Source organism: Haloferax mediterranei ATCC 33500 (assembly GCF_000306765.2).
Taxonomy (GTDB): Archaea; Halobacteriota; Halobacteria; order Halobacteriales; family Haloferacaceae; genus Haloferax; species Haloferax mediterranei.
Map to the genome: position 1 here is coordinate 1 of NC_017942.1, position 57,671 is coordinate 57,671.

The 57,671-nt window shown below is 59.2% G+C and carries 49 protein-coding genes and 5 pseudogenes (1 of these 54 running past the window's edge); 31 read left to right on the forward strand and 23 right to left on the reverse strand.

Annotation, left to right across the window (positions count from 1 at the left end):
• Positions 1–1,380 carry a Cdc6/Cdc18 family protein gene (locus HFX_RS14890; RefSeq protein ID WP_014732601.1) on the forward strand — a complete coding sequence of 460 codons (1,380 nt, stop codon included), beginning with the start codon at positions 1–3 and terminating at the stop codon, positions 1,378–1,380.
• Between the two features lie 427 nt (positions 1,381–1,807).
• Here HFX_RS14890 and HFX_RS14895 read toward each other — a convergent pair whose 3' ends face one another.
• Both HFX_RS14895 and HFX_RS14900 read right to left on the reverse strand, forming a co-directional pair.
• Positions 1,808–2,206 carry a hypothetical protein gene (locus HFX_RS14895; RefSeq protein WP_004060567.1) on the reverse strand — a complete coding sequence of 133 codons (399 nt, stop codon included), beginning with the start codon at positions 2,204–2,206 and terminating at the stop codon, positions 1,808–1,810.
• Positions 2,203–3,078, reverse strand: a complete 876-nt coding sequence (locus HFX_RS14900; protein WP_049917525.1) for a ParA family protein — start codon at positions 3,076–3,078, stop codon at positions 2,203–2,205. Before HFX_RS14900 ends, HFX_RS14895 begins: the two co-directional genes overlap by 4 nt.
• Positions 3,079–3,539: 461 nt before the next feature.
• Between HFX_RS14900 and HFX_RS20700 the strand changes: the two genes are divergently transcribed.
• Positions 3,540–3,692, forward strand: coding sequence for a DUF7837 family putative zinc-binding protein (locus HFX_RS20700; RefSeq protein WP_014732603.1), 153 nt, complete (start codon positions 3,540–3,542; stop codon positions 3,690–3,692).
• A 215-nt stretch (positions 3,693–3,907) separates the two neighbouring features.
• Here the strand turns inward: HFX_RS20700 and HFX_RS14905 are convergent, their stop codons facing one another.
• The gene (locus tag HFX_RS14905; RefSeq protein ID WP_004060565.1) at positions 3,908–4,642 is read right to left on the reverse strand and encodes a helix-turn-helix domain-containing protein; all 735 of its coding nucleotides are present in this window, start codon (positions 4,640–4,642) and stop codon (positions 3,908–3,910) included.
• An 88-nt stretch (positions 4,643–4,730) separates the two neighbouring features.
• On the opposite strand from HFX_RS14905, the gene HFX_RS14910 reads away from it, so the two are divergent.
• From HFX_RS14910 to HFX_RS14920, 3 genes are all read left to right on the forward strand, one after another.
• Positions 4,731–5,843, forward strand: coding sequence for an MBL fold metallo-hydrolase (locus HFX_RS14910; RefSeq protein WP_004060564.1), 1,113 nt, complete (start codon positions 4,731–4,733; stop codon positions 5,841–5,843).
• A gap of 3 nt (positions 5,844–5,846) precedes the next feature.
• Positions 5,847–7,139 carry an MFS transporter gene (locus HFX_RS14915; RefSeq protein ID WP_004060563.1) on the forward strand — a complete coding sequence of 431 codons (1,293 nt, stop codon included), beginning with the start codon at positions 5,847–5,849 and terminating at the stop codon, positions 7,137–7,139.
• A gap of 616 nt (positions 7,140–7,755) precedes the next feature.
• Positions 7,756–8,199 carry a hypothetical protein gene (locus HFX_RS14920; RefSeq protein ID WP_004060562.1) on the forward strand — a complete coding sequence of 148 codons (444 nt, stop codon included), beginning with the start codon at positions 7,756–7,758 and terminating at the stop codon, positions 8,197–8,199.
• Between the two features lie 110 nt (positions 8,200–8,309).
• Here HFX_RS14920 and HFX_RS14925 read toward each other — a convergent pair whose 3' ends face one another.
• Positions 8,310–9,089, reverse strand: coding sequence for an SDR family NAD(P)-dependent oxidoreductase (locus HFX_RS14925; RefSeq protein WP_004060561.1), 780 nt, complete (start codon positions 9,087–9,089; stop codon positions 8,310–8,312).
• A gap of 339 nt (positions 9,090–9,428) precedes the next feature.
• Between HFX_RS14925 and HFX_RS14935 the strand changes: the two genes are divergently transcribed.
• On the forward strand, positions 9,429–10,151 hold the full coding sequence (locus tag HFX_RS14935) for an HAD family hydrolase (protein WP_004060559.1): 723 nt from the start codon (positions 9,429–9,431) through the stop codon (positions 10,149–10,151).
• 9 nt (positions 10,152–10,160) lie between these two features.
• On the opposite strand, the gene HFX_RS14940 is transcribed toward HFX_RS14935, so the two are convergent.
• A complete protein-coding gene (locus HFX_RS14940) occupies positions 10,161–11,378 on the reverse strand; it encodes an acyl-CoA dehydrogenase family protein (protein ID WP_004060558.1) in 1,218 nt (405 codons plus the stop codon).
• Between the two features lie 139 nt (positions 11,379–11,517).
• Here HFX_RS14940 and HFX_RS14945 point away from each other — a divergent pair, with 139 nt between their 5' ends.
• Together HFX_RS14945 and HFX_RS14950 are read left to right on the forward strand one after the other, a co-directional pair.
• The gene (locus tag HFX_RS14945) at positions 11,518–12,588 is read left to right on the forward strand and encodes a phosphotransferase family protein (protein WP_004060557.1); all 1,071 of its coding nucleotides are present in this window, start codon (positions 11,518–11,520) and stop codon (positions 12,586–12,588) included.
• Positions 12,589–12,832: 244 nt separating this feature from the next.
• Positions 12,833–14,797 carry a 3-hydroxyacyl-CoA dehydrogenase/enoyl-CoA hydratase family protein gene (locus HFX_RS14950; protein ID WP_004060554.1) on the forward strand — a complete coding sequence of 655 codons (1,965 nt, stop codon included), beginning with the start codon at positions 12,833–12,835 and terminating at the stop codon, positions 14,795–14,797.
• A gap of 562 nt (positions 14,798–15,359) precedes the next feature.
• On the opposite strand, the gene HFX_RS14955 is transcribed toward HFX_RS14950, so the two are convergent.
• From HFX_RS14955 to HFX_RS14985, 7 genes are all read right to left on the reverse strand, one after another.
• Positions 15,360–15,887 (reverse strand): Lrp/AsnC family transcriptional regulator, encoded by a 528-nt coding sequence (locus HFX_RS14955; RefSeq protein WP_004060552.1) that lies wholly within the window; start codon positions 15,885–15,887, stop codon positions 15,360–15,362.
• 242 nt (positions 15,888–16,129) lie between these two features.
• Positions 16,130–17,269 carry an acyl-CoA dehydrogenase family protein gene (locus tag HFX_RS14960; protein ID WP_004060550.1) on the reverse strand — a complete coding sequence of 380 codons (1,140 nt, stop codon included), beginning with the start codon at positions 17,267–17,269 and terminating at the stop codon, positions 16,130–16,132.
• Between the two features lie 137 nt (positions 17,270–17,406).
• Positions 17,407–17,634 carry a hypothetical protein gene (locus tag HFX_RS14965; RefSeq protein WP_004060548.1) on the reverse strand — a complete coding sequence of 76 codons (228 nt, stop codon included), beginning with the start codon at positions 17,632–17,634 and terminating at the stop codon, positions 17,407–17,409.
• A 182-nt stretch (positions 17,635–17,816) separates the two neighbouring features.
• Positions 17,817–19,385: a long-chain-fatty-acid--CoA ligase gene (locus HFX_RS14970; protein WP_004060546.1), complete on the reverse strand. Its 1,569-nt coding sequence runs from the start codon at positions 19,383–19,385 to the stop codon at positions 17,817–17,819.
• Positions 19,386–19,732: 347 nt separating this feature from the next.
• Entirely contained in the window at positions 19,733–20,164 is a 432-nt protein-coding gene (locus HFX_RS14975) for an SCP2 sterol-binding domain-containing protein (protein WP_004060541.1), read from the reverse strand.
• Between the two features lie 160 nt (positions 20,165–20,324).
• Positions 20,325–21,392, reverse strand: a complete 1,068-nt coding sequence (locus HFX_RS14980) for a zinc-dependent alcohol dehydrogenase family protein (protein WP_004060540.1) — start codon at positions 21,390–21,392, stop codon at positions 20,325–20,327.
• Between the two features lie 115 nt (positions 21,393–21,507).
• Positions 21,508–23,076, reverse strand: coding sequence for an aldehyde dehydrogenase family protein (locus HFX_RS14985; protein WP_004060539.1), 1,569 nt, complete (start codon positions 23,074–23,076; stop codon positions 21,508–21,510).
• Positions 23,077–23,478: 402 nt separating this feature from the next.
• On the opposite strand from HFX_RS14985, the gene HFX_RS14990 reads away from it, so the two are divergent.
• Entirely contained in the window at positions 23,479–24,753 is a 1,275-nt protein-coding gene (locus tag HFX_RS14990; RefSeq protein WP_231512941.1) for an MFS transporter, read from the forward strand.
• 213 nt (positions 24,754–24,966) lie between these two features.
• On the opposite strand, the gene HFX_RS14995 is transcribed toward HFX_RS14990, so the two are convergent.
• The 3 genes from HFX_RS14995 to HFX_RS15005 form a co-directional block, all read right to left on the reverse strand.
• Positions 24,967–26,229: an alkyl sulfatase dimerization domain-containing protein gene (locus HFX_RS14995; protein ID WP_004060537.1), complete on the reverse strand. Its 1,263-nt coding sequence runs from the start codon at positions 26,227–26,229 to the stop codon at positions 24,967–24,969.
• A gap of 270 nt (positions 26,230–26,499) precedes the next feature.
• Complete coding sequence (locus HFX_RS15000) at positions 26,500–26,754, reverse strand: alkyl sulfatase dimerization domain-containing protein (RefSeq protein WP_004060536.1); 255 nt, start codon at positions 26,752–26,754, stop codon at positions 26,500–26,502.
• Between the two features lie 135 nt (positions 26,755–26,889).
• Positions 26,890–27,591, reverse strand: coding sequence for a helix-turn-helix domain-containing protein (locus HFX_RS15005; RefSeq protein WP_081603736.1), 702 nt, complete (start codon positions 27,589–27,591; stop codon positions 26,890–26,892).
• A gap of 58 nt (positions 27,592–27,649) precedes the next feature.
• Here HFX_RS15005 and HFX_RS19750 point away from each other — a divergent pair, with 58 nt between their 5' ends.
• The gene (locus HFX_RS19750) at positions 27,650–27,982 is read left to right on the forward strand and encodes a hypothetical protein (protein WP_014732606.1); all 333 of its coding nucleotides are present in this window, start codon (positions 27,650–27,652) and stop codon (positions 27,980–27,982) included.
• 58 nt (positions 27,983–28,040) lie between these two features.
• Here the strand turns inward: HFX_RS19750 and HFX_RS19210 are convergent.
• Positions 28,041–28,611: pseudogene (locus tag HFX_RS19210) on the reverse strand (IS6 family transposase); the annotation flags it as partial.
• Positions 28,612–28,812: 201 nt separating this feature from the next.
• Here HFX_RS19210 and HFX_RS20520 point away from each other — a divergent pair.
• Entirely contained in the window at positions 28,813–28,938 is a 126-nt protein-coding gene (locus HFX_RS20520) for a hypothetical protein (protein WP_004060532.1), read from the forward strand.
• A gap of 589 nt (positions 28,939–29,527) precedes the next feature.
• Positions 29,528–30,115, forward strand: coding sequence for a hypothetical protein (locus HFX_RS15025; protein WP_004060530.1), 588 nt, complete (start codon positions 29,528–29,530; stop codon positions 30,113–30,115).
• Positions 30,116–30,208: 93 nt separating this feature from the next.
• Here HFX_RS15025 and HFX_RS20115 read toward each other — a convergent pair whose 3' ends face one another.
• A complete protein-coding gene (locus HFX_RS20115; protein WP_004060529.1) occupies positions 30,209–30,376 on the reverse strand; it encodes a hypothetical protein in 168 nt (55 codons plus the stop codon).
• A 759-nt stretch (positions 30,377–31,135) separates the two neighbouring features.
• Between HFX_RS20115 and HFX_RS15030 the strand changes: the two genes are divergently transcribed.
• Positions 31,136–31,960: a hypothetical protein gene (locus tag HFX_RS15030; RefSeq protein WP_004060528.1), complete on the forward strand. Its 825-nt coding sequence runs from the start codon at positions 31,136–31,138 to the stop codon at positions 31,958–31,960.
• 125 nt (positions 31,961–32,085) lie between these two features.
• Entirely contained in the window at positions 32,086–32,901 is an 816-nt protein-coding gene (locus tag HFX_RS15035; RefSeq protein WP_004060527.1) for a hypothetical protein, read from the forward strand.
• Between the two features lie 33 nt (positions 32,902–32,934).
• On the opposite strand, the pseudogene HFX_RS19215 reads toward HFX_RS15035, so the two are convergent.
• A pseudogene (locus HFX_RS19215) lies at positions 32,935–33,226 on the reverse strand (acyltransferase); the annotation flags it as partial.
• Between HFX_RS19215 and HFX_RS15040 the strand changes: the two are divergent.
• Positions 33,149–33,824 (forward strand): annotated as a pseudogene (locus tag HFX_RS15040) (thioredoxin domain-containing protein); the annotation flags it as partial. The pseudogenes HFX_RS19215 and HFX_RS15040 overlap by 78 nt on opposite strands.
• 247 nt (positions 33,825–34,071) lie before the next feature.
• Positions 34,072–34,473, forward strand: a complete 402-nt coding sequence (locus HFX_RS15045) for a hypothetical protein (RefSeq protein ID WP_004060523.1) — start codon at positions 34,072–34,074, stop codon at positions 34,471–34,473.
• 378 nt (positions 34,474–34,851) lie between these two features.
• On the opposite strand, the gene HFX_RS19220 is transcribed toward HFX_RS15045, so the two are convergent.
• The gene (locus HFX_RS19220) at positions 34,852–35,301 is read right to left on the reverse strand and encodes a hypothetical protein (RefSeq protein WP_231512940.1); all 450 of its coding nucleotides are present in this window, start codon (positions 35,299–35,301) and stop codon (positions 34,852–34,854) included.
• A 930-nt stretch (positions 35,302–36,231) separates the two neighbouring features.
• Between HFX_RS19220 and HFX_RS15050 the strand changes: the two genes are divergently transcribed.
• The 14 genes and pseudogenes from HFX_RS15050 to HFX_RS19760 all read left to right on the forward strand — a co-directional run bounded on the left by HFX_RS15050 (position 36,232) and on the right by HFX_RS19760 (position 51,254).
• The gene (locus HFX_RS15050; RefSeq protein WP_004060521.1) at positions 36,232–36,636 is read left to right on the forward strand and encodes an HVO_A0114 family putative DNA-binding protein; all 405 of its coding nucleotides are present in this window, start codon (positions 36,232–36,234) and stop codon (positions 36,634–36,636) included.
• Positions 36,637–37,872: 1,236 nt separating this feature from the next.
• Positions 37,873–37,944: pseudogene (locus tag HFX_RS19755) on the forward strand (IS6 family transposase); the annotation flags it as partial.
• Between the two features lie 136 nt (positions 37,945–38,080).
• Positions 38,081–38,717: pseudogene (locus HFX_RS15055) on the forward strand (IS6 family transposase).
• Between the two features lie 891 nt (positions 38,718–39,608).
• On the forward strand, positions 39,609–41,324 hold the full coding sequence (locus HFX_RS15065; RefSeq protein WP_004060516.1) for an ABC transporter substrate-binding protein: 1,716 nt from the start codon (positions 39,609–39,611) through the stop codon (positions 41,322–41,324).
• Positions 41,321–42,352, forward strand: a complete 1,032-nt coding sequence (locus HFX_RS15070; protein WP_004060515.1) for an ABC transporter permease — start codon at positions 41,321–41,323, stop codon at positions 42,350–42,352. The genes HFX_RS15065 and HFX_RS15070 overlap by 4 nt, the downstream gene beginning before the upstream one ends.
• On the forward strand, positions 42,349–43,248 hold the full coding sequence (locus HFX_RS15075) for an ABC transporter permease (protein ID WP_004060514.1): 900 nt from the start codon (positions 42,349–42,351) through the stop codon (positions 43,246–43,248). Before HFX_RS15070 ends, HFX_RS15075 begins: the two co-directional genes overlap by 4 nt.
• Positions 43,245–44,357 carry an ABC transporter ATP-binding protein gene (locus HFX_RS15080; RefSeq protein WP_004060513.1) on the forward strand — a complete coding sequence of 371 codons (1,113 nt, stop codon included), beginning with the start codon at positions 43,245–43,247 and terminating at the stop codon, positions 44,355–44,357. Before HFX_RS15075 ends, HFX_RS15080 begins: the two co-directional genes overlap by 4 nt.
• Positions 44,350–45,423, forward strand: coding sequence for an ABC transporter ATP-binding protein (locus HFX_RS15085; protein WP_004060512.1), 1,074 nt, complete (start codon positions 44,350–44,352; stop codon positions 45,421–45,423). The genes HFX_RS15080 and HFX_RS15085 overlap by 8 nt, the downstream gene beginning before the upstream one ends.
• Positions 45,420–46,511, forward strand: a complete 1,092-nt coding sequence (locus tag HFX_RS15090; RefSeq protein WP_004060511.1) for a DUF917 domain-containing protein — start codon at positions 45,420–45,422, stop codon at positions 46,509–46,511. The genes HFX_RS15085 and HFX_RS15090 overlap by 4 nt, the downstream gene beginning before the upstream one ends.
• Positions 46,504–48,048, forward strand: a complete 1,545-nt coding sequence (locus HFX_RS15095) for a hydantoinase/oxoprolinase N-terminal domain-containing protein (RefSeq protein WP_004060510.1) — start codon at positions 46,504–46,506, stop codon at positions 48,046–48,048. The genes HFX_RS15090 and HFX_RS15095 overlap by 8 nt, the downstream gene beginning before the upstream one ends.
• The gene (locus HFX_RS15100) at positions 48,048–49,136 is read left to right on the forward strand and encodes a DUF917 domain-containing protein (protein WP_004060509.1); all 1,089 of its coding nucleotides are present in this window, start codon (positions 48,048–48,050) and stop codon (positions 49,134–49,136) included. Before HFX_RS15095 ends, HFX_RS15100 begins: the two co-directional genes overlap by 1 nt.
• Entirely contained in the window at positions 49,133–50,248 is a 1,116-nt protein-coding gene (locus tag HFX_RS15105) for a DUF917 domain-containing protein (protein WP_004060508.1), read from the forward strand. Before HFX_RS15100 ends, HFX_RS15105 begins: the two co-directional genes overlap by 4 nt.
• Positions 50,249–50,480: 232 nt before the next feature.
• Positions 50,481–51,011 (forward strand): Lrp/AsnC family transcriptional regulator, encoded by a 531-nt coding sequence (locus HFX_RS15110; protein ID WP_004060507.1) that lies wholly within the window; start codon positions 50,481–50,483, stop codon positions 51,009–51,011.
• Between the two features lie 96 nt (positions 51,012–51,107).
• A complete protein-coding gene (locus HFX_RS19760) occupies positions 51,108–51,254 on the forward strand; it encodes a hypothetical protein (RefSeq protein ID WP_155844698.1) in 147 nt (48 codons plus the stop codon).
• A gap of 42 nt (positions 51,255–51,296) precedes the next feature.
• On the opposite strand, the gene HFX_RS15115 is transcribed toward HFX_RS19760, so the two are convergent.
• Entirely contained in the window at positions 51,297–51,959 is a 663-nt protein-coding gene (locus tag HFX_RS15115) for a helix-turn-helix domain-containing protein (protein ID WP_004060506.1), read from the reverse strand.
• A gap of 99 nt (positions 51,960–52,058) precedes the next feature.
• Between HFX_RS15115 and HFX_RS15120 the strand changes: the two genes are divergently transcribed.
• The gene (locus HFX_RS15120; RefSeq protein WP_004060505.1) at positions 52,059–52,973 is read left to right on the forward strand and encodes a glycosyltransferase; all 915 of its coding nucleotides are present in this window, start codon (positions 52,059–52,061) and stop codon (positions 52,971–52,973) included.
• Between the two features lie 171 nt (positions 52,974–53,144).
• Here the strand turns inward: HFX_RS15120 and HFX_RS15125 are convergent, their stop codons facing one another.
• From HFX_RS15125 to HFX_RS15135, 3 genes are all read right to left on the reverse strand, one after another.
• Positions 53,145–53,504 (reverse strand): conjugal transfer protein, encoded by a 360-nt coding sequence (locus HFX_RS15125; protein ID WP_238547493.1) that lies wholly within the window; start codon positions 53,502–53,504, stop codon positions 53,145–53,147.
• A gap of 94 nt (positions 53,505–53,598) precedes the next feature.
• The gene (locus tag HFX_RS15130; protein ID WP_014732613.1) at positions 53,599–54,609 is read right to left on the reverse strand and encodes an alpha/beta fold hydrolase; all 1,011 of its coding nucleotides are present in this window, start codon (positions 54,607–54,609) and stop codon (positions 53,599–53,601) included.
• Between the two features lie 359 nt (positions 54,610–54,968).
• Positions 54,969–57,671: the 3' portion of a glycoside hydrolase family 31 protein gene (locus HFX_RS15135; protein WP_004060502.1), read on the reverse strand. It continues 192 nt past the right edge of the window; the window shows 2,703 of its 2,895 coding nt (coding positions 193–2,895); the start codon falls outside the window, past its right edge; its stop codon occupies positions 54,969–54,971.

Genomic DNA, 57,671 nt, shown 5'->3' on the forward strand with positions numbered 1-57,671 from the left:
ATGACTTCAAGCACGGAGCAGATGAGAACACTGGGCGATTACGCCGCCGAGCATGGGGCTGTTGCTTACTCTCGCTCCGGGTCTCGTGATGATCCACTTTCTGTCCTTGACGAAGAGGACCCAATATTTGCGAATGAGGACCTCCTCCGTATCGACCACATTCCAGACCAGGACAAGATTGTCGGACGGAACAGTCAAATCGAGACTGTTGCTCGTCGACTGAAGCCAACGATTACTGGTGGGTCTGGCAAGGGAACGCTCCTTCTCGGGAAATCCGGGTCGGGGAAGACACTTGTGACCCGATACGTCAGTCGTGAGGTCGAGGAACGTGGAAAGAACAATGGCGTTCGCATCGGTCGCGCGATCATTGACTGTGCACAGCGTCGCTCGGAGGTACAGACTGTGATCCACCTTGCGAAAGCACTGAACCACCCCGAGAAAACAGGTGTTAAAATACCTCACTCTGGCATCGCGACCGGTGCTTACTATGACCGCCTGTGGACAATCATCGACGAACTCTATGACGCAGTCATCGTTGTTCTCGACGAAATTGACCGTCTTGCGCCACCTGACGACGCCCCAAGTGTTTCACCCGAAGAGGCAGAGGATAGCAAGCTTCTGATGCAACTTTCCCGCGCAGGTGAAGAGAACGATGTCGAAGCTAGTCTTACTGTTATCGGCATCAGTAACGATCTCAAGTATGGTGACCGGCTAGATACCCGTGTAGAGAGTTCGTTCGCGCCTGATGAAATCGTGTTTCCCGCGTACGATGCAAACCAACTTGGGGATATTCTCAAGCGACGTCGCGAGGCCTACCGACCAGGGGTTCTCTCAGAAGACATTATTCCCCTGTGTTCAGCGTTTTCCGCACAAGAACATGGTGACGCACGGCGTGCACTTGACCTCTTTCGACTCGCTGGCGAGGTTGCTCGCGATGATGATGCTGACCAAGTTCGAGGGGAGCACGTCCGAGCTGCCAACGATGATGCCGAAGTAACTCGGATTCAAGACCTCATTCGAGGCTGTCCGACACAGGCTAAGATTGCAATCGCCGCACTTGCGGCTCTGGACGAATTCACGAACCGTTCGCATTTTAAATCGACTGCGATGTATCAGGTGTACCGTGCATTTGCCGAAGCAATTGGGATGAACGTTCTTGGACAGAAACGCATCACTGATCAGCTCCGTGAGTACGAGACACTAAAAATAATTGATATGAAACGAACGAGTGACGGCTATCGAGAGGGGACGTATCTTCAACTGTCACTTCTTGACGACCCAAGCCTTTTGCTTCAATCAGTTGGTCTGGACGATCACTGTTCGGGGATTCCTATTGGTCCTCGAATGCGCAAGCAAATTGTTAACCTCGTTGGAAAGTAGACCTCCGACCTTCTCATTCACAGGGAGAAAGCGAACGGGTGCAGCTAGTGTCCCACTTTCATCTTACTGTAGCGAGGGAACTCGCCTTTACACTCTGATGCCCCCTCCCTCACTCTGTTCACTCCGATAGGGGGTGTATTTCCATTGTTCACGGATTTTAATTGCCCTCTCAGCAACAACTCCGGATGCTCCATTACGAACTGAAGGCTGTTTCGTGCCTCTCCTGCTTCTCATCGTTCTGTATACCCTACTCTCAGAGCTCCTCTCTTACAGCAGTTTTTCCTGAGCCATTTTTGGAGTACGGACAGGCATTTATGTACGACTTAAAAGGAGGAACGACCGCCACCATAGAGAACCATGCTAAGAACTTAGGAAAACCGCTGTATAAGGTCTGTTGGACGAGTCTGACTGTGGTTACCTTGAGTCGCTAGTCAAACGTCATCCCGTATCCCCACTCTTCGAGACAGTCCTCTGCTTCGTCGAGATGCTGTAACCCAACTTTCACAAGCGCTTCACGGAGGTCCGTCAGTGAAACGTTTTCTTCAAACCTGTCTTCGAACTCTCGGAGTGCATCTCGCTCTGCGACCTTTGTCTCTTTCTGCAAGAACAAGGGAACTCGGTCACGACCGTCTTGTACACCATCCCGGCGGAATTTATACGGGATCTGGAGTTGCTGCCGTGACGATTGCGTATCTGGTTCCTGTTGTGTATCAGTCTCCTCTGGTGTCTCGGTGGCTTCGGTCTGGTCTGTTGAAGGTTCGGTTGAATCTACTGGTTGGTCGTCAGCGAACGGATCTTCGCCTGCTCCTTTCTTCATCCCAGTCATACGGTGAGCACCTCGTGGTCAACGTCACCGGGTTCTGGCGGGTTTGGTGCCTCGATGCCAACCTCTGCTTCGAGGTGTCGTGCCAAGCGATCGAACTGAGCCAGTGTTTCGAGTTCGTAGTCACGACGGCGAGAGCGGTGGTCACGTACGTACTCAAACGCAGAGCACTGTTCCATCCAGCACCCCTCCATAAGAGATGCACGCTCACTGATTATCTCTGGAATTGGATAATCAATCTCGTCTAGAATCGTCCGCTGATCGCGTGTGTTTTTGAATCCTGTGGGAACTGCAGCGAGGACACCAACGTCAATATTGAGTTGTTCTTCGAAACCAGCGACAAGTGCTTCTAAGCCCTCAACTGCTGCGCGACCTTTGGCGCTTGGTTCGACGGGAATCACTAACGACCGCGTCGCGTGGATTGCATTGTAGAGATGCGGTCCCTCAGTTGCGGGTGGGTCGCAAATTAAAACATCGTATTTCTCGGGGACGCCTGCCTCACGGAGCACACGAAGCAACTGTGCGTGCATTCCGAACGCCTCCCCCATAGCCTCTGCTTGGTCTTTTTCACGCTGTAAGAATTCGGCGAGGTCTGAGAGCATATTATGCTCAGGTACAATGTCGACCCCCTCTACTGTTCGAATAAGGTCAGTGAACCCTCCGTTTGGTCGCCGAATCATATGGCGGACTAAGTTGTCAACTGAGTCTGTTCGTTGTTCATCAACGCCAAAGAGGCGTGAGAGGTCTCCATCTTGCGGGTCGAGCGGCACGACAAGTGGTTTTAATCCGGCACGAGCGTGTGCGACCGCGAGGTTCGCTGCAGTGGTCGTTTTCCCGACCCCTCCTGCCTCGCTGTATGTTGAATACGTAAGCATGCTTGTCTCATGAATGACCTTCATCTTGAATCTTCTCCACATCAAATCATGTTGTGTTGTATATTCTCCATGTACTGACTGGCATTCATGGTTGTACAAAGTGACTGAACACAATGAACACCAGTACTGAATATTAGGACTGAACAAATCTAATGAACAAATTTGCTGAACGTCTCTTCTGAACAGAGCTAGTGAACACACCGATACGGTTGTCAGCAGGTGATTGAGTTATCGGTTGTTAGTAGCCAAAGGATGCTCATCGTATCTCGAAGTAATCCATTGACTATCTCCACTGATTTTTGGTTTTTGATCTTATCTTGAATGAAGTTAATGAACACCACTACTGAATGTTCTTAATGAACACAACTAATGAACAAATGGATTGAACAAACACCTTTGCAGTGGTCGCTCGTGAGAAATATTGGAGGCAAGCTGTGTCACACGCGCCTCTCCATCCCCCTATGACGAGTGATTCGACGATACTCGGACGATGTCCGGACTGTGGTGCGGAGATTGAGCCGTATCAATCGCTGATCGAGTTCGAGGAAGCAGATGGGACTACTGGCGTATTTGCTGAGTGTTACTCGTGCGACGAGGTTGTTCGGCCAGAGTAACGAGACCGTGCTATTCGTCCACGAGATCGGGCACGCCATATTCACGTTGAAGAATCGATAGGCCCCGGTGAGGGTGAGTCAGGATTCGCTTCTAACCCCGACCCAGACGCAACGTTAGACGAGGAACCACTCTCGAAAGATACCACGCCAGAAATCCCATACGTGCTTCGCCGGTCGTCGGTCAGGCCAAGTCGCGACGACGTGAAGACGTTCGGTTAGTCGGCAGCTTGCTCAGCTTGGCGAGTCTTTTCGACCTCTAATGGATCTGCCGTCGACGTCGCCGTCACTAGTCGCAGGAACTGACCTGCGCTCGTGAGGATTTTGTTCTCCGCCTTCCGGAGATGTTCCTCGTACGTGGAACGAGCGACAGCGGTCTGGTCAGCGAGTTCCCTGAGTGACGTTTTCCGGGGCTGTTCGTAGTAGCCGCTCTCCAATGCCAACCGAAGCGCCGCCATCTGTCGTTCGGTCACGTCCTCGAACAATTGGTCGACCGGAGCCAACATGCTGTGTGGGACTCGCTGTGCTGTAATCGCCGTCTTCGAGAGTACCTCGATGTCTCGGTCAGCCTCCAACTCGTGGAGAAGTTCTCTAATATCGCTCTCGTCGAAGGCAATCACCGAATAGTGTTCCCAACCCTGCCGATGAATTGTAGGCGGCTGATACAGGCAATTGTGCGCTTCGAATCGCTCGATGATGGAGTCTTCCAGTGAACACAGGCATGATTGCGTGACGACGTGGAGGCCAGCATTGTCGACTGACTCGTGAAGAACCGTCCCCAAGCGATCGATCTCGTCGAGGAGGTCGTCAGTCGGAGACCCCGGTGCAGTAATTTCGATTACCTGGCAGTCATCCAGATACCACTCACGAATCGTGAGGTCCGGATAACGCTCCGAAATCTCTCGATACGGACACTCGTGTTTGACGCGAAACGATGCCTCGTAGAGACTCATACTGGCACATTCGTCTATACAGAATTAACAGTACCGGTCATGTCCGGCAGTACCTATATTCTATGACTTCCCATACGGAAGAACACTGATGTCGGATATTTCCCCCGAGGAACTTGGAGCACAACTGCAGACTGACGAAAACGGCCTGCTGGTAGTCGACATTCGCCACAAAGGAGAGTTCGACGACTGGCACGTACCGGGGAGCGTCAACATCGACGTCTACGACGAGTTGGCTGACGATCCCGACAAAGCCAAGGACGCACTTTCGGGCCTCCCCGAGGAGAAAGAAATCGTTACTGTCTGTGGTGCAGGAATCGCCGCGGAGACGGCAGCCGACGTGCTTCAAGATATGGGCTACACCGCGGCGACACTCGAAGATGGGATGAATGGGTGGAGTCGCGTTCACCGCCATGCGGCGGTCTCTGTCGACCTCGATGGAACGCTCGTTCAGGTCGCACGACCGGGGAAAGGCTGTCTCTCGCATGTACTCATCTCCGATGGTGAAGCCGCTGTCTTCGACCCATCACACTACCTCGAAGAGTACGAAGTGATTCTCGATGAGTACGACGCCGAACTCGTCGGTGTCTTCGACACGCACGCCCACGCCGACCACGTTTCGGGCGCTGCAGAACTGGCCGACCGTCACGGCATCCCCTCCTACCTCCACCCGAAGGATGCACTGGCACTCGACGCTACTCCCATCGAGGATGGACAGACTGTCTCGGTCGGCAGCCTCGATATCGAGGTCATCCACACGCCAGGACACAGCGAAGGTAGCGTCTCGTTCGATATCGAGGAGGTGGCGTTGATTACGGGTGATACGCTCTTCCACGAGAGCGTGGGCCGCGTCGAACTCGGCGTCGAAGCCGGTATCGAGGATTCAAACGTCGAGCAGAACGCCGCGACGCTCTACAAGAGCCTCCTGCGGTTGCTCAACCGTCCAGACGACGCGCTAGTCCTCCCAGCACACGACCCCGGTTCACCGGAACCGCCAGTAACCGCAACACTGGGCGAGGTCCGAGAGCGGAACGAAGACCTCAGCCGCGACCGCGGGGAATTCATCCGGGAACTCGTGGCGGATATCCCGGACCATCCCCCAAACTTCGAGCGCGTCAAGCGGACGAACGTGGGTCAGGAATCGGTTCCCATCGACGAACTTGCTGAGCTCGAACTGGGTCCCAACAACTGCGCAGCGGAGTGATCGATGAGTACAGAAACTGACCTCAAACAGGGGATCCGTGAACACCTCGGGCAGTTCTCACTGCACGTCTTGTTGGTGTTCGCGACGGGGTTGACTATCGGGTCCGAACGCGCCGTCGTACCCGTGTTGGGCCGTGACGTCCTCGGCGTCGAGTCGCTGTTCGTCATCGGGTCGTTCGTCGTCTCGTTCGGGTTCGTCAAGGGACTGCTCAACCTCTACGCCGGCAAGTGGGGTGGTGAATACGGCCGCAAGCCCGTCCTCATCCTTGGGTGGGTGACCGCACTCCCACTCCCGGTCATCCTCATCTTTGCCCCGAGTTGGGGCTGGATTACCGTCGGGAACATCCTGTTGGGCATCAACCAGGCGTTGACCTGGAGTATGGCCATCAACGCCAAGATCGACATCGCGGGGCCCGAGCAGCGAGGGCTGGCCGTCGGCATCGACGAGGCCTTCGGGTACAGCGGCGTCGCCGTCGGGGCGTGGGTGACGGGCATCATCGCCGCCCAGACGAGCCTTCGACCTGAGCCGTTCTACTTCCTCGCCGTCGTCGTCGTGCTGGCGTTCCTCATCTCGGTCTCCTTGATCAAGGAGACGGTCCAACTCGCGGAAGTAGAGATAGACGACAAGGACCACCACGACGCGAACCTCCCGTTCGGGGAGGTGCTGAAGCGGGCGACCTACGGTGACAAGACGCTGTTCGCTGCGGCACAGGCGGGCCACATCGAGAAGTTCGTCGATACGCTGTTTTGGCTTGCCGTCCCGCTGTATCTCACGAGTCAGGGAGTCGGCATCGCAGCAGTCGGGTTCGTCGTCGGCGTCCACAGCGCAATGTACTTCCTCCAGATTGCAACCGGCGGACTCGCAGACCGCATTGGTCGCCGGCCACCCGTGATTGCGGGGATGTTCCTCACCGGTGCGGGCGTCCTCGGAATGGTACTCGTCGAAGGATACCTTCTGTGGGCTGTGCTCTCCGGCGTGTCCGGCTTGGGGATGGCGTTGCTCTACCCCAATCTCATGACTGTCCCCGGCGACGCCGCCCACCCAACGTGGCGCGCAACCGGGATGGGCGTCTACCGGATGTGGCGTGACTCGGGATACGGCGTCGGTGCAATCCTCATCGGCCTCTCGATGGAATTTGTGAACGCCGAAGCCGCATTCTACATGACTGCCGCCCTGATGTTCGTCTCTGGGGCGATCGTGTACGTGTGGATGGAAGAGACTCACCCCGAGTTCGGAACACACGAACCACCTGCCCCTGCAACGAAGCAACCAGCCCGGTCGGTGGCACAAGACTAACTCGGCAGAACAGCTGTTCCGCCTTCAAAATATATCAGCCTATGACGGGATAGTTTCTCTAGGGTCCTACTTCTACAGACCAACTATCAGATTCACTATGTATATATGGGAGAGGAGAAAACGAGGTTGTTAGAAATCTCGTCATGCACTTTTCAGACCCCGTATCGCACGATTTACGCAGGAATAGCTGATTAACCGCGGGTATAGAAGATGCACTACTATTTGACGTCAACCGGTATTGCCTAAAATCGTTCTCAGATTTTCCCTCGATTCCTCGATTTCGCTAGTTTCACCTACTCGTCAAGCACAATCCTCACCGATTGTCTCCGCTGCATCTTGTCGAGGACATCAATAGCGCCTGAGAACAGCCCGACGAGCCTATCGCCAAATCTAAGCGGGTTTCGGTTCTCCCTGCACCTCTCAAATCATCCAAAGGAAGACTAGGGTACACCGGTGCAAACGCCGCTGGCTCTCTCCGGCTGAGGGGCCATCAAACGACGAGTGTCTCTCGCCAATATGTCAGAACTCACTCACTGTCTGACGATGTGATCCGCGGTGGAGTTTGTCGCCCCCGAGAGGGGCGAGGGGGGCCGCCGTAGGCACCCACTCAACAACCATGTCTTCCGAGTACGAGCAACAGCGATCACGACTCACTGGCGAGCAAACTGGGGAACCGAGCGACGAACCGTGGGCGGACCTCAAACTGACGCTCCCCCACAACAGAAGTCCGACTGCCATCGTCTCACTTGTCGAGTGCGCACTCGTCGAACTCACTCACGAAGACGTCGGAGCCGAGTTCGTTTCGACGAGCGTTGCGGGAGTGAAGCGGACACAGTACATCGCCGTCGATGACTTCGGCCAACGGTTCCAGAAGCGGTATTTCGACGAACGTCTCGGCTGGCACGAAACGACAGTCAGCCGCGAAACGGTTCGCGAGGAGTTGGTCAACCGACTCACACAGCGTCCGTCACTGGGCAGTGAGGTGGGTCAGAATGGCATCGTTGGCGATCAACACAAATTCCTGGTGATGCCAATTCGAGAGCTTAGAGTTCAGGGATGATGCCCCATGTCTGGCTGTTGAGACTACTGTCGGTGTGCGTTTCTTGGATCTGTTTGGCCTCGGCATAGCTCCGCTCTGAGGGCCTCACGGATTGGGGTCGGAGGAGAGGTCTACATGTCGGGAGACTCCATGATCTCCGGCACTCCCTGCGCGGTGACAGTCTCACCGATGACGTACGACGCGGCGGGACTGGCGAGGAACTGCGCGAGATCTGCTATCTCCTCGGTGGTTCCGATACGTCGCTGGACTTCCTCACGGTCGATGTCGTCGGCGCTGACGCCCATCTGGCGCTCGACGCCTGTTGTGGCAACGAATCCCGGTGCGATGCAGTTGACACGCACGTCGTCGCTGGCCCACTCGAACGCGAGCGTCGAGGTGAGATTGATGACGCCCGCCTTCGCCGCCCCGTAGTGGCTCATGTGGGGCGATCCCTTCTGTCCCGCGACGCTGGCCAGATTGATGACCGCACCTCCGCCACCCTCGCGCATATGCTCGCCTGCGACCTGTGTACAGTGGTACGTCCCGTGGAGATTGATGTCCACAATGGTCTCCCATCCGTTCTCGCTGATGCCCTCAAAAGGAGCCATGAAACTCGCCCCGGCGTTATTGACCAGCACGTCGATACCACCGAACTCCTCGACGGTAACGTCAACGAGTGCCTCGACGGCGTCACGGTCAGTTACGTCGCACTCGACGGCAAGGGCGGTCCCCTCGCGGTCGCTCTCTTCGATACTATCGGCGACTGGTTCGACGTTCTCCAGTTCGCGCGAACAGACCACCACGTCCGCGCCGTCATCCGCGAACCGCTCTGCGATTTTCTTTCCGATACCACTGGACGAGCCCGTGACTATCGCAGTCTGACCGGCGACACTGAACTGTTCGGTCGTCATGCAACCCCCTCCGAGATGCGAGTGGCCATTATCATTGTTAGCTTCAGTTCATAATTGCTGTCCTTTGTTAATAAATTTGGTGTGGTTTTTGCAATCGTTATCTTAATCTGAGGGAATAGACATCACGAACCATGGGCAAGTCAGCGTTCAGTGACAGAGCACGCTCCGGTAACGTCGCGGGACTCCACGATGAGACGGTGGAGCGCCACGTCGACGACCCGGCGCTCGAAATGCACGAAGGGAAACCACCCGTGATCAGCTCTGGGACCGCTCGGTGTGGTCCCCGGACGGACGCTACGAACTCGGAGCCAGAACGGACGACCGAAACGAGGTCTAACCGTGGGAGATGACTGTCAGCGCTGGCGAGCCGTGTTCTGGGACATCGGGGGCGTTATCCTCGACATAGAGTCCGTCCGCGACGCCCATGAGGTGTTCCTTCGGCGTCTGGTCGAGACGCACGCGCCGGACACGCCGGTCGAGGACGCGATCCAAACGTGGCGAACCGCGGTCGGACGATACTTCAGCGAGCGCGAGGGAACGGAGTTCCGGCCGGCGCGGACTGCCTACGACCGCACTGTGGCCGAAATCGCTGGGGAGTCGATACCGGCGCCCGAGTGGCGGCCTGCCTTCGAGGCTGCGACGAGCGAGACGCTTCGACCGAACCCCGATGCCGTCGAGACGATCGACAGACTGGCGGAGAGCGAACTGCACGTCGGCGTTCTCAGCGACGTGGACACCGAGGAGGGATTCCGGATTCTGGAGGCATTCGGCGTCAGGGAACGTTTCGATTCGATAATAACTTCCGAGATGGTCGGCCGAACGAAACCCGACCGGCGGATGTTCGAGACGGCCCTGCGGGAGGCCGACGTAACTGCCGGCGAGGCAATTATGATCGGAGACCGATACGAACACGACATGGCTGGCGCGTCGGCGGTGGGGATGACGACTATCGCGTACGGTGCAGACGACGGTCCCGATGTCGATTACGCTGTCGACGACCTCCGGGAAGTACTCTCGATAGCCGGCGTTTCGAGCGGGCGCGACGGTTCGGACGGACGCTGAACGCCGGCGCTACTCGCCGCGGAATCGCGCCACGTGTTCGACCTCGCTCGGGTCGGTGTCCTTGAACGCCCGTCTGGCAATAACTCGCTTGTGGACCTCGTCCGCGCCGTCGATGATGCGGAACTGGCGGACGTTTTCGTAGAAGTCCGCCAGCGGGAGGTCCTTGCCGATGCCGTTTCCACCACAGATTTGAACCGCGGTGTCGATGGCGTCCTGCGCGACGTCCGCGGTGAACACCTTGCTCATCGCCACCTCGACGCGGGCCTGCTCACCGGACGCGATTCGGTGAGCGGCGTGGCGGACCATCGATCGAGCGGCGTGGAGTCGCGTCTCGATATCGGCGACATCGAACCGTATCGCCTGCTTGTCCGAGAGCGTCCCCTCGAACGCTCGCCGCTCATCGGCGTACGCCTTCGCCACGTCGAGCGCGCGCTCGGCCATCCCGGAGAAGCGCATGCAGTGGGTGAGACGGGCAGGGCCGAGTCGCTGTTGGGTGATGGCGAACCCTGCGTTCTCCGCGCCGAGCAAGTTCTCCTCGGGGACTCGAACGCTTTCGTATCGAATCTCCGCGTGACCGATTCCGGTGAGCTCGCCGCCGACGTGGGGAATGTCCCGCTCGACGCGGACGCCCGGCGCGTCCGCGGGAACGAGGAAGAGAGAACACCCCTGGTACGGGTGGGCGTCCTCGTCGGTCCGGGCCATCACCAGCAGGACGTCGGCCTCGGTTCCCTGCGTCGTCCACCACTTGTGACCGTCGATGACCCATTCGTCTCCGTCCTTCTTCGCAGTCGTCCGAATCATCTTGGGGTCCGACCCGGCCCCGGGTTGGGGTTCGGTCATCGAGAAACCCGACTTGATGTCACCCTCGACCAGCGGTTCCAGCCACCGCTCCTTCTGTTCGTCCGTCCCGACCAGTTCGAGGGTGTGCATGTTGCCCTCGTCCGGCGCGTCGACGCGAATGGCCGTCGCACCGAGGAGGCTCCGCCCGGCTGCCTCGAAGACCGGGAGCACCTCGCGGAATCCCATTCCCATCCCGCCGTACTCCTCGGGGATTTGCGGGGCGTACACGTCGTAATCACTGGCTTTCTCGCGGAGTTTATCTACGGTCTCGTCAGAGACCGGTCCATCGCCGAGGAGTTCCCGCTCGACGGGGATGACCTCCTCCTTGACGAAGGTCCGGACTCGTTCGGTGACCTCTCTTCCCCGTTGGGGGTCGTCGTACTTCATATTCTAAAATCTCAAAAACGATGTAAAAGCATTTTCCCGAATTTATTACCTTCGTAAGTTCTATACTGGTATTGTACGAACAATAGACGCAAAATCTCGACGCAGCGGTCGCCGAATCCGCCGACAGACAGACCAACCCATGAAAGACACCGACAAAGACTACTTCGAACGACTCGTCGACCAGCAGGCGCTCAGGAACTATCTCTCCGAACGGTTGGGTCCCGTCGAGGAGTACTCCGTCCGATACCACGCGGAGGGCCACTCCAACGAGACGCTCTTCGTGACGTGGGGAGACCGGGAACTCGTGGTTCGGCGGCCCCCGCCGGGCGAGACCGCCGAAACCGCCCACGACGTGTTGCGGGAGTCCCGCGTGCTGGACACGTTGCAGGACACCGACGTACCGATTCCGAAGACCGTGCTGGCCTGCGAGGACCACTCGGTCGTCGGAAGCGATTTCTACGTGATGAAGCGAGTTGAGGGCGACGTACTCAGAGACGAGGAACCCGACCGTTTCGAGACGGCAGAGTCGCGGCGGCGTATCGGCGAGGAACTCGTCGACACGCTCGCCGCGATTCACACCGTCGACTACGGCGACGTCGGCCTCGGTGAGTTCGGCCATCCGGCGGGATACACCGAGCGACAAGTCGAACGCTGGACCCAGCAGTTGGAGTGGGCGTTCGAACGCACCGCCGACGAACGGACGGTGCCCGAACTCCGAGAGGTCGGTGACTGGCTCGCGGACAACTGCCCGAGTGACCACGAACACGCGCTGGTCCACGGTGACTACAAACTCGATAATGTGATGTACACACCGGGTACGCCGCCCGAACTGGCCGCGGTTCTCGACTGGGAGATGGCGACGCTCGGCGATCCGCTTGCCGACCTCGGTTGGATGCTAGCCTATTGGCGCGATCCGGGGGACCCCGACCCCGCGACGCCCGAACTGACCGCCACGTTCATGGAGTCCGAAGAATATCCGACCCGCCGCGACCTCGTCGAGCGGTACGAGCGTGAGACCGGCATCGAGTACGAACACGGCCGATTCTACCGGACGCTCGCAGTGTACAAACTCGCCGCGCTGGGCGAGATGTTCTACCGGCGGTACCTCGAAGGAAACAGCGACGACCCGATGTATCCCCTGATGGAACAGCGGGTTTCCGCTCTTGCTCGACGCGCCGAGCGGATAATCGAGGGGAACGAGCCGTTGTAGGGCCGAGACCACACCGCTCCCGCGAGAGGACGTTCACGCACGAGACACTGTTGCTCTGCTATGGTGGGCCGGTCGATAGGCATCTTGGAATGTAGGAGCTGCATCCCCACATCGGGGAGTTCACTAACAACACTTACTATAGTAACGTTATCAAATACTATTGTTTGATATTGACCGAATGAACTTTACATATGTAGATTTTGTCAGTGGATTTAAGTTGACACGTTCCGAAACAGATGGATGAATGACAAACACTAACATTGAGAAGGTGTCCGTACTCGGAGCAGGGAACATGGGCCACGGAATCGTGGAAGTCGTCGCTATCGCCGGATACGACGTCACGATGCGCGACGTTGAGGAGGACCTCGTCGCCGACGGATACGAGGATATCAAGTGGAGTTTAGAGAAACTGGCCGAAAAGGACCGCCTTGACGAGTCCGTCGATGACATCCTCGACCGCATCGACACTGCGGTCGAACTGGAACCTGCAGTTGCCGACGCCGACCTCGTTATCGAGGCCGCCCCAGAGCGGATGGACCTCAAGAAGGACATTTTCGGCGATCTCGACGCATTCGCGCCGGACAACGCGCTGCTCGCGTCGAACACGTCAAGCCTCAGTATCACGGAGATGGCTCCCGCGACCTCCCGACCCGAGGACGTGGTGGGGATGCACTTTTTCAATCCGCCGGTGAAGATGGACTTGGTCGAGGTTATTTACGGCGAAGAAACCAGTGACGAAACCGCCGAGGTCGCCTATGAGTTCGTCGAATCGCTCGACAAAACGCCGATTTACGTCCGGAAGGATGTCCACGGGTTCGTCGTCAACACGGTTCTCGGGCCGTTCATCGACGAACCCGCGTGGATGGTTTCGAACGAGGAGGCGACGATACGCGAGGCGGACGCCGCTATGGTGCACCGACGTGGCTACCCAATGGGACCGTTCGAACTCGTAGACCTCTCTGGAATCGACGTGGGGTATCACGTCCGAACGGAGGCCGAGCGGCCGATACCGCCGATCATGGAGGAGAAGGTCGAAGCCAACGAACTCGGCCGTAAGACGGGACGGGGGTACTACGACTACAAAAATGGTGACGGGGTCAATTACGAACCCAGTGACGGTGAGCGTTTCGACACGCTGCGCATTGAGGCCCGTATGGTCAACGAGGCCGCACGACTAGTCGGCGACGACGTGGCGACGCCCGATGAGATCGATACTGGGGTCCGTCTCGGCCTCGGCTTCCCGGAGGGTATCTGCAGGCGCGGTGACGAAATCGGACTCGATGCAGTTCTCGATAAACTCCGGAGCCTCCACGAGAAGACGGGAGCAGACCGGTTCGAACCTGACGACTACCTCGTCGAACTCGTTGAGCAGGGCCGGACGGGCGAGGACGCAGGGACGGGGTTCCACGACTACGGTTTGGACGGCGGTGACGGACCGGGTGAGTACCGGCTACTGAACTACGTGTTATCCGGAGACGGACTGCTCGAAGTGGAACTCGACCGCCCGGAGCGCATGAACGCCCTCTCGATGGATCTTCTCGGCGAAATTGACGAACTGCTATCGTCAGTGAACTCCGACGACGTTCGGTGCGTCACGTTCGAAGGTGCGGGCGACCGCGCCTTCAGCGCCGGGGCAGACATCGGCGGCTTTGCGGACCTCGACCCGACCGACGCCATGGACGTGACGCCGGCGTTCGAGACCGTCAACGACTTCGAGCGGCCCACCATCGCCAAGATAGACGGCTACTGCCTCGGTGCGGGCCTGGAACTGGCGCTCGCCTGCGATCTCCGAGTGGCGACCGCGGACGCGGAGTTCGGGTCACCCGAAATCGGACTCGGTCTGATTCCGGGCGGGGGCGGAACCCAGCGACTCCTCCGATTGCTTGGGGAGACGCGGGCCAAGGAACTTGTGTTCAGGGGGAACCGCATCGATGCCGAGCGCGCCGAGGAGTGGGGGCTGGTCAACCGTGCTGTCCCGACCGAGGAATTCGACGACACCGTCTCCCAGTTCGTGGACGACGTTCTCGAAGGGCCGCCCGTCGGTCTGAAAGTGGCGAAGAAGGTAATGAACGAGGGAGCCGACGCGAGCCTTGACGCCGCGCTGGCGATGGAGAGTCAGGGCTTCGGTCTGCTCATGAGCACCGAGGACGTACGCGAGGGGACAGCCGCGTTCCGCGATAACCGCGACCCCGAATTCCGCGGTGAATGACGCGAGCGGAGGACTGTTGAGCCAACAACCGAACGAGCTACGAGCCTTCGTGGACCGGCACGGATATACTGTCGGCTGTACTTCTTTGAATAGCTGGCCGCCGAAGAACGGAGTTCGAGTCACCGAAACGGAGCCTTTCAGACACGAATCTTCACGCACTTACAGCCGACAGTATACCTCTCGAGGCTGGGACTGACCGTCGAAGAAATCGAAGGGAGCGACTCGTCCTGTCGGTCCCGTACGACGACAAACTAGCTAACCCTGCACCGGGAATCGGGACGTCGTCCACGGTACGCTCGTGTTCGCCACGAGGATGCGACTCACGCGCCCGTCCTCGGACCGCCGCTCGATGTCATGACGTTCTACGAAGTCGACGACTCCGCTTTACTGCCCCGTCTGACTCTCGGGGATAGGATTCACATCGAACTGGAACTGATAGCAAAAGGGCCGTGAGACTATCTGACCGCGAGCAGCGTCGTTCGGTACGACGCGACGTGATGGATCAGCGAGACGAGGCTGTGCTGTCCTGCGAAGTGCTCTCGCTAGTGCGATAGCCCGGCGTCTACTCCGGATACTCGTCGTTCAGCCCCTCAAAAATCTCCGGGTCGGTTCGGAACTTGAGCACGTTGTGAACCACGGAGTTACGGATGTTATCGACGACGTCGCCGTGTTCCTTGTAGAACTCGTGTATCCACCGCGACTCGTCCTGCAGATTGGAGAACATCATCACGGTCTTCCACTGGTACTCGCCGTCCGAGAGGAAGTAGAACAGGGTGTGGGGATCGTTGCGGATGTACTCCATCGCGTCCCGCCACCCCTCCTCGAAGTTCTCCGGGTTGAACTTGAATTCGAAGAGGCTGAAGGTGTAGTACTCCTCGTTGGGGATTATCGCCTCCCGGAAGACGCCCTCGTTGCGCATCTCTCGGATAGACTCGCTTACGGTGACGTGAGACACCTCGATGTCGTACTTCTCCTCGAGGATGGAGGTAAGCTCTCGTGAGGACAGCTGCGGGTCCTGGGTCAGTTCCCGCAAGATGGCAATGTCCCGTTCCTTGAACGTCCAGTTCGGTGCGTCCGTCTGATCACTCATACATTTGGCTTCCTACGACCGGTTTATGAGGGTTCTCCTTCGGCGAGGAACAGATGGAGCCGGTCGCGGTACGCGTTTGGTCGGTCCTCCACGACCCAGTGATAGGCGTTCCCAGCACGGACAACTCCGCGCCCGGTCGCCAGCCTTACCCGCGTCGTAGTACGACACGTCTAGTTCGTGTCCGTTAACATCCACTGTCGTCGTGCGCTGCTCGTCGGTCCACGCCTCGTGTCCCGTTATCGTTAGAGCAGGGTGTCGGCGATGATGTTCTTCTGAATTTCGCTCGTTCCCTCGTAGATCTTCGTGATGCGAGCGTCACGGTAGTACCGTTCGACGGGATGGTCGGTGACGAATCCCGCGCCGCCGTGGACCTGAATCGCCTCGTCGGCGGCGTCGACCGCGTGTTCGCTGGCGAACAGCTTCGCCATGCTCGCGAACTGAGTGGCCAGCTGGTCGTCGCCGCTCTCGACGTAGGACGCCGCCCTGTACGCGAGCGAGCGGGCTGCCTCGATGTTAGTCGCCATCTCAGCGAGCTTGTGCTGTATGGCCTGAAAGTCGGCGATCTTCTGGTCGAACTGCTCGCGTTCGTCGGCGTAATCGAGCGCCGCGTCGAGCGCGGCCTGGGCTGTCCCGACTGCTTGGGCCGCGACGCTGACTCGGCCGCTGGCAAAGAAGTCCATGAGCTGGTAGAACCCCTCGTCGACTCCGCCGATGACGTTCTCCTCGGGCACGCGAACGTCGTCCAGAATGACCTCGGCGAGGTCCGACGCCCGGATACCGAGTTTATTATCTATCTTCTCGGTCCTGAAGCCGTCGGCGTCGGTGGGTACGAGGAACGCGGTGATACCACGATTGCCGTCGCCGGGCGACGTCTTGGTCATCACGACCGCGATGTCGGCGACGGTCCCGTTCGTTATCCACATCTTGTTACCGTTGATGACCCACTCGTTACCGTCCCGTTCTGCGTGGGTTTCGATGCCGGCGACGTTGGATCCGTGTGCAGGTTCGGAGATACAGCTACAGCACGCCGACTCGCCGGAGGCGATTCGCGGGAGCCACTCCTCTTTCATCCACTCGTCGCCGTACTTCTGAATCATATCGGTCCCGAACCCCCGACTTCCGATCGCGCTACCGATGCCGGGGTCGGCGCGCCAGAGTTCCTCGGTCACGACCGTCGCCGAGAGGGTGTCCATTCCGGCACCGCCGTACTCGACCGGAATGCTCGGGGCTACGAAGTCGAGTTCGGCGGCCTTCTGGACGAGGGTCGCCGGATACTGCCTCTGCTCGTCGTGCTCTCGAGCGACCGGTTCGATCTCCTCCTCGCCGAACTCCCGGACCGCCTCGCGTATCGCGTGCTGCTCGTCTGACAGTCGAAATGTCATACCCTCACATCACCTTCCAATAAAAAGTATTTTGGGATTATTTCAACCACTGTTAATAGTAATCCAGTTTTTAGCGTACAGTTGACTGGCAGTTCACGTGTCCGAGCGTCTGCCGACCCGGTATACGCGCCCCAGTGCTACGCGAGTACGGCGAACCGCTCGAAAGCAAGGACGTGGACCGCTTGGAGTCCGGTCCGGGCGGCGTGGTCGTCTAGACCGAGGCCTGCGGAATCTGCCGGAGCGACTGGCACACCTGGCAACTCGATTCGGATGCCGACGATGCGGTGGCCCTCCGGGAGACGCGGGACCACGGCGACGTAGACGGTCTGCTCCATGAAGCCGATCTCTTCCGGGATGGCAGCCACCTCGACGCCATCGTCGACCTTCTGGGGTTCGAGTTGGCCGGTCTCCCACGTCGACTCGTGCTCCAGTCCGTCGGCAATCGCCGAGAGCGTTGTGCCGCTGGGGCTGGTTCAGCGTTATCGTCGCTACGCCCCTCGTCCAGCGTCAGCGTCGTCGGTGGGTCAGCCATCTCTGTCGCTCCGGGTCACTTGGTTGCCTCGGTCTCCCGGAGTTCGAACTTCTGGACCTTCCCGGTGGTCGTCCGGGGCAACTCCTCGACGAACTCGACCTCGCGGGGGTGTTTGTACTCCGCGAGGTTGTCGAGACAGTACTGCTTGAGTTCCTCGGGCGTCTCCTCGATGTCCGGAACCGGCACCACGAACGCGTTCACCGTCTCGCCTCGGCGGTCGTCCGGAATCCCCACCACGGCCGCGTCGGCCACCCCCTCGTGCTCGAACAGCAACTCCTCGACCTCGCGCGGATAGACGTTGTACCCCGCCGTGTTTATCATGTCCTTCTTCCGGTCTACGACATAGAAGAAGTCGTTCTCGTCCCAGTAGCCGATGTCGCCGGTGTGGAACCATCGCTTTCCGTTCTGCTCGGTGAATGCCTCCTCGTTCGCATCGGGCAGTCTGGCGTACCCCTTCATCACGTTCGGTCCGGCGACGACGAGTTCGCCGGTTATCTCGTCCAGGTCGACCTCGTCTTCGTCGACCGGCCCCTCCTCTATTCGGGGACGCTCTGCGAAATCATCGTCGACGATTTTCGCGTCCACGCTGGGGAGCGGCCTTCCGATGCTCCCGACCCGACGACCCTGTTCGGGCGAGTTGAAGTGGGTGATGGGACTGGTCTCGGTCAGCCCGTACCCCTCGTAGATATTCACGTCGTAGAGGTCCTCGAATCGCCGAAGCACCTCGACGGGGATGCCGGACCCGCCGACGCCTGCGAGGCGGACCGACGAAAGGTCGAACTCCTCGGCGTTCGGTTGGTTGATGATGTCGTTGTACATCGCTGGGACGCCGTGCATCAGGGTCAACCGCTCGTCTTCGATGAGCGAGACGGCCTCTTGGGCGTCCCACTCCGGAAGCGGGTAGTAGGCGGCGCCGTTAAACAGCGCCGCGTTCATCACCACGGTCATGCCATAGATGTGGAACAGCGGAAGGACTCCGAGTTGCTTGTCGTCCGTCTGAATTCCATTAGGGATGAGGTCTGCGGCAGTATTTGCGTTTGAAGAGAGGTTCCGATGGGTCAACTGCACGCCCTTGGGCCGTCCCGTCGTGCCGCTGGTGTACGGCTGGGCCGCGACGTCGTCAGGGGCGCGGTCCACGATTTCGGGGTCGTCGTCACCCAGGAACGCTTCGAAGTCGATTCCTCCCTCGGTTTCCTGACCGACGGTAACGACGTGTTCCACGTCGGTGTCGTCGCGCACCTCGTCCACGAACGGGACGAGGTCCGACAGCGTCACGACCACCTGTGCGCCGCTGTCGGACAGCAAGTGGCCGATTTCTCGCGATTTGTACTGCGGGTTCATCGGGACGACGACGCCGCCCGTCCGAAGCGTCCCGTGGAACGCGGTAACGAACTGCGGCACGTTCGGCAGGTACACCGCGACGCGGTCCCCTTCGCCGATACCCCGGTCGTTCAGTCCCGCCGCGAACTGGCCGGTTTGCGCCCAAAGCTCTCCGTAGGTAACGTCGTTCCCCGTATATGATACGGCGACTTCCCCGGTGTCGTCCTCGGCGACCGACCGGATGTTCATGACAATATTTGACATTCCAGCGGGACATCGTAGTTATCCCTCTAAAGGCTTCCCCCTGTTATAACCAATTATTACCTAATCAGGATTCTAAACTAACATCAATAGGTAGAATAATGTGGTTCTTAACGATGGTAGAATGGTGGTGTCGCACGCGGAGGCATACTTCGTGGATATATTCGTCGCCGCCGTGCTGGGTATCTTCAAGGACGATTCGTGCGGTCGTCACCGGGAAGAAACGGGGGCCGTAAGAGTTCGTGCTGTCGGCTGTAAGTACGTGAAGACCACCTCCGAATCGGTTGTTTCACTGTCTTTACACGCCGTCTACTGCAACCTCCTATTTAAAGAATTAACAGCCGACAGTATCAGTAGTCGAACTCGACGTCGACGTCGCCCGCACATTCCGTCATCACGACTGCGGCCTGACTGTACTGCATCACCTTCTGCATGTCTCCGTCGAGATCGAACGTTCCATCCATCATTCCCTCGACCGGGTCGATTTCGCCCTGCATGAGGAGCTTCCAGTCCTCGTAGCCGCCACGGTACGCGAATCCCCAGTCCTCCTTGTCGGGGTCGCCCACGACGTATGACTCGGTACAGTCTCCGTCCTCAAGGCCTACGAAGAAGTGGATTGGATCGCCCTCGTAGGTCCCGTCCGGTTGAATCTCGTAGAGGAAGTCGCCGTTGAATCCGACTCCCCACCCCTCACCGGTATCCGAGTACTCCTCGGAGGCGTTGAGCTTCCGTTTGTACTCCTTGATGTATGCTTCCGGCTCGCTCGGTAGTCGTACTGTCATACCCTCTACTTCCTAAGGCAGACTGTATCGATTATTCCTGTTATACCTGGGTGTTTTTATACGCTCGCCAACGGCGCGGTGACTTGGCCGACCCCGACGGCTCGGACGGTACCGGGTCGCCGAACGGGGTGCGGTCGCGAAACCGCAGTGGTGACGGACGTTAGAACTCGGTGCAGACGGGGATTCCCATCGTGTCGTACTCGCCCAGCCGCTCCATCACGCTCGGAATATCTCCCAGAGAACAAGTCTCTGAGACGATCTTTCCCGGGTTGATCTTCCCGCTCGACATCATCTGGAAGATGTCGTCGTACTCGTGGGGCGGCATCCCGTAGGTGCCGTAGAACTCGCGCTCGTTTTGCACCATGAAGTCGATCGGTAGCGAGACCTCGCCGCCCTCCTCGGAGGTGGTCAACCCGACCTGGAGGTGCTGTCCGCCGGGGATGAGACAGTTTACGGAGTCTTTGATAGTCTGTGAGATGCCGAGCGCCTCGACGGAGACCTCGACGCCACGGCTTCCGTCGGTGAACGACTTCACCGCCTGCGGGACGTCGTCGACTTCCGTAGAGTCGATCGTCTCGACGGCGCCGAGGTCCCGTGCGAACTCCAGTTTCTCCTCGACGATGTCGATCGCGATGACGTTGCCTCCGAGCGCGGTCGCGGTGTGGACCGCGGAGAGGCCGACGCCGCCACAGCCGTGTACCGCAACCCAGTCGCCCGCACTGACATCAACGCGCTGACTGACGCCATGAAAGGCGGTCGCGAACCGACAGCCTAGCCCCGCGATCTCGTGGGCGGGGACGTTCTCGGGAACCTCGACGAGGTTCTGGTCGGCGTTTCGGACCGAGAACTCCTCCGCGAAGGCGCCCTTCTGGAACTGGACGAACCCCATCGGGACCGAGGATTCACAGATGTTCGCCCGACCGGCCCGACAGTGCGGGCAGGTGCCGTCGCTCAGATTGAACGGGGTCGTCACCCGGTCACCCTCGCTGAACCGAGTGACGTTCTCGCCTACCTCGACGACCCGGCCGACCGGCTCGTGTCCGAAGATCAGCCCCGACCGCGGAATGATGCCGAGCCAGTCCCAGTCGCCCTGCCAGGCGTGCCAGTCGCTTCGGCAGATCCCGCACGCCTCCGTCTCGATGACGGCCTCGTTCGCCCCGCAATCCGGTCGGTCGACTGACTTGAGTTCGAGCGGTTCACCCACGCCTTGGAACACTACAGCGTCCATGGGTGTGACAATGACCACCACATATAAAAAATTACTTAATATATCTTATATTTTTGGATATTCTATCATCTATTGCCGAGATTACTTCCGCAATCACGTACAAATACGTGGTTAGTCACCCGATTTTCAGTACCTCTCCGAAGTTCATTTTCACCGATTTGGTTCGGGAGTAGTCGTCCAGCGCCTCCTCAGAGAGTTCCCGACCCATCCCGCTTTCCTTGTAGCCGCCATGGGGTGCCGGGTCGAGCATGTCGTCGTACGTGTTCACCCAGACGGTGCCGGCCTTGAGTTCGTCAGCGACGTCGTGGGCGGTTTCGAGGTCCTGGGTCCAGACGCCCGCAGCGAGGCCGAAGCGCGTGTCGTTCGCGCGTTCGATGACCTCGTCGCGCTCGCTCCACTCGAAGACGGACAGAACCGGCCCGAACACCTCGTCGCATGCGACCTCCGCGGAGTCGTCGACGCCGGTGAGGACGGTAGGCTGCACGAAGGGCGCGCCCGCCGTGTCGCTCGCCTCGCCGCCTGCGTCGACCTCGTCGACGTCGTCGCCGACGAGGGGCCTCGCGCCGTCCTCGATGGCTCGGGAGATGTACCCCGTCACTTGTTCGGCGTGGTCGTGGTCGATCATCGGGCCGATGTCGGTCTGTGGCGACAGCGGATCCCCGACGGTCAACTCGTCGATCCGTTCGCGCAGCATGTCGAGGAACTCGTCTTTGATGTCCTCGTGGAGGAACAGCCGCGAGCCGGCGGTACACTGTTGGCCGGAGTTGAAGAAGATGCTCACGATGGTCCCCTCGAGCGCCTGTTCGAGGTCGGTGTCGGGGAAGACGATGTTCGGACTCTTGCCGCCGAGTTCGAGCGACACTGGGGTGATAGTGTCCGCAGCGCCCTCCAGCGTTGCGGTCCCCGCGGCCTTCGACCCGGTGAGCGTGACCTTGTCGATGCCGTCGTGCTGGGAGATGGCGTTTCCGACGACGCTGCCGGCGCCGGTCACGACGTTGACCGTCCCCGTCGGGAGGACGGTGTCACAGACGTCGGCGATCTCCAGTGTCGCGAGCACCGCCTTCGACGACGGCTTGAACACGACCGCGTTGCCCGCCGCCAGCGCCGGGCCCAGCTTCCAGGCGACGAACATCGCGGGGAAGTTCCACGCCGAGATGGCCCCCACGACGCCGTACGGTTCCCGCTTCGTCACGACGTGTTTCTCGTCGTCGGTGGGAACGACGCGCCCCGTGTCCGCCGTGCGGGCGACCGCGGCGAAGTGGCGGAACTGCTCGACGAGGATCTCGATGTCGACGAACCGCGAGTGCAGGTTCGGTTTCCCGGCCTCGAGCGTCTCGATCTTCGCGAGTTCCGTCTTTCGCTCTGCAAGCCTGTCGGCGATCTCCTCGAGCTTCTCGCCGCGCTGTCTGGGCGAGAGCTGACCCCAGTTCCCCTCGTAGGCGTTGCGCGCCGCCTCGACGGCGCGGTCGACGTCCGCGGCGGTTCCGACCTGGAAGGTCGCGAGCGACTCGCCAGTGGTTGGGTCGATAGCGACGCCCTCCTCGCCGCCCTCGGAGTCGACCCACTTACTCCCGATCAGGAGCCCGTACTCGTCGCGTTCGAGCGAGGACTCCACGGCCGTTCTGTGTCGTTCGAGCACAGCGTCGTCGATGTCGAATGTATCGTTGAAGTACGTGTCTTGCATTGGTCACACTGTATCGTAATTCAGATTGGTTGTGTCGTGATTCAGATTGATCCGGTCGCCACCTCGGAGACGTTCCCGGAACCCGGCGTAGCCCGTGGTCCGAGCCGACCCGCCGTGACGGCGACTGCTCGTCGCGGCATTGACTGTTCAGGCAGGATGGAGACGGTTACAATATTCGCTTGGTATAAGTGGTCGTTTATGGTGGTACGTCGGGTTTGGGAGGTCAGCGTCGGGAACTGGCGGGGCGCAAGGAGTGCTCCGAAGGGACTGTCCTCGACGAGTTCGCGGGTCCATCGTCCTCGGGAGTACCAACTGGCAACCGACGGATCTGTCGAGACGTATTAAACGGGGGTTGGTATACAAAGGAACACATATACGGTACTCTCTGTCCCCTATCGTCCCATGTCAAATGCTAACTACTCGATGGGTGGCGTCCGCTACCGGTGGGTCGTACTCCTCGTCGCATTCCTCGTTCACCTGACCAGCATCTCGCTCATCTGGCAGGCTGTATCGCCGTTAAAGAAGGCGATGGCGACGGACCTCGGGGTACCTTGGGCGGATGTCGCGGTCGTCTTGGCGGCCATCGCGTTCGGACTGGTGTTCACGCAGTTGCCGGGCGGCGCACTGGGTGATAAATACCCGATTCGGTACGTCGTCGGCTTGGGTGCCGTGTTGGCTGGGGTCGCGACGGCGATCAGGTTCGCCGTGCCGACCCTCACCGGTCAGATCGCGGTCAGTATCGTGGCGACCGTCGGGATGGGGATTGTCAACCCGAACCTGATTAAGGTCGTCACAGAGTGGTTCCCCTCCGATCAGTTGGGGCTCGGGCAGGGAGTGCTCATGGCCGGCAACACCCTCGGTATTGGGGTGGCGTTCGCGCTGTCCGGAGGGATCGTGCTGACCGCCGTGGGGAGCTGGCAGCGCGTGTTCCTGCTGTACGGTGGGATTACCGTCGCGGCTGGCGTCCTCTGGCTCGTGTTCGTCCGCTCGCCTCGCGAGGAGGAACGACCGACGAACGTCGAAACCGGCATGCCGCTCAGGTCCGGCGAGGGCGTCCCGTTCCGTGAATCGGTTTCATCGGTGCTCCGATCGCCGTCGACGCCCTATGCTCTCGCGCTGATCGGGCTCGCGTACTGGTCCGTGCTGGGGTCGCTCGCCGTGCTCCCCGAGTGGGCCGACGCGCAGGCGTACACAGTTCCCGAGTACATGCTCGGCACCTCGCCGTTCGCCTCGACGATGGGCGCGCTCTTCCTCCCGCCGCTGTCCGACCGCTACACCCGTCGTCTGGGACTCGTTCTGGGCATCCTGGGGCTATCGTTCGGCATCATCATCCTCGCGTTCGCTCCCTTACTTCCCGTGTTCCTGATCGGGTTACTCGTCTCCGGGTTCTTCGGCGGGGGGCTGGCCGCGATGTTCTACATCCTCCCCGGCGAACTCGCGGACATCGACCCCAACCACGTCGGGACGATGTCGGGGATTCTGCTCTCCCTCGGACAGGTAGGGTCCGTCGTCGGGAGCATCGTCGGCGCGCAAACGCTCGCGAGGTACGGTCTCGAAGTGTCGGTGTTCGTCGTCGCCGTCCCCAGTCTGATCGGGCTCCTGCTCTTCACGCGTCTCCACCTCGACGGGCGTGGGCAGGCTGACCCGTCGGGCGGCGCGGTCCCCAGCACCGACTGACGCGGAGCGAGCGTTCGGATACCTTCCTTCTTTCTGACGGCGTTCGAGCGCGAGGGGTCGTCCCAGTCTCCGTGTCCGTCGCCGGGACGTTCGTGCGGGCGAGAACGCATTTCTCGGGGGAGCACGCTCCTGAATCAGCAATCGAAACGGGTCGAAAAGAGTCCGGGACGTCGTGAGATCGTCGTTCGTGACCGTCGCGTATCCGGGTCGCGATCAGCGGAACGTGCGACCTTCGTTCGCGTACTTCACCATGGACGCGAAGATGTTGGCCGACATCATGTCCTCGGACGACGCGGCCCGTTCATCGTAGATGTCCGCTACGACCGCGTGGACCGTTTCGTTGTCGGGGTCGGCCTCGAGCGCGTAGTCCGCGAGGTGACAGGCGAGGCGTTTGTCACCCGCGTCCATCAGTTCTTCCGCCCGTTCGGCGAGCGTCTTGGCGTCGCCCGCGAGGTCGGCGATCTCTTCGGCGACGGCCGACCGGCTCGCGGGCTTGAGTTCGCTGGGGCGTCCGGTCCACCAGCCGCCGTAGTAGCGGATGACGTTCCGCGCGATGAACTCACCGCTGTCGTACTCCGACTGGAGCCAGGATTCGTCGGGGTCTGGCAGGTCGATCTCGCGGACGATGTCGACGTGGGGAGGCGCGCCGTCGTTGAGCGCCTCGATAGTCCGTTCGACGATAGTGTCGAGGTACTCGGCGTAGCGAAGCAGCCGGTGTTCGATCTCCTCGGGGTCGTCGACGATCGGCCTGCCGTGTCCCGAGAGGAGAGTCCGGGCGTCGAGGGCGGCCATCTCGCGGAGGGCGTCGACCCACTCCCAGGGGTAGCGCTGGACCTTCTGGGGGTTCCCCGCGTTGGGCGCGGAGGCGGTGACGAGGTCGCCGGAGCACAGTACCTCGCGGTCGGGACAGAACACCCACGTGTGGTCGTCGGTCTCGCCGCGGCTGTGGTGGAGCTCGAAGATGGTGTCGCCGACCGTGATCGTGAGGTCGTCGTCGTACGTCGTCGTCGGCGGATGGTCCGGCCAGCCGAACACGTCGTCCTCCCAGAGACTGTGATACTCGACGGCTTCCGGATCGGCGGAGAACTGCCGGCCGTTGATGGTCTCGTTGTACTCCTTCGTCAGCGCGTACCGGTCGAATCGGTCTGCCATCGCCTCGTGGGCGATCACGTTCGGCTGATCTTGGCCTTCGACGAGGAACTCGTCGAGACCGAAGGCGTGATCGATGTGGCCGTGCGTGTAGATGGCCGTGTGGACGGGCGAATCGGTGTGTTCTCTGAGTGCCGCCGCCATCTGCTGGGAGAGCGGGGCGTATCCAGTATCGATCAACACCAGTCCTTCGGCCGTGTCGAACGCCGTCGCGTTCGAGAACGACGTACACTGATAGGTGTCCGCGACTACCTCCGTGACGTCCACCCCGATCTCGAAGTTGTCGATGTCGAAGATACCGACCGCGTTCTCCGATTTCTGAGACATACACCTGCTCTGAGTGTGTGAGATAATAGCATCTTCCGCTTGGCATGATGGGGTGATATATAAACCGCACCCGGACTGGCGGAGACGGCCGGGGAACGGATGGACGGTGCGACACGCCCGCCCGGCCCCGACCACCCTCCCGGAGCGGTTCCCTCGTGGCGGGGAGCGGAGTCAGTTGACCACGCGTTTGGACGGATGGGTCGCCGGTTCGACTGCCGCCACCGCTGCCGTCTCCGCTCCGCATCGAACCGGCGGGTCGTCGCCGGTCCGTCAGCGGAAGGGCGACCTCTCGTTGGCGTACACGGTTGCCGACGAGAAGATGTTGGCCGACATCAGGTCGCTGACTGAGCTGGCCCGCTGCTCGTAGACGTTCGCGACGGTGCTCTGGACAGCCTCGTTCTCGGGGTCGGCCTCAAGCGCGTAGTCCGCGAGATGACACGCGATGCGCTTGTCGCCCTCGTCGATCAACTCCTCGGCGCGGGCTGCCAGCGTCTCGCCAGAGTGCCGGCTCTCGCTGATTCGCACGAGTCGCCACCTCGGGGTGGCGAACGTCGGGACAGCTGTAAGATAGTCTTAGGGCAACGGTTCGAGACGGCCCCACGTCCGGTGCTTGCCCAGACGGGGTTCGGAGAGGAGTCGGCGCTGGCGCGGCCCGACGGGTCATTTCCAGATCGACTTGGTGGGCGAGGTATCAGTCTCCGTATCCCCGGAAGCCGTGAACAGTTCCGAAACCAGATGGTTCTCGATCCGCTGAATAATCTCCTGAACGTTCGCCTGACTACACTCGAGTTGCGCCGCGATATCGTCGAGTGTGGTCTCCCGAGGCCGCCGGTAGTACCCGAGTTCGTAGGCCTTCCGGAGAACCTCCCGCTGGCGGTCGCTCAGCTTGCTGAAGCTGTTCTCCCTGTCCGGGTCGTAGCTTCCCACCCGACCGACCGTCGTGTGGATGGAATCGGGTATCTGCTTGAAAGCCTCACTGATGTTCCCCTGGGGGCCGATGATCGTGACCTCTAGTCCACCGTCCTCGTGCAGCAGTATCGGAGTATCGAGGACGTAGCCGTACTCCTCCGGAAGCTGGAGCAACTGTCTGGTGTCGGTCGACGGCTCGAAGTGGATGTACGCGGAAACGGACCCGTCGATCTCCGTCACCTCGTAGTCGGTCGCGGTCTCGTTTGCCGACAGGATCGCCCGAACCGCATCGGCGTCACCTTTGAACTCGTACAGCAGGACGGCCGTTCCGTCGTGGAGGAGTTTCGCGGAGTGGATCGAGACTGGGACCACTTCATCGTGAGCACGATACGCTTCACCCAGCGATTGAAACCATCCATCTGAGTGCTTAATCCGGATGGTAGCACACCACATGTTCGAATAGAGTAGAACCAACTTCTTAAATCATGACTATTCTCCGGAAGTTGTCCTTGTGAGCGTTCGAAGAGTCCTGCTTGGCGAGGTGGCGGAGCCAGAGGAAAGCCACAAAGAGGGGGTTCAAGACAAGAAGAATACTGTTGAGAATATTCTCGACCATCGAGAGAGCATCTACAACGACATGATTTCTGAACTGAATAAGGAGATACGTGAGCAGAAGTCAACGCTGGATAGTGCGGCACGGTCTCCCGACAAAGAGAAGGAAGCCAGGGTCCGTGAACGACTAAAAGAACTATATAGGGAACACTGTGAGGAACTCCGGAGTTATTGGCGGGACCGGGAATCTTGGATGGAGATGAAGATGGAATTGGAGGAGGAACTGGCCTAGATCGAAGAGTTCGAGACCACATCAAGCGCTCGACTCGTATTTTGTGGGTGTGAAACTATTTCTCGATGAGGTTTCGTTCGACGTAGTCAAGCCGACCGCTCAATCCTAATCGAGAGAGGCCAGTCTGATAGCCGTAGCCATCAACGAGAAACACAGCGTCTGAGTGGTCGTGTTTCTCCGAGAGTCGATAGAGAAACGCAGCAGCCGGATCGGTACCATGCCGTCCAAACAATTCGACGTCAAGAAGCAACTTTGTCTCGGTGTCTATTGCGGCGTATAACCAAGACCATTCGCCATTGATTTTGACAGCGGTCTCATCGACCGCAACCCGCTTCGGCTTCGCCTCAGGCGGGTTGTGACTGCTGTCAGCCAGCCGATGTACTCAGTGCCAAACAGCTTGATGAGGGCGTTCAACGCCGAGTATTCGAAGAATTTCTTTTGTCTCTCTGAGTGAACAACCGGTCGCGTGGAACTGGACGGCGAACGCCCTGACGGGCGTCCTCAGAACGCTCTGCGTTCTGATAGGCTGCACGAGAGCTCTGCTCTCGTGAACGTTGCCGTCCGCTCACGCCCCAAAGGCTCTTCTAAATCGTCGCAAAGCACTCGCTGAGCAGGTCTGCGAGCGTCATGACCAATTCACTCAATGACCTGTTCGCTTCTCAAACTGGCTTAACTAGACAGTACCGGATGTTCAGGTTGACCTATATATCTACGTCGGAAATCTCTCTGTGGAAACGTGCGTCACGGTTGATGTGCGAGACCTCCTTCCTCACCTGGAAGACCTCAGCGACAACTTGGAATCGAAATAGGACTCGACCGACATCGGAGAGATGGACGACCTCGGGACGAGTCAAATTGGAATGCTCCACCACCTCGTGGATGGATTTGCCTCCGGGATGGGAATGAAAGTGTCCTACCCGTCGATTTCAGTAACACCCATCGCCATCAACCGTTGAACACAGGCCCCAAGATCTCCCTGCGCTTCTCAGAGACTAGCCGATTAGTGAAGAGCGGCGAAGAGGGCCAAACCCATCATGATTACCCATCGGCGGCGTTTGACCTCGTCGACGACTGGACGTAATCCATTCCGTTCTATATACTCGTCTACGGCTTGGAAGGACACCATCACACACACGCCCAGATAGTGGTTGACCCCTAGTTCAGGTACGTCTTCTGAAGAGTGGTCTGTTGGATTGTCGTCGTAGCGACGAACGGATACAGAGTCGCCCAGCACCTTAAACCGCACTAGGTCACCATTGGGTGACTTAACTAAGAAGGACTCAAGACTATCTTGGTGCCGTTTCCAGAACTCGCTCCTTTCTACATCTCCATAGATGTTTGCCGAGGACACCCGTGAATTCACATTCGAGAATGTGGCCTCAATGGTGTCCCATTCGAGTAAGTCGTTTGGCGACAGTGTATCTGGACTTATTACAGATGAAGAGACCGTAGCTGTTAATGGGCCCAAGTAAATCCCTCGTGAAGGTTATTTTGTGTTGAATTCACAGGATATTCAGTGTTTGGCTCCAGAGTAGGATACACTCCATGGTAGTTCCCGTACAAACAGCGGCTCTCAATCTTTTGCGAGACTTCGGGGTTTTCGCTATCGGCGCGGGGCTACTTGCGTACGTTGCGAGGCTCACGATAAAGCAGTACTTCGACAAGCAACTGCAATCGTACCAGACAGAACTTGACAAAGAGGCGGTGAAGTTCACCGACTTGCACCAGAAGCGAGCGGAGGTCATCGGAGAGTTCTACGTAAAACTAGCCGAGTTCGACCAAGATATGCGGGCGCTCGTAGACCCAATGCTGTCACGGGGCGAGACATCCAGAGAGGAGAAAATTGAGATTGCGGCCGAGTCTGGGGAGGAGCTTCGGAGGTTCTATTTGAAGAATAAAATCTACTTTTCGTCCTATGTCTGCGAGACTATGGATGAGCTTCTGGGCGAGTATCGTGATATGTTCCATGACTTTTCTGTTGCGAAGATTCACGACGCCGAGAAGTCGCTCTCTGAGTCAGATGAACGGATAGAGAAGTGGCAATCGAACTGGGAATCTCTTACAGAGGCTGAAGTCCCTGAATTGAGGGATGAGTTGCAGAGCCAATTCCGAGACCTACTTGGCGTGTCGTAGAAGGACGTATCTTTCACAACAACTTATGCTCTATATTCACCACACCATTCCTGTCAACTGACGAGGGTTTCAACAGAGCAATAAAATGGGATATCAGACCTCGACTCGGTTGGTGATTGCTTCTCGGAGCGCGTCGTGGGCGTCAGAGGCACCGGCGCGGAGGCCAGCACGCAGGAGCAACCGCAGCACTTCGCTCTTATCCGGCTCGCCCGATTCGCTGCTCTCAACGTAGTCGCGGAGCGAATTAGCGGTGTCGCGCATCGCGTCAGGGTTGCTACTTTCACAACTTCCTTCCAATTTTGATGAGAGAAATCTTTCCATTGAGTGCAGTTGGCCGACGGATACGTTCTACCCACTCACATTTACAGATTAGATATGGTTCGCACAGTGGTTATTACCATGGGAACCAAAACCAGAGGGAGGGCTAGCGTTCCCCTTCGATAACGGTCTTCGATGGAGTATCTACGCGCGGAATGAGCCGTGGGATGAGTTTGAAGACACTCTGGATTTTGACGTTGAGAGAATACTTCGACAGCGGTACGATATTCGTGATCTCGAAGGGCGAGAGGCCCATGACGCGATGGTCCGTCTTGCGGCGGAGAACCCAGATGAGCTTGTTCGGTTGATCCTCGAAGCACGCGGCCTCGACGAATAGATCTGTCTTCTTTTCACGACCACCTACAGAGCAGGCTAAGGGGTGTTACACAGGGAAAAGTCGGAAGCGTCATCTTATAGCACAGAAGACGTCAACGCCCGACTTCCGGAGGTAGAACCTCCACGACAAGGTAACTGCTTTGTGTAAAAACGCTGTCGGTTACAAAACTACACCGTTCCTGATTCGGTTACCAGTAGCTATAGTAGCGTTTGCAAGTCAGTGCACACTCGGTCGACCGCTGTCATGCGGTCGGATGTGTAACCAGTTGCAAACGCTACTATAGTGAATCATTCTCATTCACGCTCGAAGTTCATACTATTATGAAATAACAATATTTTTATAACTAGTGTATTATTTTTGTTTTGATGTCTGACAAAAAAGATATCTCGCGGCGTAAGTTACTCGCTACCTCCGGTGCTCTCGGCGGCGCGTTGGTCGGAATACCCGCGTCGGCAGCGGCAGCAGGAAAGGGAGACGGAGAGCAGTTGACCGAAGCGGAGCTCGAAAAGATGTTCGCGACGATGGAAGCGGGCCCGCAGGCCTCCGGCGACGGGCTCGCGATGCAGTCTCAGGTGAGCGACCTTCCCGAAGACTTCGAGATCCTCGTCGGCGAGTATCAGACCGCAACGGTCCCTGGTGACAAGCCGTACGCCGTCGAAAGCTACGACGAGTATCTCGCGCGCACTGCCCCGCCGGGATTCGAGCCGGTGTTCCAGGAGTCTGGAACCGTCGGCACCGCAGCAGTCGGCGGAGCGCTCGAAGACCTGTATCTGCAAGAGGACGTCGGTACCCAGAAGGTCGGCGGCAAGGATCTGACGGTCGGTATCGGCCTCGGTGCCAAGATCCACGGCAACTACAGTCTCGGTGTCTCGGCGACGCTCTCCGTCGACGTGTATCTCGAATACGGGTCGTTCTCGGGGTCGATCGCCCTGTCCAGTTTCTCGCTCGGATACGGGTTGACCGAGAACGGTCTCTGTTTCCCCTTTGGATTCAAGCACTCGGTCCTTCGCGAACTCGACTTCGAAATCTGTGGCGACTTCTCGCTCGCGGACGGACCCGGCGACAGTGTCGAGGTCACCGCCGGGCTGACGCTCCGAGCCTGCGCGGACCCGTGTCCCGGATTCACGTGTTCGTACTGCTTGCCGTTCTCGGCAAACTTGAGCGGGAACGTCACGCCGCCCGAACTCTGAGACGCGACACCGCGGCCGAAGTGATACTCTGATTGCACTGTGTCTCCATGGGACGGAGCGACGGACTCTCTCCGAGTCCGTGCCCTTCGTCACGCTTAATATTAGCCGACAGACACTCAGAAACAATGGTCTCCGTAGCGGTCGCCGTGGTTGGTGGTGCGCTCACACTGCTGTGTCTGTACTACGCGTACCGGTTGGCGAACGCCGTGCGCCTGTACCGCTCGCTGTCCGGCGTCACCCCCAATGGGTCGCCCGCCATCGTCGACGGCGAGCGGGTGACGGTCGAAGGGGCCGTCACGGTCGACGAGGAGGCCCCCGCGAGCGACCGCGCAACCGACGGATTGTCCGCCCCGGTCGGGATGTACGTCTGGCAGGCCGCGTTCCCGCGGAGCGGACAGAAGGTGATCGACTTCGAGAACCGGACGACGAGACAGGCGAGAGCGACGTTCGCCTCCGGCGTCGAGTTCGGATCGTTCACCGTCGCGACCGAGAACGGGGAGCTCCGGGTCGACCCGGGGTGGCTGCGAGACGTCCATGACGCCGACCGGCTGGCGGCGGTACGGCCGGTCGGCTTCCTCCCGAGCCGGACGTGGCACGTCTACCTCTGGAATTCGCCGTACGTCCAGCTGGCCGACCACTCGACGGAACTGCCGCTCGAACGGCTCCGAGGCGTCGTCGACGACGACCCGGACATCGACCTGGAGAACGACTACTTCCTGTCGAAGGCCGTCCCCGAGGGGACCCGGCTGACGGTCCACGGCGAGCTGTCCGTCGACGCGGGGACGCCGACCATCCGCGGGACCGAGAAGACCCCGCTTTTCCTCTCCGACGGCGGCGTCGACGCGATCCGCCGTTCCCTTCGGCGTCGGGCGCTCACCTACGGCGTCTATCTCGCGTTGGCGTCGGCGGCCACCGCGGTTTCGGTCGTCGCCTTCTCCTGAGCCGTCGGCGCGCTACTCGTGCCGTTCGGCGTCCTCGCCCGTCCGGTACTCGTCTTGCAGGAACTCGTGACACAACAGCGTCGTCTTCGAGCGTGATGAGGTTCGGCCAGAAGACGTCCGGCGTGGCCTCCAGCCCCCACGAGACGCCCGTGCCAACGGTGACGCCGATGAGGCCGAGCAGGAAGTTCTTGAGCCGCAGACTCGGCGAGATGCCAATCTGCCAGACGAGATGGTAGTTGCGAGCGATGACGCTCGTCGCGCGCTCGACTTCGTACGCGACCACCTCTGGAACGCGGAGACAGAAACGCTCTCCCGGCGCGTGATGAACGGCGAGGTCAAAGCGACGGTTACCTCGAAGATTATGCCTTCCTCGCCCGCGGCGCGTTCGACCTGTATCAGGCCACCGGCGACGTCGAACCGCTTGCGTTCGCGCTGGACCTCGCGCGGGCGACCCACCGCGAGTTCTACGACGAGACCGCGGGGACGCTCTACTTCACGCCCGAAAGCGGCGAAGCCCTCGTAACGCGCCCGCAGGAGGCGACAGACCAGTCCACACCGTCGAGTCTCGGCGTCGCCACGTCGCTGTTTTTGGACCTTGAACAGTTCGACCCGGACGCCGGATTCGGCGACGCCGCCGACGCGGTCCTCGAATCGTTCGGCAACCGCATTCGCGGCAGTCCGCTCGAACACGTCTCGCTCGCACTCGCCGCGGAGCAGGCCGCCAGCGGAGTTCCAGAACTCACCGTCGCGGCCGACGAGATGCCCCACGAGTGGCGCGAAACGCTCGCCTCGCGGTATCTCCCCGGCCTCGTCGTCGCGCCCCGACCAGCCACCGACGACGAACTGGGCGAGGCACCGTCGATCTGGGCCGCCCGCGAGGCGACCGATGGCGAACCGACCGTCTACGCTGCGAGAACTTCACCTCCTTTCCCGCGTGATCGCGTGAGCTGATAGAACAACGTGTCTAGTCCATCGACTAACCCGATTTCGTCCAGGACCAGGACAATCGTACCTCCAACTTTTTCGAGTTCCTGGAACAAGAACTCGTAAACCTGAGACATCGCGCCGCTATCGAGCGGACGGTAAACTCTCACTGCTCGATCTTTGGAGCCGAGGCTGAGGAGACGGACATGACCGATGTGTACGCCGCAATCGCTGCAGAGGTGGACAATGAGTGACGACGAAATTGATAGTCGACTGAACCGCCGGTTTGGTGGCGAGGCCGACGACCAGAAGGACACGAATGACAAGAATGCAGAGAATTCAGAGAGCGCAATGAACGCAGAGAAGCAAGTGCGCGTCAAGAATCCATGGGACGCAGAGAGCGTCAAGAGCGAATGGAATGGCGTGACTGTCTATCTGCCGGACCCGATGAAAAAGCGCCTCGACAAACAGTATCAGCGGCTCAACTACGAGTGTGATTTTCAGATTTTGAAGGACCGCCACGTGAAGCCACTCGTCATTGAGTACGGACTCGACGCGGTCGCGGAGATGGCACCCGACGACGTCCAGGATGCGCTCGACGAACTCGAACGAGAGTACTCAAGTGAGGAACATACAGTAAATAAGTAGTGTCTGTTCGCTCCGTTGGCTTGTGAAACTCTGTGTTGTAGTTATAATCTCCTCTTACTGAGTACACGCAAAATTATACCAATGATAAATGCAAATACGCATCGTTTTGCTAAAGATGTTTCACCAACATACGCTATTAGGACTAGTGTTGTTGGAATTTCAAAATATGGGCACATCCATGACAAGGTGTTCTTTGGAATATTCATTCAAGCCTACGACAGACGAATTGTTCCGCCAACTCCGGGGAATTCTTTGAGTCCCTCTCTGAGCAGATAGCTAGTCACTGCTATCACACGGCTATCCATACATTGCTGGGACTACCTACAATCAACAAGCTGGTACCTGGGTTGGGGATCGTACCATACACTTCAACAAAGACTACTGGGTAAAGCTATCAGTGAACACTATTTCTTGATCCTCACTTTGGTGCTTTACTACAACAGTACCAGGTAATGATGAATCAAATGTAATTGTTGATTCATAAGCAACCATCGAAATTTCTTCGGTACAAATGGTTGCTGATTCATCACGATTATCGGATACAACTACCGTGAGGGTATCGCTTTTTTCGTTATAAGATGCCGACTCAAGAACAGTCTCCATACAGGATCTGCTTCCACTTTTCAATCGGCCCTTGACAATAATTTGATTCTTCGTAGTGTTGAATTGAACATTTGCTGTGTGTTGGAATCGGTTATCTACATCTGATTCGTCGGGGTTGCTACGTTCTTTAGGGTCTACAAGGGTAAATTGAGTATCCATGATTTGGTGATTTGGACTATCCTCATTAGATGGAGCACCAGTTGCCGTGCATCCAGCGATACTCACACTTAATAATCCGAGGAATATCCTCCGTTTCATATTATCCATTTGTAGTGTATGGGAATGAACATTTGGTAAGGTCAAACAACCACTTTACCTACTGCCTCAATTGAGAGATAGTCCTTGCCTAAATTGTATCAGCTCGGGTGAACCACTAGACCGCCTTAACTTCGGTCGTTAGAATTTGGAGGAGATCTTCGACATAGGCAGTGATAGCCTTCCGCTTCAGACCCTTTGAACTAACGGACAAACTGCCGTCTAGTAATTCACTAGAGCCAATTAGAACTATATAAAAATCGGCACTGTCTAGTTAACCACTTGAGTTGGCGTTCGACCGTCAAACGGTTGATAGAGTTGCTGAAAATTATAGTATGAACAAACACTACAAACTACCGGTGGACGGTCAGTTGATTGCTCACCCACGATTGATGGAAACGGTCAACTTATTTTGGACGTGTGAAATCACTTTTCCGATCAGGTTCCGATCTGTGTGGTTGACCTGGCCATTTATCTGCAATCAAGAGAGTGCAGACCGATATCGAAGACTTTGCAGAATCGACAGACGGTTATTGTTTTACTGTCACTTCATATACACAGAAGACACGCAACACCTCCATCCTCCGAAACTGTGGGTTTGCAGGTTCTCTGATTGCGTATAGCGATATATGATTCATGGTTGTGGTTTGCTTCGACACGATCTGGAGTCAGTCTTCGAGTCTCGAATTGGGGAGTAAGACGGTCGAGAACGTGGTTCTAGACTCGCAGATACTACCACTCGTCAGGATACCTTATCCTTATCCTGAAATGTACAAGTACTAACTAGCTCTTTGTTGGCGAATAGACCAACATACTTGTCCTGTTGGAACCTGTACCAACATCTGTAGATGGCACCCCGACGGTGACTAATTGGGTGCTATTTACAACAACCAACCGACCATGCCCGAAAACACACTCACTGTCCGCGTCGAATCGAACGACGAGTTCTTCGACCGCGCACTCGAAGCCGCAGCGAAAGCCGACGCTGGCGAGTTGACTGATGACCACTACGGTGTCTCACTCCCAGACGAGGCTGCACTTGCACGCGTCCTGAGCGAGAAGAACCTCGAACTCATCCGTACCACCGCCCGCGAAGAGCCACAAAGCCTCCGCGAACTCGCGCGTCTCGTCGACCGCGACATCAAGAACGTCTCGAACGCTATCAACGACCTCGCCGAACTCGGACTCGTCGAGTTTGAGCAGGACGGCCGGTCGAAGCGGCCAGTCGTCTGGTACAGCGACATCCACGTCGAGTACGACCTCGGCGTTGGGACTGACGACAACGAAGTCGCCGCACAAGGGTGACGTACTCAGCTTGCACGCTGTCTCTCGTCTCTCGGGGGAGCGACCTCGCTCCCAGTAAACGTGCAACTACGGAAGTACTCTAAGGATGGTTACCGGCGTGAGCCGGTGACCTCCAATGAGAACAATCTGAGGTTGTGCCTCGTCCGATAAAAAATTATCGCGCTCCGCTACTCACTCTCTTCGCAGATGAGTCCCTGAAGGCTCTGAAACATCTCAGGATAGTGTTCGCTGAGGATTTCAACGGGCTTTCAGTTGCTTCGTAATTCGGCTTCTGACTTGGGACTCGACCTTGTATCGGTAGTTGCCCTTCACGTCGGCCTCGCCGCTCAAAAAAATGCCATTGGGTATACTTCGGGCGTGAAGATATATAACTACACAATTAACCCAATGATATTATACAAAATTTATGTTATACTATTAAATTATGCACCAACAGACCCTCCAGTGGCGATTTCAATCAATGCAAAAAAGATAGCAATGAGAACGATGACAATTAGTGTGAGGATTACGTCAATTGCAGCAGATGCTAAATCTAATCCTGCTTTGATATCCTCCTCTAAATTCTCTACGCCGCGGCGGAGTCCATCTTTTAATTTACGCTCTACCTCAGCAGGAGTAGGTTTGAACTTATATTGCAGTTACTTTTGCAAATATTGAGCATTGATGATCCATAGTAAACGCAATTAGTAACTGCGTGACAAAACATAGAGTAAGACAGAAGCTCCAAAAAAATAGTGTAGTGCCCGGAATAGCCTGGTTTGAATTCTTTCATTAAATGAACGACGGTCAGTATCATTCATACTCTTCAAAATTGTCTGAAAATATTTCATCATTCGGGGTATTATCGGAGTCAGTTCTAATATGAGGACAAAATAATCACGTTGCCTGCTGTTTCGAAGATTTGAGCGACCAAAGATATGCATTGCGCGCCAGGTAAAGCCCCACAATAGTAAAGATAATTGACGTGGTTGCTACTGCAATATTGAAAACAACTATCGGTCGATCTTGAATAAGGAATGGCGGTGGCTGTTGCCAGATCTCGTACGTTTTGTACAACAGGGCAACTAGTAGTGTGAGAATTGAACCAGTAACTGCGACGCCTGACCACCGAACGTTACTATAGGGTACCAATCCCATTAACCTCTTCTTCGTGCTATTATGTCATATATCTTATGCCGGTACTGTCTAGTTACGCCAGTTTGAGGAACGAGCAGGTCATTGAGTGAGTTTGGGATAATGCTCGCAGCCCTGTTCAGCGAGTGCTTTGCGGCGGATTATGAAGAAACGTGGGAGCGTGAGCGGACAGCGACGTTGACGAGACGCGAAGCGTCTCGTTCGCACACCAGAAATCTCCGATTTCTGGGGACGTCCCAAACTCGCGGCGCGAGTTTGTGGGCTCGAAAGACGCAAGCGTCTTTCGAACGTTCACGAGAGCTTTGCTCTCGTGCAGCCCACCAGAACGCAAAGCGTTCTGGGGACGCCCGTCAGGGTGTTCGCCGTCCAGTTCCACGCGACCGGTTGTTCACTCAGAGAGACAAAAGAAATTCTTCGATTGCTCGGGTTTGAGCGCCCTCATCAAGCTGTTTGGCACTGGGTACATCGGTTAGCTGACAGCGTTGCAGACTCGCCGAAGGCGCAGCCGAGGCGGGTCGCTGTCGACGAGACCGCTGTCAAGATTAACGGTGAGTGGTCTTGGTTGTACGCTGCAATAGACCTCGACACAAAAGTGATTCTTGACGTCGCACTGTTCAAGAATCATGGGACTGAGCCGGCGGCTGCGTTTCTCCACGGCGTTTGCGAGAAACACGACTTTTCAGACGCGGTGTTTCTCGCCGATGCCTTCGGCTATCGGACTGCCTTCTCTCGATTAGGGTTGAACAGTCGGGGTCGACTGCACAGAGCGAAACCTGATCGAAAAGTGGTTTCACACGTTCAAAAGGAGGGTCGACCGTTTCCATAACTCATGGGTGGGCAGTCGGCTGAGCGTCCGCCAGTGGCTTGCAGTGTTTGTTCATTACTATAATTTTCAGCGACCACACCAATCGCTCGGTGGTCGAACGCCAGCTCAGGAGGTTAACTAGACAGTGTCGTATGCAGGAACTATTCTCGAGACTCAGCAGTTCCGAGAATAGTCGTTTCTCGGAACTGGTCAAAGCCGAACGGTAACTACAGAGAATATAATCAGCGCACCTACCCTGTTACTTCCGAGAACCTGGAGTGAGCTGACCAGTAAGTAGGTGTGCTTACCGACCGATTTAATGACTGTATTTCCAGTAGTCCTTGACGGCCCGTCGCCACGCATCTTCGCGCGCCTCCTCACCTTCACGTACTCGTCGGTTTGCTTCGTCAATTAACTTACCCAACTCATCGTAGATACGGTCAACAAGTGTGTCCCCATCTGCATCAACCAATAGGGTCGAGTTGTCCTCTTCGACAGTGACCGAGATCTCGCCGAATCGGATGATGACTTGTTTCAATCCCGTGTTGGGTTTCTACCGCACTGCGACGGACCTATTCGGATGAACGCTCACGCGCTCTTATGTTTCAATCCCGAGTTGGGTTTCTACCGCACTGCGACTTCTCAACAGCTCCCCGTGAGTGATTTTATTTCCCCTGGAAGGGTGCAGAGAACTCTCGTCTCGCGGATTTCGAATTCGACTCGCATTGTGAGGGTGTGAATCGCCTCGGGGCATCTCCTTGCACTTCTGTAAAACCATTTCTCGCTGAAGTTTCGCTCGACGTAGTTGAGTCGACTGTGGCCGACGACGGAATACGAGTCTGGCGGGTTCAGTCGATCGTTGCGGTCTTGACTGCGACAGTGTGACAAGTGGGCCATAACTTTGTTCCAGATTGTTCAAATAACATTCCACTTTGACCTGACTAAGCTACTTTGGGTGTCTATACGGAACCTTTATATTCCATTGAATCACTGTGTGGGTGTGTAACGTATGTCGAGAAAAGATATCACACAGATGCGATCGCAAGTTGGGTCGGAGTCTGTCCGCTCTCGCTTTGGTGACCCGAAGAGTCGTCGAAACTTCCTCAAAACCCTCGGGACAGCGGGTATCGCCGGACTCGCTGGCTGTTCCGGCAGCGGCGAGAGTTACGACGGCGAAGAACAGACCATGGCCTCGAGCGGCGACTCCGAGGGAACGGAGACAGGGATGTCGTCCGGCAGCGACTCCAGTGGCTCGATGCTCCGGATGAGCGCGACCCAGCGCTTCGGGACCATCGACCCTGCGAAGGGGACAGACTACACGCAGGTGCTCGCGTTGGTCAACCTCTACGACCCGCTCGTGTTCCCCGACACGGAGGGGAACCTGCAGCCGCACCTCGCAGAGGACTGGATAGTCTCGGACGACAACAAGACCTACACGTTCACGCTCAGGGAGGGCGCGACGTTCCACAGCGGCAACCCCGTCACGGCAGAGGACGTCCAATTCTCGGCTGAGCGATTCCTCGATATCAACCAGGGTTACTCGTCGCTGCTTGGAAATGTCCTCTCGAAGGAGAACGTGACCGTCGAGGACGATCGGACGGTGTCGTTCACACTCGACCGCGTCCACTCGCCGTTCCTCGCGACGCTCGTGTTGCTGTTCGTCGTGGACAAACAGCGCGTTCTCGACAACGCTGAAGACGGCGACTTCGGCAACCGCGGCGACTACGGTCAGTCGTTCCTCAACGACAGCGACGCCGGCTCCGGCCCGTACGAACTCACGGGGTTCGAGCGGCAGGCACAGATTTCGTTCAGCCGCTACGCCGACTACTGGGGGTCGTTCAAAGACAGAGTGTACGACAACGTCACCGTCCAAATCATCACCAACGACCCGACCGTCCGCTCGCTGATGAAGACGGGCGAACTTGACATGTCGAGCCAGTTCCAAAGCGAGGAGACCTACGAGGCGCTCGCGGCCGAAGACGACATCCGTGTCGAATCGATCCCGACGGTGACGACGTTCTACTTCAAAATCAACACCCAGAAGGCACCGACCGACGACCCCGCCGTCCGCGAGGCGATAGCCTACGGCTTCGACTACGAGACGGCGCGCAACGAAATTGCGCCGGGGTCGCTCCCCGCACAGGGACCGCTCCCGACGTCGTTCGGTGTCCACAACGACAACATCGTCCAGCCGACCTACGACCCCGAGAAGGCGCGGCAGATTCTCGCCGACGCCGGCTACGAGGAGGGTGACATCACCGTCCAGAACACCTACGTGAAGGACTACGGCCTCGAGGAGAAGATGGGCCTGCTCTTCCAGCAGAACATGGACGAAATCGGCATCAACGTCGAGTTGAACCCGCAGACGTGGGGGACGATGACCGAACTCGCCACGAGCGTCGAACAGACGCCGCACATCAACCAGGTGTTCTACGGGCCGGTGTACCCCTCGCCCGACACAGTGTTCTACAACCAGTACCACTCCGAGGCCGCGTCGACGTGGATGAGCATGGAACACCTCGAAGACGAGACGGTCGACTCCCTCATCGACGAGGCACGCTCGACGGTCGACGCCGACACTCGCGCCGAACTGTACGCCGAGGTGCAAGAACGCATCGCGAACCAGTACCCCGACCTGTTCATCTTCGTCCAGTCGAAGAAGCACGCCTTCGCCGACGACGTAAAGGGCTACACCTTCCGGCCGTCGATGAGCTTCGACTACTGGTTCCCCGACTTCTACCAAGAATGAAGTACTGGCAGTATCTCGTGCGCCGGCTCGCGGGCATCCTCGTGAGTCTCATCGGCCTGTCGATAATCATCTTCACCACGTCACGAGTGCTCCCCGGAAACCCCGCGCGAATGGCCCTCGGCGCGCTCGCGTCGGAAGAACAGGTGCAGGCGCTTACCGCTGAGATGGGGCTGAACAAGCCGATTCCTCTACAGTACCTCGACTACATGCGGGGGCTGCTCGTCGGCGACCTCGGGACGAGCCTCGAGACGAAGCGTGCGGTCAGCACCGACATCGTCTACTACCTGCCAGCGACGCTCGAACTCATCACGGTGTCGATGTTCCTCACCGTCGTCATCGGGATTCCGCTCGGCGTCATCGCCGCGCAGAATAAAGACGGGCTCACCGACAACGCGACGCGGCTCGTCGCATTCTTCAGCGTGAGCGTGCCCGGCTTCTTCATCGCGATCATGTTCCAGCTGATATTCGGCTACCTGCTCGAATGGCTCCCCATCACGGGGCGGCTCGGCTCGGAGTTCGGTGCCGGCGTCTCGCGGTTCACGGGTTTCCTGCTCGTGGACACCTTGCTGTCGGGGAATCTCGCGGCCCACGTCGACGCGTGGGCGCACATCATCCTCCCGGCGCTCGCGCTCTCGCTCGCCGGCATCGGACAGGTGATGCGCATCACCCGGTCGAGTATGATCGACGTGAAAGACCAGGACTACGTCGAGGCCGAACGCGGCTTCGGGCTCCCCTCGTGGCTCGTCACGTACAAGTATACGCTCAAGAATGCGTTCATCCCGACGCTCACGATTCTGGGGCTGCTGTACGCCTCGCTTCTGGGGAACGCGTTCCTCATCGAACTCGTCTACTCGTGGCCCGGCCTCGCGTCCTACGGTGTCACCGCGGTGCTGAACAACGACTTCAACGCCGTCGTCGGCGTCACGATGACCATCGGCGTCGCGTTCGTGAGCATCAACTTCCTCGTGGACGTCCTGTTGGGTCGCGTTGACCCGCGCATCAGACTGGCGATGGAGGAGGCGACATGAGCACCGAGTCAGCGGGCGTCCTCGACCGGTTCGTCTCGGCCGAGCGCCGCGAACTCTGGCAGCGGTCGTGGAAGCGCTTTACGAGCAGGCCGATGAGCGTCGTCGGCCTCGGCATCATCGTCGCCATCGTCCTGCTCGCCGTCTTTGCGCCCGTCGTCGCGCCGTACCCCGAACACGCCGGGAAGTTTACTGACTTCTCGAACACGCTCCAGCCGCCGAGCCTCGACCACCCGTTGGGGACCGACCACGTCGGCCGCGACGTGCTCTCGCGCATCCTCTTCGGCTACCGGCTGTCGCTCATGCTCGTGGCCGTCGTCCTCGGCTTCGGCGTCCCCGTGGGCGTGCTGCTCGGCCTCGTCGCCGGCTACTACGGCGGCTGGGTGGAGACGATTATCATGCGGGCGACCGACACGGCGCTCGCCTTACCGCCGCTCGTGATGGCGTTGGCAATCACGTCGGCCTTAGAGCCGACGCTGACGAACGCGATGATAGCCATCGCGGCGCTGTGGTGGACGTGGCACGCCCGCCTCGTCCAGAGCATCGTCGCCAGCGAGCGCAGCGAGGAGTACGTGCAGGCCGCGAAGCTCGCCGGCGCGAGCACGCCGCACATCCTCTTTCGGGAGATCCTCCCGAACACGCTGTCGCCGATTCTGGTCAAGGTGACTCTCGACGCAGGCTTCGTCATCCTCATCGGTGCCGGCCTGTCGTTCATCGGCGTCGGCGTCCAGCCCCCCCAACCCGGCCTCGGGACGATGGTCAGCCAGGGGACCTCGTACCTGCCCGATTCGTGGTGGGTGAGCGTCTTCTCCGGGCTCGCCATCTTCGTCCTCGTGATGGGGTTCAACATGCTCGGCGACGGGCTGCGTGACCTCTTCGACGTGGAGGTGAACCGATGAGACTCGACGAACCGGTCGCCGAGAACCCGCTTTTGACCGTCGAAGACCTCGAAGTCGGCTTTGAATCGTTCGACGGCTTCGCGGAGGTCATCGACGGCGTCAACCTCTCTATCGGCAAAGGCGAGGTCGTTACCATCGCCGGCGAGACCGGCTGCGGCAAGTCGGTGACGATGAAGTCCATCCTGCGCCTACTCAACCAGCCGCCGGCCCGCGTGAACGGCGAAATCACGTTCGACGGGACGGAGCTGCTGTCGCTTTCGGACCGCGAGTTCGAGCGCGTCAAGGGCCAGCGGATGAGCCTCGTCTTTCAGGACCCGATGTCGAGTCTGAACCCGACGTTCACCATCGGCGAACAGCTCACCGACACCGCGCAGTTCGGCGGCGACAGCGACACGGGCGTCGTGGAGTTCTTCCGCCGCCGCTTCAGCGGCGAGCGCGATGAGGCGCGCGAGCGCGTCTTGGAGATGCTCCGCGAGGTCCAGATGCCGGACCCCGAGAACATCATGGACTCGTATCCGACCCAACTGTCTGGCGGGATGCGCCAGCGCGCGCTCATCGCACAGGCCCTGCTGAACGAGCCGGAGCTGCTCATCGCCGACGAAATCGGCACCGCGCTGGACGTGACGATTCACGACCAGATTCTCGACCTGCTGAAGGACCTCATCGAGAACCACGACCTGAGCGTCCTAATGATCACCCACAATCTCGGCGTCGCCAGACAAGTGAGCGACCGCGTGTACGTCATGTACGGCGGCCGCATCGTCGAGACCGCGCCGACCGAAGAGCTGTTCGAGAACCCGAAACACCCCTACACGCAGGGGCTCATCGCGTCGATTCCGCGCCTGACGGGCAACGAGATGGCGACCGGCATCGACGGCTCGATTCCCGAGTATCTCGACCCACCGTCGGGCTGTCGGTTCGCGCCGCGGTGTCCCTACGCCACCACCGAGTGCGAGGAGGCCCGCCCGGAGATGTACGAGCGCGGCCCGCAGACGGGCGTCGAGTGCGTCCTCTACGACGAGACCGTGCCAGACGCCGAGCGGCCGACGGTCGAGGAGACCCGGAGCCACATGACCCGGCGACCGGGTAAGCAGGCGGGGGGTGACTGACGTGTCCGAACCCCTGCTCGCGGTCGACGACCTCGAGAAGTACTTCCCAGTGAAAAGCGGCATCATCAAGCGCACGTCCGATCACGTGAAAGCGGTCGACGGCGTCTCATTCGACATCAAGCGCGGGGAGACCCTCGCGCTCATCGGCGAGTCCGGCAGCGGCAAAAGCACCGTCGCCCGGACGATTATCGGCCTGACCGGCGCGACCGGCGGGACCGTCAGATTCGACGGCGAGGACATCACGAACGCGACGGACGAGCAACTGGCTCGCCTCCGGTCGCGCGTCCAGATGGTGTTTCAGGACCCCACGTCGAGTCTGAACCCCCGGCGGACCATCGGCAAGTCGCTCGCGGTCCCGCTGAGGGCCCGCGACGTTCCGAAGTCCGATCTCCGGGAGCGAGTGGTCGACCTGCTCGAACGCGTCGAGTTGAACGACGAGTACTGGAACAAGTACCCGCACGAACTCTCCGGCGGGCAGAAACAGCGGGTAAACATCGCCCGCTCGCTCGCGGTCGAGCCTGAACTGCTCTTGCTCGACGAGCCGACGAGCGCCCTCGACGTGAGCGTGCAGGCGAAGATTATCGCGCTCCTCGAAGACTTACAGGAGGAGTTCGGTCTCACTTACCTGTTCATCACCCACGACCTCTCGTTGGTCCGCAACTTCGCCGACGAGACGGCCGTGATGTACCTCGGCGAGATTCAGGAACGCGGCCCCACGGAGGAAGTCTTCCAGCGGCCGCGACACCCCTACTCGCGGGCGCTCCTCTCCGCGATTCCCGTCACGACCGACAAAGAAAAGGCGTACAAGCCGCGGCACGAACCGCTCCGGGGCGAAATCCCGAGCCCGCGGGACGTGCCCAGCGGCTGTCGGTTCCACACGCGGTGTCCCTACGCGACGGACGCATGTTCGGCCGACGAACCGCAGTTCGTCGTGGTCGACGCCGGTCCCAGCGTCCGGTGTCATATCTACGACGAGGCGTACGCCGACGCGTTCGACGACGTGCCCGACGTGGCCGTCGCGGCGGTCGCCGACGAGACAGTCGCATCGAACACCCAAGAACCATGAAGATAACCACAGACAACATCGACGACTTCGCCACCGGCGCGACCGTCCTCGGGACGGGCGGCGGGGGCGACCCCTACATCGGGAAGCTGATGGCACAGCAGGCGATCGAAGAGCACGGCCCCGTCGACCTCATCGACCCGCGAGACGTGCCCGACGACGCGCTCGTTATCCCGAGCGCGATGCTCGGCGCGCCGACCGTGATGGTTGAGAAGATGCCGAAGGGAACCGAGGCGCTGGCCGCCTTCGAGGCGCTCGAAACGCACCTCGGACAGGAGGCCTACGCGACGATGAGTATCGAGGCGGGCGGACTGAACAGCACCGTCCCTATCGCCGTCGCCGCAGCCCTCGGGATTCCCCTCGTGGATGCCGACGGTATGGGCCGGGCGTTCCCTGAGGTGCAGATGGTGACGCTCACGATGGGTGGCGTCAGCGCGACCCCAATGAGCATCGCCGATGAGAAAGGCAACTCGCTTCTCGTGAACACCGTCAGCAACGAGTACGCCGAGGCATTTGCCCGCGTGACGAGCATCGAGATGGGCGGCGCGTGCATGATCGGAACCTACGCGCTCTCCGGCGCAGAGGTCCGCGAGCACGCGATTCTTGACTCGATGTCTCTCGCCCACAACATCGGCGAGGCGATTCGAACTGCCAAGCACCGCTCGCGGGACCCCGTCGAGGCGGTCCTCGACCTCACGGATGGCTACGAGCTGTTCACGGGGAAGATAACCGACGTGGAGCGCCGGACCGAGGGTGGATTCACAGTCGGCGAGGCGACGCTCGACGGCATCGACAACTGTGAGGGCCGACGATTCACCCTCGAGTTCCAAAACGAGAACCTCGTCGCCTGCGACTCTGAGCGCGGCGTTGTGGCGAGCACACCCGACCTGATTACGGTCCTAGACGCTGAGACTGGTGACCCAGTCACCACCGAACGACTCGCCTACGGCCACCGCGTGCAGGTCATCGGCATGCCGTGTTCGCCGAAGTGGCGGACAGACGAGGGGCTCGACCTCGTCGGACCGGCGTACTTCGACTACAGTATCGACTACGAACCACTCGAAACTCTCCAGCAATCCAAACATGACTAACTACCGAATCGGAATCGACGTCGGCGGTACCAACACGGACGCCGTCGTTATGGATGGCGACGACAATCTCCGTGCGAAGACGAAGACCCCCACGACCAAGGACATCACGACGGGCATCCTCAGTGCCCTTGACGTGGTCCTCGACGACAGCGGCGTCTCCGAGGACGAACTCGACTACGTGATGCTCGGCACCACCCACGCGACGAACGCCATCACGGAGCGCCGCGGCCTTAACGAGGTCGGCGTCATCCGTATCGGTGCGCCCGCGACCCGGAGCATTCGCCCGCTCTTGGAGTGGCCTGACGACCTCGCTGAGGCCATCGGAAACAACGTCGCTATCCTCGACGGCGGCCACGAGTTCGACGGCCGACTCCTCAATGACCTCGACGAAGAGCAGGTCAGAGCCCAGATTCGCGAGTTCGCCGACGTGGATGCCTTCGCCGTGACGAGCGTCTTCTCGCCCGTTCGCGACGACCACGAGACGCGGGTCGCGGAACTCATCCGCGAGGAGGTCGGCGACGACGTGCCCATCTCGGTCTCGAACGAAATCGGCAGTGTCGGCCTGCTCGAACGTGAGAACGCGACGGCGCTCAACGCTGCGCTCACAAGCGTCGCGTCAGAGGCAGCCAACGCCTTCGTCGACGCGATGGACGAGCGCGGCATCGGCGCGAACCTCTACTTTGGCCAGAACGACGGGACGTTGATGAGCGTCGATTACGCCATCCGCTACCCCATCTTCACGGTTGCCAGCGGCCCCTCGAACTCGGTCCGCGGCGCGGCGTATCTCTCGCAGGTCGAAAACGGCATCATCGTTGACGTGGGCGGCACAACCACCGACGTGGGCGCGGTTACCGAGGGCTTCCCCCGCGAGAGCAGCGTCGCCGTCGAAATCGGCGAGGTGAAGACCAACTTCCGCATGCCCGACATCATCGCCATCGGCATCGGTGGCGGCTCCATCGTCTCGACCGACGGCGGCGTGACGGTCGGCCCCCAGAGCGTCGGCTACAAGCTGACCGAGGAGGCGAGGTGTTTCGGCGGCGAGACGTTGACCGCGACCGACCTCGAAGTCGCCGCAGGAACCATCGACATCGGCTCCGTGACGCCGGACGTGGGTGTCGAGACCGTCGAGGCGGCCCGTGAGTACGTCAGAGAGTGCGTCGAGCGCGAGGTCGACCGCATGAAGACGAGTGCCGATCCGGTCCCTGTGGTCATCGTCGGCGGGGGGAGCATCCTCGTCCCCGACGACATCGGGGGCGCGAGCGAGGTCTACAAGCCCGACCACTACGAGGTCGCAAACGCCGTCGGCGTCGCCATTGCGCAGGTCTCCGGCGAGGTCGATCGTATCTATAGTCTCGACGAGATGGACCGCGAGGAGGCCATCCAGCACGCGAAGGACGAGGCCACCGAAAACGCCCTCGCAGCGGGAGCGGACGCCGATAGCGTGGACATCGTCGATGTCGAGGAGGTCCCGCTTTCGTACCTGCCTGGCAACGCGGTGCGAATCAAGGTGAAGGCCGCCGGAGCGCTCGACCACTAATGATGGTCGAAATCGGCGTCGAGGAAATCGAGGACATCGCACTCGGCGCAACCATCCTCGGGACGGGCGGCGGGGGCGACCCCCACGTCGGCAAGCTCGTAGCGAAGCAGGCGATCGAGGAGTTTGGTCCGGTCGAACTCCTCGACCCGGACGAACTGGACGCGGACGACTTCGTTGTCCCGACCGCGCAGATGGGCGCGCCGACCGTCTCGGTCGAGAAGCTTCCGAGCGGGCGGGAGGCCGTCGCCTCGCTGGACCGCATTGAGCGTGAACTCGGAGAGACCGCCGACGCGACGATGCCCATCGAGTGCGGCGGCATCAACTCGACGTTCCCGTTCGCCGTTGCGGCCCGCCGTGGGCTTCCCGTGGTCGACGCTGACGGCATGGGTCGGGCCTTCCCCGAACTGCAACACGAGACGTTCAACATCTACGGAGTCAGCGGGACGCCCGCGGCCGTCAGCGACGAGCGGGGGAACACCTGCATCATCGAGACGGACGACAACGACCAGTTGGAGTGGCTGGCCCGCGGCGTCACGGTCAGGATGGGCGGCGTCGCCTACGTCTCTGATTACCCGATGACCGGGAGGCAGGTCAAAGAGACGGCCATCCCCGGCACGATGTCACTCGCACGCGACCTCGGCCGTGCGCTCCGGCTCGCCGAGGACGACGCGATGGACGCCATCCGTGAGGTGACCCGCGAGTCGATATATGGCGAGGCGCGGTCGCTGTTCGAGGGGAAAATCGTGGACGTACAGCGCCGCACCGAACACGGCTTCGTCTTCGGCCACGTCGACATCGATGGCCTCGACGGCGACGAGGGGTCGACGATGCGCATCGAGTTCCAAAACGAGAATCTCGGCGCGGCGGTCGATGGGAGCTACGTGGCGACCGTGCCCGACCTCATCACCGTCCTCGACCGCGAAACGGGCGGTCCGATTCCGACAGAGAGCCTCCGATACGGAGCTCGAGTCCGCGTGCTCGGCATCCGGACGCCCGAGATAATGCGGACCCCCGCCGCACTCGACGTGTGGGGCCCGAAGTCGTTCGGCCTCGAAGCAACCTACGAACCACTCGCGGACCACCCATGAGTTTTGACATCCCACACCTGACGGAGATAACGCTCGACGACCTCGAAGCGCTCGGCATCGGCGCGGGCATCCTCGGCACCGGCGGCGGCGGCAATCCCCGCCTCGGCCGACTGCGCCTGCAGACACTCCTCGAAGACGACGCCTACCCCGACTCGGTCGAACTGGTTGATCCGCAGGACCTGCCGGCCGACGCCACCGTGGCGAGCGTCGGCGGGATGGGCGCGCCAACCATCAGCGTGGAGAAGTTCTCCGGCGGCGAGGAGGAGGTGCAGTCGCTGCGAGCTATCGAAGAGCTCTCCGGCAAGACCGTGGATGTCCTCATCCCGGGTGAAATTGGGGGTTCGAACAGCATGGCCCCCCTGTGCGTGGCGGCGATGACTGATCTCCCCGTAGTCGATGCCGACGGCATGGGCCGGGCGTTTCCCGAACTCCAGATGGACACGTTCTTCATCTACGGAACGCCCGTGAACTACGCGGCGACGACCGACGAGCGCGGCAATCAGGTCGTCTACAGGGACATCGACTCGGCCAAGCGCCTCGAAGACCTCGCACGGGCCATCACCGTCCAGATGGGCGGCCGCTCGGGCTACGCCTTCCCGCTTATGACCGGCGAGTTCGTCTCGGAGTACGCGGTTCCGCACACCGTCTCGCTCGCGACCGAACTCGGTCGGGCAGTCAAGCGTGCCCGAGACGCTGGCACCGACCCCGTTGACGCCAGCCGTGAACTCCTCGACGGCGAGGAGCTGTTCGCCGGGAAAATTGTAGACGTACACCGCCGCAACCGCGACGGCTTTGCCCTCGGGAGTGTCACGCTCACCGGGTTGGACGAGGAGGCGACCCTCGAAATCGAGTTCCAAAACGAGTTCCTCATCGCGCGCGATGACGACGGCGACCTCCGCACGACGGTCCCTGACCTCATCTGCCTCGTCGACAATGACACCGGCGCACCGGTCACCACTGACGCCCTGCGGTACGGCCAGCGTGTCCGCGTCCTCGGCGTTCCTGCGCCCGAACTGCTCACGACGCCCGAGGCGCTTGACGTCATCGGCCCCGAGGCGTTCGGCTACGACATCTCCTACGAACCGCTCCCGCGGGGTGAGGCAGGGTGGTGACGTCCCAGCCGCACCGGGCGTCTCGGGAGTTTCGATTGCGTCGGACGGCCCGAACACGCCGCGCGGCCTGACCGCAGCACCGCCCTCGAAGCTGCGTTCCGCGAAGCGTACCATTATCGTACCATCTCTTGGCGCGGCGCGAATGAATAGCCGATTCGACACAACTCATGTGTCGTTTTGATTCGTTCACGCACCAGCAGTTTCAAATCGAATCCCACAAATATATCTAACCATGGGGAACCCCGACCTCACGTCCGCCGACGCGCCGTCCGACCCGAACACACCAGAGGCCGTCCTCGAAAACTACCTCGACGAGCACGACTACGAGATATTCCGCGCGCTCAACGCGAACGGCCGCATATCTGACACCGAACTCGCCGAGCGCGTCGGCCTTTCTCGAACCGCAGTCCGACGACGACGCGAGAAGCTCCAAGAGAGCGACGTACTCGAAATCCTCGCGGTCATCGTCCTTCAGGAGGCCGACCTCGCCGACGCGCAGGTGCTTGTCTCGTTCGACCAGCACGTTTCCTCCGAGGTGCGGACCGAGTTCATCACGATGCTCATCGACGAGGGTCTCGTCTACAACACGAGTTCCTGTCTCGGCGAATACGACCTCGTCTTTAGCGCGTGGCACACTGATCTGAACGCGCTGAAAGAGTACGTCTGGGACCTCTTCGACGGCAAGGAAATCGTGGACGACTATACTATCATCCCGCTGTTGAAGACATGGAAGGCGTGGGATAAGGAACTGGACCGACCCTGAACTTGCCGGTATTGTGGTGAGTACGAGCATAGCTCGATTTGGATGTTGCAGGCCTTCTACTGAACTCATTCGAGGAGGGATGTGGCTAAATATTTCATGTCCGCAGACCGAGTTCCGGAGGCGTTCGAGCAGGACCACACAATTACGGTCAATCACGTCTCGCCGATGGAGAACGTGCTCCTGTACCACGGCGGATCTGTGGAGGCAAGACCAGCCGACGTCCGCGCAGTCGGTGGCGACTAATCAGCTTACCAGAGCCAAAGTCCACCGAGACGGTCAGTCGCTTCACCGATCGGAGACTGCGACGTGAAGCGACGAGAACACTGTCGCCTCGATCTTCCGGAGGTGCTCGCCGACCGTCGTCTCTGCGAGCCCGGTCGCCGCCGCGATCTCGTCGTGAGTCGCCTCACGGGGCTCCTGGTAGTAGCCGAGATCGACCGCCACTTCGAGCACTTCCCGCTGTCGCTCGGTTAACTGAGAAACGACGTGGCGGGAGCCGGGCGCGTACGGACCGGTCCGCTCGACCTCGACCCGGACGCCATCCGGTTGGTCGGAGAGCGCGTCAGCGAAGGCCGCCTCCGTCCCGATGTAGGTCACCCGGAGGCCGCCGTCGTCGGTGTGCTCGATCGGCATGTCGATCAGGTAGGACGACTCGCGTCGGCCCTCCATGAGCATTCGAGTCAAGTCATCCGCCGCGTAGCGCGTGTAGGCGAAGAATCCGGCGTCATCGCCGGAGACCGAGAACTCGAAGACCTCGGGCGACTCTGACAGTACCCGACGGAGCCCCTCGACGTCGCCGCGGCCCTCGGCGAACATGGCGACAGTGTCGTCAGCGAGGAGTTCCATGCGGTGGATAGCCCGGTATTCCAAGCCGAGCTCGGTGACCTGCCGGTCGAGTCGGTTGATTCCCTCCTCATTGGGGTAGGCCACCATAGTGGCGTAGCGCATGCGCTCTCCATGGGTCACCACCGCAAAAGTCGTGACCATAAGTGTCCATGGATCGCCGGCATCGCACTCATCGCCACCGGGCGATGAGAGGTAGACGTCATGTCTGCCCGACCGCCGACGAGTATTATCCTGCCGACGACGAGGTGGACCGACGCGTGCGCGGAGCTGGCCGCCCAACTCGGAGACAGCGACGAGCTGTTGGTCATCCACGACGGTGCGAATGACCCCGTCACTGAGCGGGCCGACTACCCAGAGGGCGTCCGGATCATCGCCGCCGGTGAGCCGGAGTACTGTTCGGGGAAAGCCAACGCCATCGCCGCCGGGATGGAGGCCGCGCGCCACGAGCGGCTCGTCTGGACGGACGACGATTTTCACCATCCTCCGGACTGGCTGGCGACCTGTAGCGCGGACTACGACGAGTACGGGCCGGTGTCTGAGGTGCCGTACTTCGTCGGGCGGGACCCCCTGTCGGTGCTGCTCGAACCGCTGTACGCCGCTGCTGGCTCGTTACCCCTCTCTCTCGGCAACCAGATCTGGGGCGGCGCGGTCATGTTCGAGCGAGGCGACATCGACGAGGCCGCGTTTCTCGATGACCTTCGGCGGACCGTCAGCGACGACGGGCTCCTCATGGAGTACCTCCAGGTGACGAACGTCGGCCGGACGCGTATCGTCCCTATTGGGGGGACCATCCGCGAGGCGGTCGAGCGCCCGGTCCGGTGGACGCAGATCCTCCGGTGGCATTTTCCCGGGGCCATCGCCGGGACCGTCCTCGTCTCGCTGCTTGTCCTCGCAGGCGCGATCCTGGCCCCGCTCTACGCGGCGGCCGTCCTGACGGTGCTGCACCTCGCCGTCAACGAACTCCTGGGCGTCCGCCGGTGGACGGCCGTGCTGGCCTACCCGGCGGTGTTCGTGTTCGTGCCCCTCCTTTTGTACGGACTCATCCGCCGAACGTTCGTCTGGGGTGGCCGGCGCTACCGCTGGCGCGGGAAATTCGACGTGACGGTCGTCCAGTAGCAACTCGACGTTCGACTTCGATACCACCAATTCACCTCTGTAGTTCGATAGCTAGCGGACCGTCTCTTGTCTGATGGTCCGCGCACGCACTCACGGAATCCAGTGAACATCCATGGGCACAGACGCGACTACTCACTCGAACGCACACTGCACCGTCTCGACGCAGTCGATTCATATGGCGAACGTCTCCGCTCGGTCGGGGTGCGTAGCCCTTGCATTGGGCTTCTCGCTTCCGTCCTGTGTGCAAACTGAGACAGTGAACCCAAGCGCTGTGAGTTCATTTTCGATCTGCAGGAGTGCGTCGTCGTGGTCCCTGCCACCAGCAGCTTGCACCCTGCCAGTGTCCGGGGCTGCCACGTCTTCGCCCGCCGCAGTCAATCGAATAACGACCTCGTTGGCGTCGATATCGACAGTTGTTTCGAGGAGCTGAGAGCGCTGCCGGATGTTCGCCAGTTCATCATACGACGGCGGGTCGGCATCGACACCTTCGAACAACCACCGGAGTTTCTGATCAACCTGCTCAACTGCCACGACCACGAGCTTATGCGCGAATTGAGAGCTGTATACTCGTAGGTAGAGAGTGTGAGACGCATTCTATGATACGCTGGTATCTACCAATCAACCGCTATCTGACGATTCCCTCATCCACCCCAGTGCCCAGATGGGAGATCACTGTGTCAAGTGCGTATTCAGGATTGTCGTGAAATATATGATGGCCAGCATCGGGAATGACCTCCAGCGTCGAGTTCGGCACGTAGTTCATCTGCTTTCGTTGGTATGTCTCTCCAATCACACTATTACACTCGCTTGCAAGAAAGAGGATGCGTCCTTGGTATCGATCGATATCGGAAACAAGATCCATCAGTTCACCGGTGCTCTGGTTCATCGAAGCAGTGACCTGTTGATTCGCATCATACCCGGCCCGCCAGAGTACGTTCCGAGGTGGTATATTGTCACACCAATAGCCGGGATTCGCGCGCACCATCATCTGTTCGATGAAGTAATCGTCGCCAGCGTGTTCGTCGGGGCAGTCCAGATTCCGTGATTCTATGCGAGCGATCGTACCTGGAAGTATCGAATCCAGGGTGAACCCGCGTGTTGGACCATTTGCAGCCATCTCCTGATTCAATGGACCAGGTTCCGCCATAATCACAGAATCCACTTTTTCGGGATACGTTGAGACGTACTGTGCTACAAGCTGGCCACCAAACGAGTGACCAAGGAGAACAGTTTCGCTGCTCTCGGCTCCAAACATCGTCACGATTGCATCAAGGTCATTGAGGTACTGTTGGAATGACAGCTGGTCGGGAGAAACACGGGGCGATAAGCCAGTCCCTCGCTGGTCGTACAACACCACACGAAAGTGAGGCGATAGACGGGTTAGCGGACGCAATGACCGATAATCCGCACCTGGACCACCGTGGACGACGATCACCACGGGTGCGTTACTGGGACCGATGACTTTACCGTGAAAGAGGTAGTCGTTCGCGGTGAACCGTGGCGGCCATCGTTCGTTCTGTGAGACGGTCTCCGGGAGGCAACCTGGGGAATCAATGGCGCCAACGAGAAAACCGGCGCCACCTGCGCCAGATACCAAGCCGAATGTCTTAAGGACGGACCGACGGTCGATGTTCATGATCTGTATTGGTAAATTAATTACCGTTCTTCAAAGGGTGTGGACATCAATATATTGACAATGTGGCCATTACAAACGTACTCACATAATTGGTAATTATCAAATATATTCGCTATCTTGGCACTGTCTAGTTGGCCCAGTCTTCCGAATATCGCTAAGCAAGAAGAAGCGTTCTACGTGGTTAGTGGCCAGTTTTGCGTAGAAACGTCTGATGCGAAGTATATTATCGAGTAGGGACAGTCTCTCGCGGAGCCAAAGCGACGTCTCCCGAGCAGACGGCAGGTAGCACCGTGAACGTCTGCCAGCCCCAACATCGCAAAAAAACGAAACGCGCAGTAGGGTTAAGGTTGGGTGGCCGTCTACTGCTGTCCGGTTCCCCGACCGTAGCCGTGACCGTTACTTTGGCCGTTACCCCGACCGTTGAAAAAGAGCGTTACTTTGCGCTCTTCGTCGGCAGGAATGTGGACGAGTACAGCGTCCTCGTCGTCACTGTAGGCGAACGAGTTCGCCGTCTCTTCGACCATGTCGGCATCGACCGCTTCGTACTTGGTCGGGCCGGCCTGGACTTTCCTCGGCGCTTGCGAACGGTCGAGTCGCAACAGGTACGACGAGAGTTGGGAGTCGTCGTAGTTTTCGACTTCCATCTCGGATTCGAAGGTGACGACACCACCCCCCGTCCCCGTGATGGTGAAGTTCGTCACGTTGTACTCGCCGTCCTCGAAGTCGTTGGTCGCGCCGTCGTCCTCGTAGAACGAGTACGAAGCTTCTTCGTCGAGGTAGGTGTTCAACTGAAGCGTCGTAAGTGGCTTTTCTCCCGTGTACTGCTGCACCTCGCGCATTGGGATGATCGAGTCTTTACGCACGTAGATCGGCAGATGGTCGATCGGGACGTCGACGGTCATCCACTGCCCACCGTCGTACACGTCGTTCGTCCAGAAGTCGACCCAAGTCTCACCGTCTGGTAGGTAGACGTCGCGTTCCGTCGCACCTTCTTCGACGACTGGTGCAACAAGCACGTCGTCGCCGAAGAGGAACTGGTCGGCGATGCCACGGACTTCGTCGTCGTCCTGGAATTGGAAGACCAGCGGCTGGAAGATCGGCTTCCCGTTTTCTGACGACTCCTGGAACTCGTTGTAGAGGTACGGAAGCAGTTTGTAGCGAAGCTCAGTGTACTTTTTCGTGATATCCACGGCTTCCTCGCCGAACGTCCACGGGTGTTGATTGCGCGGAAGGTCCGGGTCTTGCTTCCTGTGGGTGTCGGTGTGGTTCCGGAAGAAGGGGATGAACGCTCCCAGTTCTATCCAGCGCTTGAATAGTTCGGGAGAAGGCCGCCCGACGAATCCGCCGACGTCGTGACCACAGAACGCGAGCCCAGAGATTCCCATGTTCATCATCATCGGAATCTGCATCTGCAAGTGGGGCCAGATACTCACGCAATCACCGGTCCAGATTGCCGCGTACCGCTGGCCGCCAGCGTAGAGGTTCCGGTTCAACAGGAAGGGACGGTCGTCGGGCTTGTAGAGGTCGTAGGACTCACGAGATGCCCGGGCATAGTCGAACCCGTACATGTTGTGATACTCCTCGTGCAACATCGTGTCATTACCCGTCCCGTGGATGTTGTCCACCGGCATCGTCCAGTCGTAACGGGTATTCTTCTGGAATACCGCCGGCTCACCCATGTCGTTTTTGATCCCGTCGAAGCCGGCATCGAACAACACGTCGTGTTGTTCGGCCCACCAGCTGCGGACCTCAGAACGCGAGAAGTCGGGCCACACCGCGACATCGGGCCAGACTCTCGCTTTGAACGTCTCCCCGTTCGCATCCTTGGTCCAGTAATCATTGGCAGTCCCTTCGAGATAAGGGTCGTACGGTTCGAGTTCGCCGTCACCATCGACGTCTATCTCCTTGTCCACCGCGACACCCGGGTCGTTGACGGCGACCGTCTTGACTTCGGGCAACTCCTCACTTAGCGTTTGGAGCGCATCGCGGTGTGAGTCCTGGATGCTGAAGACGCGGTAGTTGTTCATGTAGCCGATATCGAAGTGCATCGCGTCCAGCGGAATCTCCTCTTGGCGGTACCGGTGGGGTATCTCGACGAGTTCCTCGGGGCTGTATTCCCACTTGCTCTGGTGGAATCCAATCGCCCACTTGGGTGGCAGATTGATGGTTCCGGTCAAACTCGTGTAGCTGTCGAGGACATCGCCGATTTCCGGACCGTAGGCGATGTAGTACGTTAGCTGGCCGCCATCGCCAACGAAGTAGTAGTAGTCTTCACCAGCGTCGGTGTCGTAGGTCTCCTCTACGCCCTCGGGGTCCTGTACCTGGGGCGTGTGGAACACGGTATGGTTGGGATTATCAAAGAACATCCCGTACGCACCGGCATTCTTCAGGCCGACAAAGAACGGAACCGACGCATAGACGTAGTCACTCGTGTAAAAGTACCCGTACTGGTCCGTATTCCAGTTCTCGAGTTTCTTTCCGCGTTGGTTGAGTGTGAGTTCGGGCTGTTCGCCAAAGCCATAGAAGGCTTCGTCCTCGTCGGCCTTCTTGTACACGTATGGTAACGGCTCGTTAGGCGTTGGGTCGGCCGTTTGGACGTCCTCCTGAGTATCAGCGGTGTCTGCATCCAGGTCGCTCACGCTTGTGGACCTGTAAGCGGACTCTTGCAGCGTTGAGTTGGTCTGCTGTGTTGCGTTTGTTTGCGGCGTTGGGTTGGTCGATTCCTCAGCTCTATCGGGAGATGGGGCGTATCCTGACGACCCCTTATCCAAGTAGTCCTCGTTGATGACCGTCCCTTCCTCGTCGAGGAACCGGACACCGAAGAGTTCCGTGTTGATTTCGACAGTAACCGTGTCGGTCTCGATGGCTATCTTGTCGGGGCTCGAATCGACGCTGAAGCTCGGCGTGTCCCACTCGCTGAGTCCGTTCTCGATACCCCGAGATTCGTATTCTTCCTCGCCCGGTTCCATGATGGCGACGCGAACTAGGTTGTCGCTGAATAGACGAATGTACCCTTCGTGAGTACCGAGGTCAAGTTTCACCCCGTCGTCGAGAACTTCGTG

Bases quoted from the DNA above. Each gene is read 5' to 3' on its own strand.
- HFX_RS15090 (WP_004060511.1), top strand. From the start codon at position 45,420: ATGAAGATAACCACAGACAACATCGACGACTTCGCCACCGGCGCGACC.
- HFX_RS15065 (WP_004060516.1), top strand. From the start codon at position 39,609: ATGCGATCGCAAGTTGGGTCGGAGTCTGTCCGCTCTCGCTTTGGTGAC.
- HFX_RS14915 (WP_004060563.1), top strand. From the start codon at position 5,847: ATGAGTACAGAAACTGACCTCAAACAGGGGATCCGTGAACACCTCGGG.
- HFX_RS15035 (WP_004060527.1), top strand. From the start codon at position 32,086: ATGGTCTCCGTAGCGGTCGCCGTGGTTGGTGGTGCGCTCACACTGCTG.
- HFX_RS14980 (WP_004060540.1), bottom strand. From the start codon at position 21,392: ATGGACGCTGTAGTGTTCCAAGGCGTGGGTGAACCGCTCGAACTCAAG.
- HFX_RS14950 (WP_004060554.1), top strand. From the start codon at position 12,833: ATGACAAACACTAACATTGAGAAGGTGTCCGTACTCGGAGCAGGGAAC.
- HFX_RS14985 (WP_004060539.1), bottom strand. From the start codon at position 23,076: ATGCAAGACACGTACTTCAACGATACATTCGACATCGACGACGCTGTG.
- HFX_RS14975 (WP_004060541.1), bottom strand. From the start codon at position 20,164: ATGACAGTACGACTACCGAGCGAGCCGGAAGCATACATCAAGGAGTAC.
- HFX_RS15110 (WP_004060507.1), top strand. From the start codon at position 50,481: ATGGGGAACCCCGACCTCACGTCCGCCGACGCGCCGTCCGACCCGAAC.
- HFX_RS14940 (WP_004060558.1), bottom strand. From the start codon at position 11,378: ATGAAGTACGACGACCCCCAACGGGGAAGAGAGGTCACCGAACGAGTC.
- HFX_RS15050 (WP_004060521.1), top strand. From the start codon at position 36,232: ATGCCCGAAAACACACTCACTGTCCGCGTCGAATCGAACGACGAGTTC.
- HFX_RS20700 (WP_014732603.1), top strand. From the start codon at position 3,540: ATGACGAGTGATTCGACGATACTCGGACGATGTCCGGACTGTGGTGCG.
- HFX_RS14905 (WP_004060565.1), bottom strand. From the start codon at position 4,642: ATGAGTCTCTACGAGGCATCGTTTCGCGTCAAACACGAGTGTCCGTAT.
- HFX_RS14995 (WP_004060537.1), bottom strand. From the start codon at position 26,229: ATGTCTCAGAAATCGGAGAACGCGGTCGGTATCTTCGACATCGACAAC.
- HFX_RS14955 (WP_004060552.1), bottom strand. From the start codon at position 15,887: ATGAGTGATCAGACGGACGCACCGAACTGGACGTTCAAGGAACGGGAC.
- HFX_RS14945 (WP_004060557.1), top strand. From the start codon at position 11,518: ATGAAAGACACCGACAAAGACTACTTCGAACGACTCGTCGACCAGCAG.
- HFX_RS14900 (WP_049917525.1), bottom strand. From the start codon at position 3,078: ATGCTTACGTATTCAACATACAGCGAGGCAGGAGGGGTCGGGAAAACG.
- HFX_RS15100 (WP_004060509.1), top strand. From the start codon at position 48,048: ATGATGGTCGAAATCGGCGTCGAGGAAATCGAGGACATCGCACTCGGC.
- HFX_RS14925 (WP_004060561.1), bottom strand. From the start codon at position 9,089: ATGACGACCGAACAGTTCAGTGTCGCCGGTCAGACTGCGATAGTCACG.
- HFX_RS14890 (WP_014732601.1), top strand. From the start codon at position 1: ATGACTTCAAGCACGGAGCAGATGAGAACACTGGGCGATTACGCCGCC.
- HFX_RS15120 (WP_004060505.1), top strand. From the start codon at position 52,059: ATGTCTGCCCGACCGCCGACGAGTATTATCCTGCCGACGACGAGGTGG.
- HFX_RS15130 (WP_014732613.1), bottom strand. From the start codon at position 54,609: ATGAACATCGACCGTCGGTCCGTCCTTAAGACATTCGGCTTGGTATCT.
- HFX_RS15105 (WP_004060508.1), top strand. From the start codon at position 49,133: ATGAGTTTTGACATCCCACACCTGACGGAGATAACGCTCGACGACCTC.
- HFX_RS15025 (WP_004060530.1), top strand. From the start codon at position 29,528: ATGGTAGTTCCCGTACAAACAGCGGCTCTCAATCTTTTGCGAGACTTC.
- HFX_RS15075 (WP_004060514.1), top strand. From the start codon at position 42,349: ATGAGCACCGAGTCAGCGGGCGTCCTCGACCGGTTCGTCTCGGCCGAG.
- HFX_RS20115 (WP_004060529.1), bottom strand. From the start codon at position 30,376: ATGCGCGACACCGCTAATTCGCTCCGCGACTACGTTGAGAGCAGCGAA.
- HFX_RS20520 (WP_004060532.1), top strand. From the start codon at position 28,813: ATGGACGACCTCGGGACGAGTCAAATTGGAATGCTCCACCACCTCGTG.
- HFX_RS15030 (WP_004060528.1), top strand. From the start codon at position 31,136: ATGTCTGACAAAAAAGATATCTCGCGGCGTAAGTTACTCGCTACCTCC.
- HFX_RS15045 (WP_004060523.1), top strand. From the start codon at position 34,072: ATGAGTGACGACGAAATTGATAGTCGACTGAACCGCCGGTTTGGTGGC.
- HFX_RS15115 (WP_004060506.1), bottom strand. From the start codon at position 51,959: ATGCGCTACGCCACTATGGTGGCCTACCCCAATGAGGAGGGAATCAAC.
- HFX_RS14895 (WP_004060567.1), bottom strand. From the start codon at position 2,206: ATGACTGGGATGAAGAAAGGAGCAGGCGAAGATCCGTTCGCTGACGAC.
- HFX_RS14970 (WP_004060546.1), bottom strand. From the start codon at position 19,385: ATGTCAAATATTGTCATGAACATCCGGTCGGTCGCCGAGGACGACACC.
- HFX_RS14990 (WP_231512941.1), top strand. From the start codon at position 23,479: ATGTCAAATGCTAACTACTCGATGGGTGGCGTCCGCTACCGGTGGGTC.
- HFX_RS14920 (WP_004060562.1), top strand. From the start codon at position 7,756: ATGTCTTCCGAGTACGAGCAACAGCGATCACGACTCACTGGCGAGCAA.
- HFX_RS15070 (WP_004060515.1), top strand. From the start codon at position 41,321: ATGAAGTACTGGCAGTATCTCGTGCGCCGGCTCGCGGGCATCCTCGTG.
- HFX_RS19760 (WP_155844698.1), top strand. From the start codon at position 51,108: ATGTCCGCAGACCGAGTTCCGGAGGCGTTCGAGCAGGACCACACAATT.
- HFX_RS14960 (WP_004060550.1), bottom strand. From the start codon at position 17,269: ATGACATTTCGACTGTCAGACGAGCAGCACGCGATACGCGAGGCGGTC.
- HFX_RS15095 (WP_004060510.1), top strand. From the start codon at position 46,504: ATGACTAACTACCGAATCGGAATCGACGTCGGCGGTACCAACACGGAC.
- HFX_RS15005 (WP_081603736.1), bottom strand. From the start codon at position 27,591: ATGTGGTGTGCTACCATCCGGATTAAGCACTCAGATGGATGGTTTCAA.
- HFX_RS15080 (WP_004060513.1), top strand. From the start codon at position 43,245: ATGAGACTCGACGAACCGGTCGCCGAGAACCCGCTTTTGACCGTCGAA.
- HFX_RS14910 (WP_004060564.1), top strand. From the start codon at position 4,731: ATGTCGGATATTTCCCCCGAGGAACTTGGAGCACAACTGCAGACTGAC.